Origin of the sequence: Paenibacillus sp. FSL R7-0048 (genome assembly GCF_038004505.1) — a bacterium.
In the GTDB taxonomy this organism is placed as follows: domain Bacteria; phylum Bacillota; class Bacilli; order Paenibacillales; family Paenibacillaceae; genus Paenibacillus_AQ; species Paenibacillus_AQ odorifer.
On sequence record NZ_JBBORF010000001.1, the window covers coordinates 6,106,019 to 6,163,689 of the forward strand.

The 57,671-nt window shown below is 44.5% G+C and carries 39 protein-coding genes, 3 pseudogenes and 1 riboswitch (2 of these 43 running past the window's edge); of the genes and pseudogenes, 10 read left to right on the plus strand and 32 right to left on the minus strand.

Features of this window, described 5'->3' with window-relative positions; translation table 11 throughout:
* Nucleotides 1–1,336: the 3' portion of a tetratricopeptide repeat-containing glycosyltransferase family 2 protein gene (locus NSQ91_RS27040; RefSeq protein WP_312151366.1), read on the plus strand. Its footprint begins 86 nt before the window's first position; only the last 1,336 of its 1,422 coding nucleotides appear in the window; its start codon lies beyond the left edge, outside the window; the stop codon is at nucleotides 1,334–1,336.
* A gap of 15 nt (nucleotides 1,337–1,351) precedes the next feature.
* A complete protein-coding gene (locus NSQ91_RS27045) occupies nucleotides 1,352–3,301 on the plus strand; it encodes a tetratricopeptide repeat-containing glycosyltransferase family 2 protein (RefSeq protein WP_340920675.1) in 1,950 nt (649 codons plus the stop codon).
* Nucleotides 3,302–3,326: 25 nt separating this feature from the next.
* On the opposite strand, the gene NSQ91_RS27050 is transcribed toward NSQ91_RS27045, so the two are convergent.
* From NSQ91_RS27050 to NSQ91_RS27085, 8 genes are all read right to left on the minus strand, one after another.
* Nucleotides 3,327–4,064 carry a glycosyltransferase gene (locus NSQ91_RS27050; RefSeq protein ID WP_076193397.1) on the minus strand — a complete coding sequence of 246 codons (738 nt, stop codon included), beginning with the start codon at nucleotides 4,062–4,064 and terminating at the stop codon, nucleotides 3,327–3,329.
* Entirely contained in the window at nucleotides 4,057–5,262 is a 1,206-nt protein-coding gene (locus NSQ91_RS27055) for a hypothetical protein (protein ID WP_340920679.1), read from the minus strand. Before NSQ91_RS27055 ends, NSQ91_RS27050 begins: the two co-directional genes overlap by 8 nt.
* Nucleotides 5,259–6,743 carry a hypothetical protein gene (locus tag NSQ91_RS27060; protein WP_340920684.1) on the minus strand — a complete coding sequence of 495 codons (1,485 nt, stop codon included), beginning with the start codon at nucleotides 6,741–6,743 and terminating at the stop codon, nucleotides 5,259–5,261. The genes NSQ91_RS27055 and NSQ91_RS27060 overlap by 4 nt, the downstream gene beginning before the upstream one ends.
* 69 nt (nucleotides 6,744–6,812) lie before the next feature.
* On the minus strand, nucleotides 6,813–7,892 hold the full coding sequence (gene yunB / locus NSQ91_RS27065; RefSeq protein WP_076099391.1) for a sporulation protein YunB: 1,080 nt from the start codon (nucleotides 7,890–7,892) through the stop codon (nucleotides 6,813–6,815).
* Nucleotides 7,893–8,046: 154 nt separating this feature from the next.
* Nucleotides 8,047–8,658 (minus strand): TVP38/TMEM64 family protein, encoded by a 612-nt coding sequence (locus NSQ91_RS27070; protein WP_076099392.1) that lies wholly within the window; start codon nucleotides 8,656–8,658, stop codon nucleotides 8,047–8,049.
* A gap of 287 nt (nucleotides 8,659–8,945) precedes the next feature.
* Nucleotides 8,946–9,815: a glycine betaine ABC transporter substrate-binding protein gene (locus NSQ91_RS27075; protein WP_038573223.1), complete on the minus strand. Its 870-nt coding sequence runs from the start codon at nucleotides 9,813–9,815 to the stop codon at nucleotides 8,946–8,948.
* A 13-nt stretch (nucleotides 9,816–9,828) separates the two neighbouring features.
* Nucleotides 9,829–10,662, minus strand: coding sequence for an ABC transporter permease (locus NSQ91_RS27080; RefSeq protein WP_076099393.1), 834 nt, complete (start codon nucleotides 10,660–10,662; stop codon nucleotides 9,829–9,831).
* Nucleotides 10,662–11,855: a quaternary amine ABC transporter ATP-binding protein gene (locus NSQ91_RS27085; protein ID WP_036685362.1), complete on the minus strand. Its 1,194-nt coding sequence runs from the start codon at nucleotides 11,853–11,855 to the stop codon at nucleotides 10,662–10,664. Before NSQ91_RS27085 ends, NSQ91_RS27080 begins: the two co-directional genes overlap by 1 nt.
* Before the next feature lie 256 nt (nucleotides 11,856–12,111).
* Here NSQ91_RS27085 and NSQ91_RS27090 point away from each other — a divergent pair, with 256 nt between their 5' ends.
* Entirely contained in the window at nucleotides 12,112–12,669 is a 558-nt protein-coding gene (locus tag NSQ91_RS27090; protein WP_340920691.1) for a GbsR/MarR family transcriptional regulator, read from the plus strand.
* 73 nt (nucleotides 12,670–12,742) lie between these two features.
* On the opposite strand, the gene NSQ91_RS27095 is transcribed toward NSQ91_RS27090, so the two are convergent.
* Nucleotides 12,743–16,534: a carbohydrate binding domain-containing protein gene (locus NSQ91_RS27095; RefSeq protein WP_340920694.1), complete on the minus strand. Its 3,792-nt coding sequence runs from the start codon at nucleotides 16,532–16,534 to the stop codon at nucleotides 12,743–12,745.
* Nucleotides 16,525–17,883 (minus strand): S-layer homology domain-containing protein, encoded by a 1,359-nt coding sequence (locus tag NSQ91_RS27100; RefSeq protein ID WP_340920697.1) that lies wholly within the window; start codon nucleotides 17,881–17,883, stop codon nucleotides 16,525–16,527. The genes NSQ91_RS27095 and NSQ91_RS27100 overlap by 10 nt, the downstream gene beginning before the upstream one ends.
* Nucleotides 17,884–18,189: 306 nt before the next feature.
* Between NSQ91_RS27100 and NSQ91_RS27105 the strand changes: the two genes are divergently transcribed.
* The gene (locus NSQ91_RS27105; protein ID WP_076128026.1) at nucleotides 18,190–19,209 is read left to right on the plus strand and encodes a LacI family DNA-binding transcriptional regulator; all 1,020 of its coding nucleotides are present in this window, start codon (nucleotides 18,190–18,192) and stop codon (nucleotides 19,207–19,209) included.
* Between the two features lie 124 nt (nucleotides 19,210–19,333).
* Here NSQ91_RS27105 and NSQ91_RS27110 read toward each other — a convergent pair.
* The 3 genes and pseudogenes from NSQ91_RS27110 to NSQ91_RS27120 all read right to left on the minus strand — a co-directional run bounded on the left by NSQ91_RS27110 (nucleotide 19,334) and on the right by NSQ91_RS27120 (nucleotide 23,322).
* Nucleotides 19,334–20,343: pseudogene (locus tag NSQ91_RS27110) on the minus strand (ketoacyl-ACP synthase III).
* A gap of 131 nt (nucleotides 20,344–20,474) precedes the next feature.
* The gene (locus NSQ91_RS27115; protein WP_340920702.1) at nucleotides 20,475–21,185 is read right to left on the minus strand and encodes a hypothetical protein; all 711 of its coding nucleotides are present in this window, start codon (nucleotides 21,183–21,185) and stop codon (nucleotides 20,475–20,477) included.
* A 737-nt stretch (nucleotides 21,186–21,922) separates the two neighbouring features.
* Nucleotides 21,923–23,322, minus strand: a pseudogene (locus NSQ91_RS27120) (MATE family efflux transporter).
* A gap of 159 nt (nucleotides 23,323–23,481) precedes the next feature.
* On the opposite strand from NSQ91_RS27120, the gene NSQ91_RS27125 reads away from it, so the two are divergent.
* Together NSQ91_RS27125 and NSQ91_RS27130 are read left to right on the plus strand one after the other, a co-directional pair.
* Entirely contained in the window at nucleotides 23,482–24,363 is an 882-nt protein-coding gene (locus NSQ91_RS27125) for an AraC family transcriptional regulator (protein ID WP_076128032.1), read from the plus strand.
* 116 nt (nucleotides 24,364–24,479) lie between these two features.
* Nucleotides 24,480–26,038, plus strand: a protein-coding gene (locus NSQ91_RS27130) for an IS3 family transposase (protein ID WP_340916352.1) whose coding sequence is annotated in 2 segments (ribosomal slippage) — nucleotides 24,480–25,113 and nucleotides 25,113–26,038 — 1,560 coding nt in all. Because the reading frame shifts where the segments join, the coding sequence is not laid out codon by codon here.
* 77 nt (nucleotides 26,039–26,115) lie between these two features.
* Here NSQ91_RS27130 and NSQ91_RS27135 read toward each other — a convergent pair.
* The 3 genes from NSQ91_RS27135 to NSQ91_RS27145 form a co-directional block, all read right to left on the minus strand.
* The gene (locus NSQ91_RS27135; RefSeq protein WP_143762780.1) at nucleotides 26,116–27,726 is read right to left on the minus strand and encodes an extracellular solute-binding protein; all 1,611 of its coding nucleotides are present in this window, start codon (nucleotides 27,724–27,726) and stop codon (nucleotides 26,116–26,118) included.
* A 68-nt stretch (nucleotides 27,727–27,794) separates the two neighbouring features.
* Nucleotides 27,795–28,688 carry a carbohydrate ABC transporter permease gene (locus NSQ91_RS27140; RefSeq protein ID WP_036685379.1) on the minus strand — a complete coding sequence of 298 codons (894 nt, stop codon included), beginning with the start codon at nucleotides 28,686–28,688 and terminating at the stop codon, nucleotides 27,795–27,797.
* Nucleotides 28,689–28,699: 11 nt separating this feature from the next.
* Nucleotides 28,700–29,575 carry an ABC transporter permease gene (locus tag NSQ91_RS27145; protein WP_094903677.1) on the minus strand — a complete coding sequence of 292 codons (876 nt, stop codon included), beginning with the start codon at nucleotides 29,573–29,575 and terminating at the stop codon, nucleotides 28,700–28,702.
* Nucleotides 29,576–30,078: 503 nt separating this feature from the next.
* On the opposite strand from NSQ91_RS27145, the gene NSQ91_RS27150 reads away from it, so the two are divergent.
* On the plus strand, nucleotides 30,079–32,313 hold the full coding sequence (locus NSQ91_RS27150) for an AraC family transcriptional regulator (RefSeq protein ID WP_340920706.1): 2,235 nt from the start codon (nucleotides 30,079–30,081) through the stop codon (nucleotides 32,311–32,313).
* 86 nt (nucleotides 32,314–32,399) lie between these two features.
* Here NSQ91_RS27150 and gtfA read toward each other — a convergent pair whose 3' ends face one another.
* Nucleotides 32,400–33,842 carry a sucrose phosphorylase gene (gtfA, locus tag NSQ91_RS27155; protein ID WP_248549574.1) on the minus strand — a complete coding sequence of 481 codons (1,443 nt, stop codon included), beginning with the start codon at nucleotides 33,840–33,842 and terminating at the stop codon, nucleotides 32,400–32,402.
* Between the two features lie 372 nt (nucleotides 33,843–34,214).
* On the opposite strand from gtfA, the gene NSQ91_RS27160 reads away from it, so the two are divergent.
* Together NSQ91_RS27160 and NSQ91_RS27165 are read left to right on the plus strand one after the other, a co-directional pair.
* Entirely contained in the window at nucleotides 34,215–35,207 is a 993-nt protein-coding gene (locus NSQ91_RS27160) for a LacI family DNA-binding transcriptional regulator (RefSeq protein ID WP_076128039.1), read from the plus strand.
* Nucleotides 35,208–35,407: 200 nt separating this feature from the next.
* The gene (locus NSQ91_RS27165; protein ID WP_340920713.1) at nucleotides 35,408–37,276 is read left to right on the plus strand and encodes an exosporium glycoprotein BclB-related protein; all 1,869 of its coding nucleotides are present in this window, start codon (nucleotides 35,408–35,410) and stop codon (nucleotides 37,274–37,276) included.
* 477 nt (nucleotides 37,277–37,753) lie between these two features.
* On the opposite strand, the gene NSQ91_RS27170 is transcribed toward NSQ91_RS27165, so the two are convergent.
* The 4 genes from NSQ91_RS27170 to NSQ91_RS27185 all read right to left on the minus strand — a co-directional run bounded on the left by NSQ91_RS27170 (nucleotide 37,754) and on the right by NSQ91_RS27185 (nucleotide 42,472).
* Nucleotides 37,754–38,866, minus strand: a complete 1,113-nt coding sequence (locus NSQ91_RS27170; RefSeq protein WP_076194132.1) for a cysteine desulfurase family protein — start codon at nucleotides 38,864–38,866, stop codon at nucleotides 37,754–37,756.
* Between the two features lie 35 nt (nucleotides 38,867–38,901).
* A complete protein-coding gene (gene mnmH / locus NSQ91_RS27175) occupies nucleotides 38,902–39,939 on the minus strand; it encodes a tRNA 2-selenouridine(34) synthase MnmH (RefSeq protein WP_076304958.1) in 1,038 nt (345 codons plus the stop codon).
* Nucleotides 39,940–39,997: 58 nt separating this feature from the next.
* Nucleotides 39,998–41,059, minus strand: a complete 1,062-nt coding sequence (selD, locus tag NSQ91_RS27180) for a selenide, water dikinase SelD (RefSeq protein ID WP_076184790.1) — start codon at nucleotides 41,057–41,059, stop codon at nucleotides 39,998–40,000.
* Nucleotides 41,060–41,662: 603 nt separating this feature from the next.
* Nucleotides 41,663–42,472 carry an alpha/beta fold hydrolase gene (locus NSQ91_RS27185; protein WP_076184791.1) on the minus strand — a complete coding sequence of 270 codons (810 nt, stop codon included), beginning with the start codon at nucleotides 42,470–42,472 and terminating at the stop codon, nucleotides 41,663–41,665.
* 105 nt (nucleotides 42,473–42,577) lie between these two features.
* A riboswitch (cyclic di-AMP (ydaO/yuaA leader) is annotated at nucleotides 42,578–42,764 on the minus strand.
* Nucleotides 42,765–43,010: 246 nt separating this feature from the next.
* Here NSQ91_RS27185 and NSQ91_RS27190 point away from each other — a divergent pair.
* Nucleotides 43,011–43,121: pseudogene (locus tag NSQ91_RS27190) on the plus strand (glyoxalase); the annotation flags it as partial.
* A gap of 77 nt (nucleotides 43,122–43,198) precedes the next feature.
* On the opposite strand, the gene NSQ91_RS27195 reads toward NSQ91_RS27190, so the two are convergent.
* From NSQ91_RS27195 to NSQ91_RS27245, 11 genes are all read right to left on the minus strand, one after another.
* Nucleotides 43,199–43,372 carry a hypothetical protein gene (locus tag NSQ91_RS27195; protein ID WP_169744809.1) on the minus strand — a complete coding sequence of 58 codons (174 nt, stop codon included), beginning with the start codon at nucleotides 43,370–43,372 and terminating at the stop codon, nucleotides 43,199–43,201.
* 84 nt (nucleotides 43,373–43,456) lie between these two features.
* Nucleotides 43,457–44,251: a Nif3-like dinuclear metal center hexameric protein gene (locus tag NSQ91_RS27200; RefSeq protein ID WP_370510796.1), complete on the minus strand. Its 795-nt coding sequence runs from the start codon at nucleotides 44,249–44,251 to the stop codon at nucleotides 43,457–43,459.
* Between the two features lie 24 nt (nucleotides 44,252–44,275).
* A complete protein-coding gene (locus tag NSQ91_RS27205) occupies nucleotides 44,276–46,330 on the minus strand; it encodes an alpha-glucuronidase family glycosyl hydrolase (RefSeq protein WP_340920719.1) in 2,055 nt (684 codons plus the stop codon).
* Between the two features lie 82 nt (nucleotides 46,331–46,412).
* Nucleotides 46,413–47,432 (minus strand): endo-1,4-beta-xylanase, encoded by a 1,020-nt coding sequence (locus tag NSQ91_RS27210; RefSeq protein ID WP_256716581.1) that lies wholly within the window; start codon nucleotides 47,430–47,432, stop codon nucleotides 46,413–46,415.
* A gap of 44 nt (nucleotides 47,433–47,476) precedes the next feature.
* A complete protein-coding gene (locus tag NSQ91_RS27215; RefSeq protein WP_076304961.1) occupies nucleotides 47,477–49,009 on the minus strand; it encodes a glycoside hydrolase family 43 protein in 1,533 nt (510 codons plus the stop codon).
* Nucleotides 49,010–49,056: 47 nt separating this feature from the next.
* Nucleotides 49,057–49,959: a carbohydrate ABC transporter permease gene (locus tag NSQ91_RS27220; protein ID WP_139329891.1), complete on the minus strand. Its 903-nt coding sequence runs from the start codon at nucleotides 49,957–49,959 to the stop codon at nucleotides 49,057–49,059.
* Between the two features lie 59 nt (nucleotides 49,960–50,018).
* Complete coding sequence (locus NSQ91_RS27225; RefSeq protein ID WP_076130468.1) at nucleotides 50,019–50,987, minus strand: ABC transporter permease; 969 nt, start codon at nucleotides 50,985–50,987, stop codon at nucleotides 50,019–50,021.
* 87 nt (nucleotides 50,988–51,074) lie between these two features.
* The gene (locus tag NSQ91_RS27230; protein WP_076280136.1) at nucleotides 51,075–52,781 is read right to left on the minus strand and encodes a sugar ABC transporter substrate-binding protein; all 1,707 of its coding nucleotides are present in this window, start codon (nucleotides 52,779–52,781) and stop codon (nucleotides 51,075–51,077) included.
* Nucleotides 52,782–52,896: 115 nt separating this feature from the next.
* A complete protein-coding gene (locus NSQ91_RS27235; protein ID WP_076304962.1) occupies nucleotides 52,897–54,432 on the minus strand; it encodes a response regulator transcription factor in 1,536 nt (511 codons plus the stop codon).
* 17 nt (nucleotides 54,433–54,449) lie between these two features.
* Nucleotides 54,450–56,252: a sensor histidine kinase gene (locus NSQ91_RS27240; protein WP_076302443.1), complete on the minus strand. Its 1,803-nt coding sequence runs from the start codon at nucleotides 56,250–56,252 to the stop codon at nucleotides 54,450–54,452.
* 19 nt (nucleotides 56,253–56,271) lie between these two features.
* A protein-coding gene (locus tag NSQ91_RS27245; RefSeq protein WP_076184797.1) for a response regulator crosses the window boundary here: on the minus strand, nucleotides 56,272–57,671 show its 3' portion. The gene runs 139 nt beyond the window's last position; the window shows 1,400 of its 1,539 coding nt (coding positions 140–1,539); the start codon falls outside the window, past its right edge — the gene reads right to left on this strand; it ends in the stop codon at nucleotides 56,272–56,274.

The following is a 57,671-nucleotide window of genomic DNA, read 5'->3' on the forward strand; positions in this document are numbered from 1 at the left end:
TGTACGTGGTGTCGCCGATGAGATCATAGTAGTCGACACCGGCTCTACCGACTCCACGCTACAAATTGCTCTAAGCTTTGGAGCTAAAGTTGTTCACCATCCTTGGAATGGCGATTTTGCCGCTGCCCGCAACGCGGGTCTTCAGCAAGCCCACGGACAATGGATTCTCATTCTGGATGGAGACGAGGAACTGGATGCGAAAAGTAAGGGGGAGCTGTTGCTGTGTGCGGAGCATTTGGAGTATGAAGCTTTTTTTGTGCGCATTCATAATCATAAAGGTTTAACCGCAGCTTCACAGACCATTACTGTTAATCCGATTATCCGGCTATTCCGTAACCGCCCGCAGTACCGTTTCAGCGGCATCATCCACGAACAGATTGCAGAAACGATCGTAAAAGCTACACCCAAAGCAGCAATGCATTTAAGCACCATAATCATCCATCATTACGGTTATGCAGACGGCGTAGTAGCTAAAAAAGATAAGATCAAACGAAATGTAGAGCTGCTCAAGGAACAGCTAAAGTTAAATCCCAATGACCCCTTCCACCATTTCAATATGGCTGTTGAATATATGCGGCTTAGTGAATATCAACCGGCTCTAGAGCATATCAAAAGATCACTTAACGAAGCTCCACCCGACACAAGTTACGTTCATCTGCTGCACAAATATCAAATCCGCTGCCTGGCAGAATTAAAAGATTTCAACGCGGCGCTGGAAGCTTGCGACTCAGGGATAACCTTACATCCGGATTATCCTGACTTGGCTCATATCAAAGGTGTGCTGCTGTTTCAAATGGGGGCCCTAGCTGAGGCCAAAACAGCATTGCTGCAAGCCTTAGTCATTGGAGAAGCTCCTTCCGGTTACCATACCGAGTCCGGATTCGGATCTTATTTGACATTTTATTTGCTGGGACAGTTATGCGAAGAAATAGGCGATGAGACCGAAGCCTGTGCCTGTTATACCAAAGCTGCTCAGCTTCATCCCGAGCCAACGCCCATCATAACCCGACTGATCCGAGCCTTAAAATGTGCTGAGCGCGAAAATGAAATTTCGGGCTGGCTTCACGCTCATCTACCCGAATACACAGCTGTTAAAAGCGGACTTCTCTTAGATTTAATGCGGATTGAGGGATGTGAAGAGGCAGCAAAACAGCTGATGAAGACCACAGGGCAGTCCTCATCTAATGACTCGTTATTCAACCCAGCCTATCACCCAGGGCGTTCGGAGCTTTTGTTGGCGGATCGTCTGCTTGCCTCCCTCACTTCTTCAACCCCCTATTCTCCAACGGCTAAAAGAGTGCGACTCGCACTTCCACTGCCCAGAGTTTCAGATTAGGAAGGACGTATTCCTATGACCACACCGGATATCACACTTTGCATGATTATTAAGAACGAGGCAAACCATCTGGAGAAATGCTTATCCTCTGTGCGCGGGCTAGTGTCTGAGATTATCATTGCGGATACAGGCTCAGAGGATAACAGTAAAGAAATCGCTCAGAGGTTCGGTGCAAAGATTATCGACATTCCTTGGGAAAATGATTTTGCCAAAGCGCGGAATATAAGCCTAGAGTATGCAACTTCCGCTTGGGTTCTGGTACTGGATGCTGATGAGGCTGTGGATCATTGGAGTGAGGAGCTGCTCCAGCCCTTGCTTGGTGCCGAGTATATTCATGGGTATTGGCTGCCCATTATCCACTATGTCGGTGAAATACCTGAAGCGGATTTTGTTACAGATCATGTCTGTCGATTATTCAAAAATGATAAAAGAATTATTTTTCGCGGAAGTATTCATGAGGAGATTGCCAGCAGCATTTGGGAGCTTCCAGCGGGGGAGATCGCTTATGCAGATTTGCGTATTTTCCACTACGGATATTTAGAAGATGAACTGCTGCGTAAAAATAAATATAACCGCAATTTAGCACTCATCAACAGGGATCTGCGGCTTCAACCGAACCATCTTTTTCTTCGTTACGCGTTAGGGGCAGAGTATTATCAGCAGGGTCAATATAAAGAAGCGGCAGAGATCCTCCTTCCGCTGCTCACCGATGTTCCAGCCCCTTCCGGTTATGTCTCAGATATTTACCTTAAGACGGCGTACGCCTTACAACTATGTGACCGAAAGCAGGAAGCCGAGGAAGTTTTTCGTACGGGGAGCGGTCTTTTTCCTGATTTCACGGATTTATTAGAAAGCTATGCCCTCCTATTACTGGAACAAGGGAAGCTCAGCTCAGCCAAGCACTTCTTGGAGAACGCACTTCAGAGCGGGAATACAGCACATAAATACCCTTCTTCCTCAGGCAGTGGAACGTATCGGACAGAACTACTAGCCGGAAGAGTCTGTGAGAAGTTATACCAATATCCGGATGCGTGGAGACATTACGAGGCTGCTATACAACATAAGCCTGATTATAGCGAAGCGTGGAAAGAACTCGTCCCACTAAGCCTTCTATCTGGAGAGAAGGCACAACTACGAGCATTGACCCACAACTATCTTCACTCTTTATCTCCTGATACTTTGAGTTATCTTCTGCCCGCAGCGCTCAATGCCCGCGATCCGGAATGGCAAGCTGAGCTTTCTACAGCCAGCCAGTTACCCTCATCTGTTCAGGCTGCATTGCAGGCGATTCTGGAAATAAACAATCAACCGGAACATTTTCAGACACTCGCACCGCTTGAACAGCTGCTTCATGATCCTTCCCATCTTTCCAACCGATCCTTTGTACTTGGCTACCTGTGGGCTTTCTCTTGCCGTATTGGAGATACTGAGTCTGCCATGCGCTGGCTTGTCTGTCTATTGCCTTACAGACCGGGGATTTTATCGATCCATCATATTTTAGCGGGGAATTATAGACTTAAAGCTGATCTTTCGGATCTCAACTATGCAGCACAATTGCTGCTTCAGACTGGTGCTTGGAATAGTTTATTGACACTTTATCGCCATTCGGAAGGATCTTCCTTACAATGGTCCAGTCTGCCGCAGCCCTTACTCTACGGATTACTCGAAGCCCCTACCTCCATAAAAAAACAATGGTGCTCTATTTATGTCAGCAAGCACCCTCAATATCATACGCCTGCGGACTGTACCGAGTGGCATTTATACGCTGCGATATCCTACTCCTGCGGAGAGATGCCCATCCTTCATGTAGAGGATGAAGCCGCTTTGCGTAGAGTCGGGGGGGCTACCGCAGCCGTGAGCCTCGCTTATTACAAGCTGCAGCTCGCAGCAGAAGTATATCCGCAAGGGATACCATCAGCTCATATCCCTTCTGCGCTGCTTCTGAGATCTGCCAGCCGGACTTAGCCGGTTGGCAGATCAGATGCGGATTTCAAAGCTCCTCTTGCCATTCCACCAGATGGGGCTGCTCATCAAGGATAGATTCGTACTGCTCCAGACTACCCCAGCGCCCCTCTGGATCAAGCTCCAGGTAACGCGAGTATTTTCGCCGAAGCTCCTCAGGGGATATCGCCCAACCATAATGTTTCACACGCAGCTCGGTAAGAAACCCCGGCAATACCGAATAAGAGAGCGGAAGTCTTGGCACATGATGATCCATTTTCGGAAAAAAATAATGAAAGTTCGGCAAATACCGGACTAGTGTACGGGTATGCTTCGTGTGGATATTCCAATGCTCATCTTCACGGTAATGTGTGGTGCCACCCCAAAAATCAAATAATCGGAAGGATACCCAGTCATACACATCCTGATCGATGAGTCGCCTCATCTCCCGTTTAGCAGACTCTTCATAGAACTCATCGGCATCCACAGACAGCAGCCAATCCGGATTCGTAGATACCGCCAGCTCCCACAATGTTTGCCGTAGCTCCCATTCACGGTTAAACAAAGAGCTTTGCAGGGTTACGAGCTTTTTAACTTTGGCAAAAGAGAGACATAACTGAGCCGTATGATCTGTACTTCCATCATCCACGATCACAATATCATCCACGAACTCACTTAATTCCTCCAGCACCTGCTCTAAATACCTTCCGGCTTCGTTCCTAACCTGCATAATAGCGGTCAGACGGTTGCCTGATGTTTTGCGGAGTGGCCCTCTATGACTACTCATCCTCCACTCTCCTTCTCAATCGTCTTACAGCCTCTTCGAGATCTGCCATCTCTGACAAAAGTGGCCATGCCTGATTGTCTTGCCCTCCTGCATTTAAAAAGCTGCGAATGGCCTCGTGCCGCCTGCCATACAGCAAGTGTATGGTGCCTTCCATGGCTTCATCCACATTTTCTTCCTGCTCATGTTGCAGCACTATTGCCTTTTCCCATTGAAAAGTCCGAACATAATTTTGCACCAGCAACGCTTTTGCCTCGGGAGAAGTTAGCGGACTTAAAATTCTTACCGCCGCTGCCTCATCCTCATTCCGGTGGAACAACTCCGCACGAACCAGTTCATCCTGCCCGGAATGGAGCCAGCCCTCCATCCTTTCTACTGCTTGCTTCTCCTCTGCGGTAAATGCTGTAATCGCAAATTGGCGGACCGCCGTTTCCAGATTCCCTGTCTTGGCTTCTATTGCAGAAAAAAACCGGAAGTGTGAAATAAGGCAATCCAAATATTCATACAGCACCATTAACTCAAAGGATTGCGCCAGATATCGATTCGCTGTGGAGTCCCCAAGCAAATACAAATAAGATGCTGCCAAATAATGTACAACAGGCTGGCTGGGCAGCTTGGCGCACATCGAAGTATAATAATCCGCCCTAAGCTGGAGTTGAATCCTAAACCAGTCCTTAGCAAGGAGGGGATCCTCCTGCCATAAGCTCCCAATCGCCTTACTCCATAACACTTCATAATCTGTCAGAAAATAAATCCGCTCGCGCTGACATACAACTCCATACGATTCCTGCTGATCCCCGTCGAGATAAATAACATTCTCCCTGCACAAGCTCTGCTCCAGATAGATCCGTTCTGATCGGGTTCCTACTAGATCGGCCTTTGCTCCAAGCAAGCCGCTGTATTTATCCCATAAGACCTTATTTTCTTCTTCCGGACAGCGCTCTAACAAAGCCACTATATATCCCGCTTGCAAAGAAAGAACCTCTGGTAGCCAATAGGGAGAAGAGACCAGAAGTGTGTACTCCCTCGCCTTGAGAGTATGAATATCCGCGATCATTACCGGCTTGATCTGGCTGTTAGTCTGCTGTTCAAGAGTCATTCTTCCGGCAAAACAGACCTCTTCCCGCTCGGGCAGAAGATCCAACAGTCTTTTATATTCGTATTCCTCCCAGGAGCCTCTGCTCAGAATTAAATATTTCATGACTGCGCCTCCTTGCCCTTGCTGCTATCTGCCTTCTTCCCCTGCGGTTCGGACAAATCCCCTACATAACCTATAGTTAGTGAAGCTTCAGGGTGAAGCTGCAATTGGTGCGAAGTAGACGCCTTACAAGTAATCACTCCAGGCACATTCCCGCCTTTATGAGCAACTCGCTCTAACGGAAAAACGATTCCCGAAGGGTCTCCCTTAAGTAAATGCCCCACCTCTTCGTCCATATCGGTAGATAAACTAACGATCAGATCCGCGGAACCTTGGGTGATCGCCTTCACTACCCGTTCAACGTAATATTTCTCATATCTGATAGAGTCTGATAAATACACAGTTATCTCACACTCAAATAATGCAGATGCATTCCTCAAAGCCCGCAGCCAAGCCTCTTGACCACGAACTGTAATCACTACATCCTGTTCATTTACTGGCAAGCCGGGAGCTGTGTTCATCCAGCTGTCCTTGATCCAGATCCAGCGAATATTCTTGTAGCTCTGCTGCTCCTGTGTAGCTGCCCATTCCTGCGGAAGATGGTCCCCATTCCCATCCTCTTCACAATAAACAATCGCCGTCACTAATGGCGTTGTCAAGGATGCCTTACCGAGTGGAATAACAGGTTGTGTTGATTGTAAGAATCCATTCTGCGGTACAAGATGTTCTTCGGCTTCTAAGACATCTTCCAGCGCCCATTTTGTACTGTACGACTGCCAGCCATCCGCAAGTGTTGGTCCGTTCAGCCTTCTCTGGCCCCTATCAAGTGAATGTATAGCATGAACATACACAGCATCACTTAGCGCCAGCTTGGCTCCAGACTGCCGCGCTCGAAGACACCAATCGGCAATCATAAAAGGCCGCGCTTGAAGCGAGGTGTCCAACCCTCCAATACGCTGAAGCAGCTCTTTAGAGAACAGGAGACAAGAACCCGTTAGTACATCCATCTCTCGCCATTCTCCTTGATGCCGGCCAAGACTGTAGCTTACATGAGCAGCAAACTCATCATAGGTGCCGAAGTGAAGACGTTTCTTCCCTTCCCCTCTTTCGGTTGAAGAGCGAGGGGCCACCACCTTAACTACAGCGTCATCAAAAGGAACCCACAATAGCTCACTTAGCCAGCCAGGTGATACCATGATCGAATCTTCAAGCAAAACCGCGAAACTGGTTTCGATCTGTGCCAAAGCCTGGTTAGGCATGTACTCCTCCTTTTCATAAGGAAGAAAGAGAATCGGCTGCTCCGGTGAGAACTGTCCCGCTAAAGTTTCCATAGGAAAATCAGGAGTCATCGCCACAGCAATAATGCGCACAGACTCTCCAGAATGGAGCAGCAGCAAGGGTAAGCAAGCTGCGGCACATTCCAGGCGGCTTAGCTCAACTACAAGGGTAAGCCCATCTTTACTCGGCAGTGGAAGTAGTCCCGTGCGCTCCAAGAACCCATACCTTCCCGCCAAGCGTTCCACATTCAGAGATTCTTGCGACATTAGGATTCACGCTCCATTTATTAAAGCTGTTCTACCTATAGTCTATGAGCACTGAAGCATGATATCCCCTTAATTTCCTCCGCCCGCGCCTTTGTCTTCTTCCGTATGCTCTGCACCCGTACTCGCGGGATCGGTTGCCGCTGGAGACGAGCTGTTATCTTTCTGACTGTTGCTGGAGGTATCCTTGCCCTGATCCACTACTCCACTCTTATCCCCGCCTACAGCTGGAGCAGGAATGGCAATTCCCGGAGCACTGCTGCCGTTAGCCCCCACAGGTTGACCTTGATTATCGTAATAATACATAGGTACATCTCCAACAACCATCAGATAAGACACAGGAATTTCTGTATCCACTACCTGCGGCTCCATATCAAAAGGAATGACGACTGCAACCTCTGTCACAATATGAATGTATACCTCGACCAGAATCATATTGATCCCAGCGTTTTGCTGGCGGGTGCTGAGTTCAACCTTAACCGCACCTTGTGGTTCAATCTTGATCGGAATATCGGGTCCATAAGAAGCAATAAGGGGACTGCCCAGCGCTTGCCCCAGCGGAATATATTCTGTTCGATTATGCAATTCCTGCAGCGTAGACTGAATGACCTGTGCCGCTTGCGAAGTAATACGCATATGCTCCGCGTAGTTGAGCATGAACCCTGATATTTTCCCGTTCTTATCCGTCTTCCAATCAATTAGCTCTTCCGCATTCCCTCCATTCGCAACCTGAGAGGTAATCGCCTTATTAATCGATTCCGTAGCGATTTGCTTCACACGTATTTGTGCTAAATGCAGGATGGGCGGCTTCATATGCAGCTCCACATAGCGCAAGGATTGCAGCACCAGCACAAGTATTACTAAGGAGGCTATCAGCCAAAATTTGCGTCGGCTTCTTGGCTTATGTGTTCTTCCGCCTGCAACCGTTACCTTACTCTCTGGCCGGCTGGATAACCTAAAGCGGCCTTTGCTACGTTTGGCTTCAAAGCGCGTACGCTGCGGCCTAACCGCTGCCCGGCTGGGTTTTGACTTGAATGCAGAGCTTCTCGCTGAGAATCTCCGATTCGTGTCCCCATTTATTTTTGGCAGCCGAAAATGGCCTAGATCAGGTATTCTCAGCCTTCGGTTCCCCCATTTTTTCAATCTGCCCATTGCAATAGTCCCTCCCGCCTTACGCAGAGGTCAAGCCACCTCCACTTAATTTAAGGTATTCGCTAAGAGGACAAAAAAGAAGAACGTTCCCTCCGGCAAACTGCGCCTGAAGTAACGTTCTTCATCCTTTAGATCATGAACTGGGAAGATGATATTAGTGCATTCTGCTCCGCTTATCCTCCTGCAAATGGTCCCAATGACGCCGAATAAAGATGCCAATGAGAATAGCTATAAACACCGCATACCAGGTAAGATAACCATTCCATTCTTCACGCGGAACAATTAAGGTGGATCCGATCGTACCGAATAACCATATATAAGACAAATTACCAAGTACGGTTCCCCATATAAAAGATGAGGCTTTAATCGGTGAAACAGCAGACATGAAATTGATTACATTATTCGGAATAATCGGGATCGTACGCAATAGCACCAGTGTCCAAATCCCATATCGATCCAAGTAACGTTGCCATTTATCATAGCGCTTCAGTTTGCTTCTCCATTTTCGGTCAAACCAGTTATACAGATATCGCCGAATGAGAAAATACATCAGTATTCCGCCCAGATTGCAGGCCAGCCAACTGATCAGCATACCTCCAATTACGTTAAAAACAGAGACATGCAGCACGATCAAAATTACGAATGGAAAAAATCCTAATATACTCTGCAAAAGTGCGAGCGGGATGGTCACGAATAAAATAGATGGCCCGCTAAGGCCCAGCGTTTGCAGCAGCCAATCAATCCAGGTATTTATGGTCTCTGTCATGAAGCAGTCTCCTCTCTTGACTCCTTGCAGCAGCTGCCTCCTGATTTACTTTGACAAAGCATAAGTCTAAGTGTGTAAACTAGGTATCCATTCTTATTGAAATATAAGCAGGGTACACTAAGAGCTTGTAATACTTTGCTTATATTCCCAAGAAAAACACCCCTTACGGGGTGTTTTATTGAATGAGCTTGCTTATGAAGTGTAATGTGTAAAGAACAGTAGTTAGCGTACAAGTTACATTTTTGTTTCCATTTATTCTTCACATCATAACACAGTTTTTAATCTACTTACAATTCTATACCTGCAACCCAAGCATTCACTTTATCCGGATTGCTCTCCACCCAAGTTTTAGCGGCTTCTTCTGGTGACTTGCCACCCTGAACCTCAATCATTACTTTGGCCATATCTTCTGCTGTCCATTCGAATTGATCCAGGAATTTGTAGACATTCGGCATGTCATCTTTCAGACCTTGGCGAACCATCGTGTGGATCTGTTCATCCGCACCGTAAACCCCTTTTGGATCTTCCAGATATTTCAGATCCATATTGGCGAACATCCAGTGTGGTGTCCAACCTGTAACAACGATTGGCTCGTTATTGTCATAAGCCTTTTGCAGTTCCTGAGCCATCGCTGCGGATGAGCTTTCAAGAAGTGTGTAATCGCTAAGATCATATTCTGCGATAGCCTTTTCTGTGGTTGTCATAATGCCGGCACCTGGCTCAATGCCGATAATGCGATTGTTCAGCTTTGCTGCCATATCACTGTTCTTCAAGTCTTCAATAGAGTTAATATCCATATAGGCCGGAACAGCCAAGCCAACCTTAGTTCCGTTTAGATTTGCACCCAAATCTTCAATTTTTGCACCGTACTTCTCTAAATAAGCCGCATGGGTGCTTGGCAGCCAAGCTGCAACCATTCCATCCGCACTACCGTCTGCAACCCCAGCCCACATTGGACCAGCATCTACCTGCAGCATTTCAACGGTAGCTCCAAGCTTAGTTTCAAGTACTTCCTTTACTACATAAGTACTCGCAATTTCCGAATCCCATGCTACATATGCTAATTTTACCTTCTCTTTACTTGATGAAGAACATCCAGCAATAACAGCAATCATCATAATAACTAACAGGAATACCCCTATATTTTTCTTCTTCATTTATTTAAAACTCCTATCTTTGTTTTGGTTTTAGTGCGTTCTGTGTCAAACGGTCCAGCAGAATGGCGATAATAACGATCGCAATCCCTGCTTCGAATCCGTCTCCTGTCTTAGCCTGTGATACCGCACGGTATACATAGGCACCCACGCCCTGTGCACCAATCATCGATGAGATAACAACCATTGACAGTGACAACATAATGGTCTGGTTCACACCTGCCATAATTGTTGGTAAAGCGATTGGAAGCTGCAATTTAACCAATTTCTGAGTAGGTGTCGATCCGAAAGCATCTGCTGCCTCCACCAGTTCCTCCGAAACCTGACGAATTCCGAGATTGGTCAAGCGAATCGTTGGCGGAATTGCAAAAATAATCGAAGCAATAACCCCTGGAACTACGCCCAGTGAGAAAAAGGATACCGCTGGCAATAAATATACAAAAGCCGGCATCGTCTGCATAAAGTCCAAAATAGGCGTAACTATATTTCTAACGGTATTTCTCTGCGCACATAAAATACCAATCGGCACACCAATTACTACAGCCAATATCGAGGCGGTTAGAACAAGGGCCAAGGACTGCATAGAAGGTCCCCATAATCCAAGATTATCGATCAGAAGCAACCCAATGACCGCAAATAGTGCCATGCGCCATTTACCGATCCAATAAGACAAAGCTGCAATAAGCACGATAAGTACTAATGCTGGCAGGAAGGTAAGTGCATTTTCAATGCCAGCCACCATACCACCGATAATCGAATGGATGAAGTCAAACAGGGGCCCACAATAAGTCGTCAGCCAATTTTCCAACCACTCGAGTGCCTTTCCCAAAGGCAGTTTAGGAATGTCCATTATAATCCTCCTTCCGGTACCGCGTTGCCGGCGAGTGCGGAAAGAACGGCTCCTTTAATCACAATACCCTTCAATTTATCCGCTTCATCTACGACGGCTACAGGCAAATGTGTCTCAGATATTAATTCAAAGAAATCATTGAGTAGCGTTTCCGGTTGTACACGTGGGATTTCTCTCCGCGTTACTTCCAGAATAGATTTATTATCATTCAGTGCCTTAAGGGCATCCTCAGCTGTAATAACACCCAGAAGCTTATTTTCCTTGTCCACTACATACAGACTGAATATACCACTGTCACGCATTAATTGAAGCGCTACCCGAGGCCCGCGTTCAGGTCTGACTGTTTCCGGCTGACGCATTACATGAGCTGCAGTCAATACCTTAGACAAGTCCACATCCTCCACGAATCGCTCTACATATTTATTGGCAGGTTGGATGAGGATTTCTTCCGGTGTACCAATTTGCACAATGACTCCGTCCTTCATCAGTGCGATCCGATCTCCAATCCGCAAAGCTTCGTCTAGATCATGAGTGATAAACACGATGGTCTTCTTCACTCTGGCCTGTAATTCCAGCAGCTCTTGCTGCATGTCTTTACGAATAAGCGGATCCAGTGCACTAAATGCCTCATCCATAAGCAGGATATCCGGGTCGTTGGCAAGGCCCCGTGCCAGTCCAACACGCTGCTGCATCCCTCCACTGAGTTGATCAGGACGATGATTCTCCCAACCTTTCAGACCTACCAGATGCAAGGCTTCCGTTGCCAGTTCAGTTCTTTTCTTTTTATCTACGCCCTGAACTTCAAGCCCGTATGCTGCATTCTCCAGTACGCTTCGATGTGGAAATAATGCGAACTTCTGAAACACCATGCCGATGTTCTTCCGTCTGAATTGGCGCAGCTGCTCCGGATTCATTTTCACAACATCTTTCCCTTTAAAAAGAACTTGCCCCCCTGTAGGCTCAATCAAGCGGTTCAACAAACGAACCAGCGTCGACTTACCGCTGCCGGACAAACCCATAATGACGAATATTTCTCCTTCTTCAATGCTGAATTCGGCTTTGTTGACTCCGACTGTCAACTTCAATTCCTGAGCAATTTTTTCCTTCGACATCCCTTGCTCTAATAAAGGAATCGCGCGTCCCGCATCATGACCGAATACTTTGGTTAGTTGTTTCACCTCTATAATAGCCATGCCGTCCTCCTTCTCCCGAAATGTTATCCGGGTTTAGTTCACTTATAGTAGTTTACCGGACTATTGAAAATTCATGCAAACACCATATACGGATAAAAATTAGTGTACAGTTTTAACTTTACGAACTTTATGTATGGAATACTCTGTTTTACGCCAAATTCCTTTATTCATGAATTCTTTACTTATGGAGGGGGATTTGATTACAATACATTGTATAAGGTTGCAGTCTATCGACCTATTCCTCAGGAGGGACATCATGAACGATTTAGAAGGGCTTACGCCCGAACAAATAGAGAAGATTAGTAAAGCCCGTGAACGTGTGATCGATTCTATCGGCAAAAACATGGATCTGTATGGCATTACCTTGTCTATTGGACATTTATACGGTTATATGTACTTCAATCAAGGTCCAGTGACACTGGATGAGCTCAGCAAAACAATGGGAATGAGTAAAACGTCCATGAGTACGGGAGTCCGTACCCTTCTAGATCTGAAAATGATCGACAAAGTATGGGGGAGAGGGACGCGCAAAGACTTGTTCACCACTGTGCCTGACTGGCATCAGAACTTCAGTGATTACTTCTCTATTAAATGGAGAAAAGCCGTCGAAGGTAATATGATCTCACTAGCGAAATCACTTGCAGAAATTAACGATATGAAAAAAGAGTATAGTCACGATAGTAAACTTATGCAGCTCTTAAATACAGATGAAGAAAAAATAACTGAATCCATTAACTACTACCGCTGGTTGCTGAAACTAATAGAATCTTTTGAGAGTGGCAAAATTTTTGAATTTATCCCTAAAGAAACTTAAATCCAACCCACAAAAAACACACAAAAAAACGACAGTGCTCCTGTAAAAAGGAAAACACTGCCGTTTTTTTCGTTTACCCTTCGATCAAGCTTACATCATCTAAATAAATTGTACTGCCCGCGCTAATTTCACTATTCGTCTCCGTACTATTCCCATCTATAAGCCCTAGCAAAAACACCAGATGAACACCAGCGTCTGTTGCCCCATTCATTGTAAAAGTGTAGCTGTATTCGTCCATATTCTGGGTCAAGGCTACAAGCTCATCTTCCATATATTTGGTGTAGTCCCCGCCTTTATGCTCCACAGCTACCTGAATATTGCGGTTTACTGTAGAACGAGCTTTAAACTTCAAGGTGTACGTTTTTCCCTGAACGAGCTTGAGATTTTCGTAATCCACCTGTGCGCTATAAGGGGCTTGCCCGGTACCTGTTAAGTTGATAGCAAATTCCCCCTCTTGAACAGATGCAGATCCGATTCCGTCAAAATACTGGCTCCAGCCCGTTGCATCTACATCGAAGGTTCCATTATCCAGCGTACCGCTTAGCGGTATTACTGGTGGACCCCCTTGTACTTCCCTGACCACAATATCGTCAAAAGAAATCGTATGCGGCGTATTGTTAGCCGCAGGATCAGCGCCCAGCGTTTTGCCGATCAGATAATTAAGCTTCAGCGGGTTGCTGTTCGACACCGTAAATTGTGCTGTATAAGTAGCCCAATCCGCATGAATATCAAACTTAGCTTGCGCGGAAGCAGCTGAAGTATTGGAGTATTCTAACACAATTTGGCGCGGAACCGTTGATTTCGCTTTGAAGCTCACCTCATACGTTTTTCCGCCCTCCAGTGGAATACCCTCTTGGAAAAATTGTGTATGCCACACCTCCCATCCGGCCGACGTAATCAGAATTTCAGCTACGCCATCCTTCACATTAAACGCGGAGACGCCACCTTCTCCGGACCATGTAGTCCAGCCCGTCTTATCGCTGCCAAACGAACCATTGATAACTAGATTGTTATCATTAGCTAGAATAGTCTGCGCGACAGTTGCAGTAACATAATGTTCAGCCTCAACAGTAATGGTATAACTTCCTTCTGCCGGAAATACTGCTGCTTCAATTGTGATTTTTCCCGGTTCAATAGTGTACTGCTCTGCATTAAGTGTTGTACCGTTAACCTTTACCGCCATGATTTGATTCCGCCAATTTGCATTGTCGATAAAAGTAAGCTCAATCGGCTGCGAAACTCTGTTATTGCTGCTGTCGCTTAGCAGCTCCTGCGGTTTGGCCGGTGCATTTTTGATCTCAAATTTCACATTGTCAATGATAATATCATGGTTTTGAGGAATACTAATCCCCTCAACCTTCCCAAGCAGGAATTTAAGAGACAATGTATCCTTGCTGCCTTGCCGGAATTCGAATCTGTAATGATTCGTCTCCGGCGTTACCTCCACAATATTGCTGAATGAGGCCTGATACGTACCATTTTCTACGTTCACCCCGATTTTGCGGATTACGGTTGAACTGGCATCAAATTCAACCACATAATCCATTCCAGCAGCAGCTTTCAAGTTGTTCTGAAACAACATTACAGAATACGCCTGACTGCCGGTATTCGTAATGCTAAATTTTGCTGCTCCATCTGCAACCGTAGCGCTGCTCTGACCACCCTGCTCTGTCAACAGGCGATCCCAGGCGCTAAACCCAAAGTTAAATTCACCATTCAGGAGCGGGTAATATATTAGCGATGGATCAAAATAGAAGCTAGTACGTATCATCTGGAAGTTATCCAGAACGACTGTATCCACAGCTCCGTTTAACAGTAATACGAATTGTCCTTCATGATCGGTTGCACCTCTAAGATTAATAAAGGTGGCTTTAATTTTTTGCTCACCTTCGCTTAAGCTAACCGGTTGTTCTGCCTGTACACTGCCGTCTTTTCCTAGTAGTTGGACCGTTCCTGTGCGTGCAGAGGAGACTGAAGCATTGAAGGTAACCTCGTAGTCCTGCCCTTGAATGAGCTGAATTCCCTTCTGAAGTAACCGAACCTCACCATTTTCACTGCCGCCAATCTGTAGCTTTAACTGGCCATTGTCATTAACGCTTGATTCTACCGTTGCACCACCAGCTGCTTCCGTATGCCAATAACTCATCCGATTGGGTTCCCCAATATCGAAAGTACCATTGTACAGATGATTACCGTTGGCCAGCGGTTCCTTCACACTATCATGAGGGAATTGAATATTCTCAATCTCTTCTAATCTGACATTACCAAACCATACCGGTGAAGTATTGGTACCCACGTTGAACTCGACGCGTGCAGCAATATCTGAGTTTTCCTTCATTTGAAACATCGTCTCGTAATGCGTCATCGCTGAAGTTAGATCTACCTTAAGCGATGGAGAATACGCTGCAAATCCACGAGATTCTCCACCTGTTAACCGGACGCTCATACTGCGGGACATATCGGTTTTGGCATCGAAGCTGAGTTTATAGAACCTGCCTTTAGCTATAGATACGATAGCTTGGGGTTGAATCGAATAAAAATTGCCGCCGCCACTGCTGATATCTACCTTCACATAATTGCGCTCCCCAATAGGAACGGTAGAAACCGTAGCTTCAGCCCCTGCTTCTTTATAAAGTGCCCAATGTGCGGTATTCGGGATTCCCATACCGTCATCCCCCGGCGCCTGCTCCGAATAATTGTTGTTATAGACCATGTTGCCGTCTGCCAATGCAAGCTTGGAGCCTTCCGGATAGGCTTCCTTCTCCAGTGTAACTGGAATAGGCTCGCGGTACTCACGACCTGTCAGCTCGTAGACTCTAACGTAATCAATCTCCATCGATTTTGGAAATACGGTTTCGCTAGTCGGATCACCATCAAAGTTACCGCCTACGGCCAGATTCATCAGCAAATGGAACTTCTGATTAAACGGCGCTGGATACACATTATTGGCAGGCTGCCCATTGCTGATGCTGTACCAGTCATTTTTGGTCGAATATAATTCACCATCCACATACCAGCGAATTTCGCCCGGCTCCCACTCAATAGAGTACGTATGGAACTGCTCAATCGTAGCGTTGTCCGGAAATACATACTCTTTGCCGGAGTATACATTGTTCGGCGCCATACCGCCGTAATGAATCGTCCCCGCTACCGTGTCTGGACGACTGCCCCAGCCTTCCATAATATCAAGCTCACCGGAAGCAGCCCAAGTCCCGTACACATCGTTCTCCGGCAGCATCCAGATCGCCGGCCAGTACCCTTTTCCAGTAGGTGCTTTGGCCCGAATTTCAAATTTCCCATATTTCTTACTAAACAACCCTTTAGTCTTAATCCGTGTAGAAGTATATTGTTTGCCAGCTTTTTCTTCTTTGTGGGCCGTAATGATCAGGTTACCGTCCTGTTCCTTTACATTCTTCTCATCGTTGGTATACCACTGCTTCTCATTGTTTCCCCAACCTGGATTGTTGTATTGCGATCCATCTCCAAGGTCATAGGTCCACTTTGTAGCATCAATCTCTCCATCATCAAACTCATCCCCCCACACCAGTGTCCACGGATCAGTGGTCGGTGTTTCGGTTGGTGTTGGTGTGGCTGTTGGTGTCGGTGTTTCGGTTGGTGTTGGTGTTGGTGTGGCTGTTGGTGTCGGTGTTTCGGTTGGTGTTGGTGTTGGTGTTGGTGTGGCTGTTGGTGTCGGTGTGGCTGTTGGTGTCGGTGTGGCTGTTGGTGTCGGTGTTTCGGTTGGTGTTGGTGTTTCGATTGGCGTAACAGTTGCCGTAGGTGTCGCCGTTGCTTCAGGTGTGGAGTTTGGTGTCGATATTGGACCTACATTCCCCGAACTGCTTGGCGCTGAGCTTGCTATTGGCAATGTTGTTTTGCCAGTGTTTCCTTTTTTAATGCTACACCGCCAATCGTTACTCCATCGGCTTTGTTATCTATTGTGGTTACGCTTCCGCTGCCTTGAATTGCTGTACCTCCAGCGCTCGCAGATAGGATTAGTGCCGCCACTTGTGAATTGTTCTCCAATGTTAATTGGGTCGGACTTCCCAGAGTAAGGCTGCCGACAGTTCCAAGGATTCTTAACAAAGAACCGCTGACTGCTGAGTCTGCCGAACGAACCGCTCCAAATTTTCCGCGAAGCGAAATATTGTGAGGAACGACATCCATCTCAACATCCCCAAACCCTGCCCCGGTAAGATCGCTGGTTTCTTCCAAGATTGCCCCAGATAGCAGCCGCACTGTACCCACAGCTGTTGACCCGCTGGCATAAATCCGAACCTTACCATTAGGCTTGGCTACTTGAAGCAGTCCAAGAGAAGTATGGTGTAAGCCGATACTTTGCTCGCCGCCTCCCCGTACAAAAGTAGTCCCAGTTACCTTTACACCTTCAAGCTTTGCATTCCCGTCAGCTATCCCCTCGGTTAGATAAAGATTACCTTGGATGACCGTGTCTTTAAGAATCACATCAGCCCGATTAATGACTACATTGCCCTTTACTGTTCCTAGTGAAGTCTCTCCTGATTTCAGGAGGAGTCCCGAAACCATTCGATCAGCCAACTGAGCTAACTCTGCACGGGTGATCCCACCATCTGGCTTAAACAAACCTCCAGGATATCCTTTTACATAACCTGCACTCGATAGAACAGCTATTGCTTTTGCGGTTTCATCGCTGACTCCGTTCAGATCGGTGAATGCTGCTGTACTGCTTTTGTCTGCATTGAAACGAAACACTTTCTCCAATGCTAACGCCGCCTCAGCGCGCGAAAGTGCTTTTGAAGGATAAATATTGTTCTTCTGATCACTGCTTAAATATCCAGCTGCAATCCCTTTGGCTATATCATTTTTATACCAGTCTGTAGCCTGGACATCAGCGGGAACCTTATCCGATTGCTCCTGATAATTAAATATACGATTCATAATAGCTGCGAATTCTGCCTTCGTGACTTCCTTACCCGGACGAAACGACCCGTCGTCATATCCGCTTATGATCCCATTTGCGCTCCAACGCTGTAATGGGCCTGCGGCCCAATGACTTGGAGATACATCGGTAAACGCTTTCAATCCATTGATTGGTTCATTTTCCACTTTCATTGCCGCTGAATCAGGTGAGTTTTCCTTTAACCCCTCTGCCGCTGAAGCATTCATGCTCCCAACCGGTGATAGCAGCCCGGTGACAAGGAGCATAGCAGCAAGCGCTGCTGTGAAATTCCTTTTCATCCTAAACATCACTCCTCGAATTTCGTAATATTCGTAATTCAAGCGAAAAATCGAAATCGGTTTCGACAATGCTATTGTTGCTTAGTTTTCTATTTTTGTAAAGATGTAATTTTGAATTTTTTTACATAGATTGTTTTGGAATAAATCTGCATAGTGAAATATATATTTGACTTGTTTCGGCAATAATAATAGACTGAAAATAATTGAATTTTCATTCACCCTATTCATAATAACTCGCAAATAACCGCTCTAGAACAGTCTTTTTCTCAAATTTCAACTATTTAGCGGAGGGTGGCTTTATTAACTATGAATATCAAAATGATTGCCGAAATGGCCGGCGTTTCTGTCTCGACTGTTTCGAAAATTATGAACAATTACAGCGATGTTTCCGAAAAAACCAAGCAAAGAGTTTTGGAGATCATCGAACAAACCGGATATTCACCTTCCAACTCCGCCAAGACACTCGCAACTAAGAAGTCGAATCTGATCGGGGTTATTTTTGCTGGCGAGCTTAATGTCGAATTTACCCATCCCTTTTTCGTAGAAGTGCTAAATTCCTTTAAAAAGCAGATGGGCGTTCTGGGCTACGATCTCATTTTCTTTTCCAACGAGAAATTCATCAGCAGCGGCGATTATTTCGCTCGATCTGTTCATTTTAATGTGGATGGATGTGTCATTATTTCCGGGCAAAAGATGGAGCCTACCATCCGCGATCTGGATATGAGCAGTATTCCTTGTATCGGGGTCGACCTTGAGCTAAAGGGCAAAAAATCCGGCTTTGTGATGTCAGATAACTTTCAGGTTTCTTCCAAGGTCGTGGAGCATTTTTATCTACTTGGCTATAGAGAGCTTGGATTTATCGGAAGTGCAGCGGATTCAGACATTTCTAACCTGCGGGAATCCGGATATGTCAAAGCTATTGAAAGTTTTGGCCTCACTTTGAACCGTCAGTGGTTTGTTCATGGCGACGATTTCTTTGAGCCCAGCGGTTATACGGCTATGCAGCAATTAATTCAAGCCGGAAATTTACCAAAAGCCATTTTTGCGGCTTCTGATTTGCTGGCTCTGGGAGCCATCCGGGCTTTGAAAGAACACGGCCTCAGCGTTCCTGAAGATATTGCCATTATCGGTTGTGACGACATTGAAGCCTGTAAATATACCAGTCCAAAACTGTCGACCATCCGCCAGAACAAAGAACGGCTTGGCATCCTCGCTGCTCATATGCTCTATGACTTGATTAACAATCAGTCTGGCGGTGGATCGTTTGTAGTGGAGCCTGTGCTTATTGTACGTGAATCCTGTGGCAGTCAATTAAATACTCAGTAATCAACAAAAAAAAGACAACAGCCAATGTAAGCGGGTTTCCGCAAACGGCGTTGTCTTTTTATTGATTAACCGAAACGTTTCGTTATAAACATTCATTGGACATTAACTCGCCAAATTCCACCTCTTAATATGGAGTAGGTATCCCTACCTGATGATCCAAATTCAACTCAATCAATTGTCCAGCCTGGGTCAATCCGGCACCAAAACCATACATCAGGATCTTTTGTCCATTTTGTACTTTACCCTCGCGGATGCCCAAATCGAGTGCTAAAGGAATCGTGGCAGCAGAAGTATTGCCGAAATTCACAAGACTGTGCAGCACCTGCTCCAGCGGATAATTTAATCGCTCACAAATTGGCTCAATCATGCGCATATTAGCGCTGTGTGGAATAAACCAGTCTACTTCCTCCAGAGTTACCTCCGCTTTTTCAAGCAGCTGTTGCACACCTAAAGGAACCGTTCTGACCGCCCAGCGAAACACTTCACGTCCGTTCTGTACCAGCATTTGTGTATCTACCAGCTCAATATTGTTTGCAGTATGGGCAAGCCCCGTACGGTACCATGATGTGCCCCACCGCCATCACTTGCCAGCTGGAAGCCCAAAAATCCCGTCGACTGCTCATCACTTTCCACAAGCACAGCTCCCGCTCCATCCCCAAAAAGAATACATGTACTGCGGTCAGTATAATCCGTAATCTTGGAGATCGTATCCGCACCAATAACCAGTACCTTGCGATGCATTCCTGAAGCCACATAACTGTGAGCAGTATGCAGTGCATAGACAAAACCCGCGCATGCTGCACTCAAATCCATAGCACCCGCAGTCTGTGGAATATTAAAACGATTTTGAATCAAAGAAGCTACTGAGGGAAAGGAAAAGTCAGGTGTGCTCGTAGCTACCAGGACCATATCGACATCCTGAACGCTTTTTCCATAACGAGTCATAAGATCCTGCACAGCTGCTGCACATAAATCACTTGTATACTCATCCTGCCGACTAATTCGACGCTCACGGATTCCGGTCCGTTGCACAATCCATTCATTATTTGTATCTACGATCTGTTCCAGATCGGCATTAGTCAGTCTTTTAGCTGGGACATAGGTTCCGATAGCGGTAATTTTTGCACCTGTCATTCCAATCACCTCTTCAATTAGTATCTGATATTAGTACTTGGTACTAATTATAACTCTGTGCCTGCTAAAAAGTAAAGAAGGCCGGTAAAGCATCCTAGCTTCCCGGCACTTCCGAAACCTTACGAACCCACTTAGAACCGTTTTCTATTACGCTGCTTTCTTTTTCTGATAAACAATATAATCGCAGTTACAATAACCACCACTAAAATGATAAGCACAATCACGATATTCCATACATTAGGCACATAAACCTGCATTTGAATTGGCTCTGTATCCGCTAGTGTAACATTCCAAGTAAGGGTTCTGCCGTCCTCCACATTTGCATTATTGTCTCCATATAAATCCACAGGTAACGTTAATTTAAAGTCGAAAGCCATGTTTTGCAAAAACGCCCGAATAATCGGCTTCGATAAGCTGAGCGATCCCATATTATCCATTATGGTGTCTATGTAACTATTTAATTTGGGCTTCGCCTCAACATCATATTTGGTATAAAACCAATAATCTTTGGTATCTAATTTCAGGTCCACAATATCCAAGTCACCAGAGAGTGCTTTCATTTCCTCAAAAGAGGCATAAGATTTCATGAATTCATAGACTGTAGATTTTCCATCTTGGCTTTTCTCTAGCTCAATCCCCTGATCTTTAAGTTTGTTTACCAGAGCATCTTCCATTTTTTCGCTAATCAACGCTTCTGCCCGCGAATTCACTTTCATATTCACTGCAAAATCTACGCTTCCATTCTTATTCACTGTGACATGCGCTGTTCCTTTAGAACAGCCTGATAATAGTACAAGCATTAAGAGCAGCCCTAGTAACGAAAACCCTCTCCATTTTGACAACAACATTTCCCTCAAACCCTTCACTAACATGTATTTATATAACGGCTACCCATTCTATAAAGGCTACCTCATTTATATCATAGAATCAAACTCTATATGAATGAATAATCAAATTTGAGGACCGTCAAACTTAAACTTTATACGCGCATAAAAAAGAGGCCCTCACAGAAGTAACTATTTCTACTCATGAGGTAACCTCTTTCAAAAAAACATCAGCAAATTTAATGTTACTTGAAGTGCTCGTTGTCGCTTGGGTGCACGGTGTTACTTGGACTTTCAAAGTCGCTTTCGGACTCCAGAGCCGTTATTTCCGCACAAACGTCTCTTTTCATAAGCTATCGGACTCCAGTGTCACTATTGCCTCAAAATTACCCCTACATGAGCCATTTCACGAGGAATAGCGCCCCTCCAGTCCGAAACTAACCGGAAAAGGCTCTAAATTAGCAAATAGCGGCAGTTGAGTCCGAAAGCACAACGCCCTCCCTCCCGCAACCGCCCTACCGCCTCCCGCAACCGCCTTACTACCGCCTCCCGCAACCGCCTTACTACCGCCTCCCGCAACCGCCTTACTACCGCCTCCCGCAACCGCCTTACTACCGCCTACCGCAACCGCCCTACTATCGCACTACTGCAGCACTACTACCACCCTACTGCCGAAACAAAAACACTACTCCACAAACAACATCTGACTCTAAAACCACTCCATTGCCCATCAAGCTGGGCTTATAGAGTCCCGCTTATGTGGTTAACGAGGCGCTTCTTTTCCCCGCTCCATGTAGTGAAGCATTCTCTTCACTCAAGCCGGTGTCCGCTTGTCGGAGAACCTTTCGCCCCCTCCAGCGCGCCAAAACAAGCAAACCTCTCACCAATTCGTCGGCTATCATACAACAATAGATTCCTATGAGTCCCCAGCCGAAGCTGATTCCTAACCAATAGGAGCAGCCCACGCCAATGAGGGACATAGACACGATGGAAGTATACATCGTATAACGCGTATCCCCGATGGCATTCAGCGCGTTGCCGAGGGCCATATTCAGCATTTTGGAGGGCTGGAGCAATAGATTTAGAGCTAACAAAGAAACCCCGATCGCAATAATTTTCGGATCAGATGTGAAATAAGCGAGCAGTTGTTTTCCGAACAGGAATAGTAACAGCATGTTAGCTGACACAATGCTCAAACCAATGAAGAGTGTACGATATGCACTGCGGTAAGCTTCTTTCAGTTTGCCTGCTCCGAATAAATGAGCAATCTGTATCTGCCCCGCCAGAGCAAAAGCATAACCAAGCGTGAAGCAAAAGGACTCCAAGGTGTTAAGATACGTGCGTGCTGCTAACGCTTCGGCTCCAAGTGCAGCCAGAAAGGAATACACAATAAGCTGGGAGAATACCCAACAGGAAGAATTGATCCCGAGAGGCCAGGCAATCTTCAGAATTTGCTTGAACAGCTTGCCATTGAATATACGGAAATCTCTAAGTCTAACCTTGATCTCGAAAGAACGCCGGAATAAGGAGTAGAGAATAATCACTCCGACCAGTCTACTGACAATACTGGAGATCGCGATGCCCGCAAGGCCTAGCTGTGGCAGACCGAATACCCAAATATAAAAATATAGTTCAGAATTATATGGATGACATTGATTATAATCCCTGTGTACATCGGCCCTTTGGTATTCCCTGTGTTCCGGATAGCGGTACCGAGGGAAGCGATCATCCCGACCATAAAAAGTCCACCGCCGACATAGGAGATATAGACATTCGAAAGTGATAATAGTTCCGGTGCTATATTTAGAACCCCACCAATAGGGCCCGCATAGAAAAACAACACAATACTCACGACAATCCCCAACACGAGGCTAACCGATACTCCCATAATAGCAATCGTGCGCGCTTCACCAAAACGTTTGGAGCCCATTCTCTGTGCGATCAGAATCCCCGCTCCACCCGCAAATGTTGTAAAAAGTGTGGTCAATGCACCGAACAATTGATTGGAAATGCCGACTACGGCGACTGCATCATCAGAGATACGGCTGACCATTAATGTATCTACCGTACCCAGCAGAGTCTGTAGAAATACCTCTATAAATATAGGCCAAGCCAATACCCAGAGCCCAAAACCCTGTCTTTCTTTTTTCACTATACAAACCCTCCTCGTAAACCATACCTACAGACTTAGCCTAAAAAATAACATCTTTATTCATTAGGTCAGACTAAATTATAGATGATATACTTTGGATGATGGTACAGATTTCAAACCAATTATTACATTATTCCAACCTCACAAAAAGGAGCCTCTGACATGAACATCTTGAACTTCACCGTTCCTCCGTTGCTGTACTACATTGTAAGCGGATTCCATACTTTCTCCCCCGGCCATTATCATATGAGCCGCCATAATACCCGGGTGTTCGATTTGCTTGTAGTTAAACAAGGCTGTTTATATATGAGTGAAGGCGGTCTCCCTTTTCAAGTAAAAGCAGGTCAGGCGCTCTTACTTCGTCCAGACAGCCATCATTTCAGTACGGATAGCTGCAAGGAATCCACCTCTTATTATTGGCTGCATTTTCAAACGGTGGGCGACTGGAATATGACCGAGGATACGACTGCTACGCTTGAGAAAGACAACGTCAAAATAGAGAACTCCCTGCAATCTGACGAATTTGATATCCGGCCGTTTAGCTTACGCTTGCCTCAATATACAACTCTGCTGCAGCCGTCCAAGATGGAAGAGCTGCTCTCGCAGCTGAATCAGCTTGTGCCTAATTCCCATTTAAGCGATACTCCATTTCAGCAGCAGCTGTTGTTTCAGGAGGTTATACAGCAGTTATCCGCCTCCCTCAGCCATGAGCGCCCCTCGCCCTCCAAAATATGTGCAGAGCAAGCGGCCTCCTATTTACGCAGCCATTTTCGTGAGCATATCACTGCGCAGCAGCTCGGGGAAAGTCTAAGCTTTCACCCTGTATATATCGCTCGTTGCATGAAGAAGGAATACGGCTGTGCGCCGATGGAATATCTGCTGCATTATCGGATTCAGCAAAGTAAACTTTTGCTGATGCAGACCAGCTACACAATTGCCCGTATAGCCGAGGAAGTTGGCTTCAATCAGGCGCCTTACTTCAGCTCCAGCTTTATTCGAATAGAAGGAACCACTCCACGGGAATTCCGTCAACGTTTCTCGTAAATCTGAGTACGTTAAAGAACACAAAAAAAGGGGATGCTCCCTGCCATTATGATATGCTCCCCATACAGTAGACAGGTGAAATAATAAAAACCTGTCGCTGTATGGGGAGCATTTTTATGGAACAAAAGAAGTTTACAGCACTGGAAAAGTTAACGATTCTCCAAGAAATTGAACGGGGCGACATTGGTTTGAAAACTGCGGCCCGGAAGTATGGAATATCCAAAAACTCATTAGTGAAGTGGCGGCAACGTTATCAATTGTATGGATACGAAGGGCTGGAAGTCCGAAGCTACAATCGTACATATTCTGCAGAACTTAAACTCCATGCCGTTAAGGACTATCTCGAGGGAGGATTGTCGCAAAACCAAATCATCTGCAAGTATAAAATTGCAAGTTCAACCCAACTCGCCAACTGGATTAGGAAGTATAATGGTCATAGCAACAGCTTAACAGCTCATTCAGGAGGAACTAAAGCTATGACCAAAGGACGCGTAACCACTTGGCAGGAACGGATAAATATCGTGCTGTACTGCCTTTCGAACAGAGAAGACTATGCGAAGACGGCAAGCCATTTTCACGTGTCTTACCAACAAGTATATAGCTGGGTAAAGAAGTACGAAGCTGGTGGTGAAGAGGCGTTACGAGACGGTAGAGGACGCACTAAAGCGCCTGAAGAACTTACGGAAGCAGATCGCCACAAACTCGCGATGCAAAAGCTGGAATACGAGAATGCACGCCTGCGTGCGGAGAATGCTTTTCTAAAAAAGTTAGAGGAACTCGAAAGGAGGAGACGTTAAGGACCATTCGCCAGGTGAACATCTACTTGGCCATTCAGGCCGTTCAGCAGGAACAGACATGCTCCATTCGGCTTTTGTGTGACATCGCAGGGATTTCACGGTCAAGTTATTACAAATGGTTGAATCGCAAACCCAGTTATCGAGAGGCTGACAACGAGAAACTGACAGAGGCTATGCTCCTCTTGTATGAGAAGGTGGAACGAACCTTTGGGTATCGTCAATTGACCCTGCATTTGCGCAGACAAATGGATAAATCTATTAACGCAAAGCGAGTGTACCGGCTGATGAGATGCCAAGGCATCCAGTCAGTCATCCGCAGAAAGAGAAAGAAGTATGTAGGCTCCACACCTCAGCAGGTTGCAGAGAATGTGCTGAACCGTAATTTTAAGGCTGAAGCTCCAAACCAAAAATGGGTAACGGATGTAACGGAATTCAAATACGGCAACGGCAAGAAGGCGTATTTAAGTGCAATAAAAGATCTGTATGACAAGTCGATTGTTGCTTACGTTCTGGGTCATTCCAATAATAATTCGCTAGTTTTTAACACACTGGAATTAGCTTTGAAGGCAGCACCGGGGAGCCGAACCTTACTCCATAGCGACCGTGGTTTTCAGTATACCTCTCTGCATTTTAAAAAGATGCTGGACGATGCAGAACTGAAGCAAAGCATGTCCCGAGTAGGCTGCTGCATTGACAATTCGCCGATGGAATCCTTCTGGGGAACATTGAAATGTGAGAAGTACTACTTACATTCCTACCAGACCTTTGAAGAACTCCAAACAGATATTGATACCTACATTCATTTTTACAATAACGAACGGTTACAGGCAAAACTAAACGGCCTCAGTCCCATTGAATTTAGGACTAAGGCCGCTTAAACTACTTTTATTTTTTGTGCTGTCTACTTGACGGGGTGCAGTTCATTAGGCTTAAGGAACATCCCTTGCTACTTTTATTATTTCAAACCCTTCTCCTGCACATAAGCATCCCATTGCTTGATATATTCGGTCTGGATTTTTTCAAGGCCGGCTTGCTTAGCCTTTTCCATAAAGGTGGCTAAACCCGCATCAACATCCTCTACTAATCCAGCTTGCAATGGATACAGGTATTGCTTTTCCACCTGCTCTAGTGCTGCTTTTTCCGCCTGATAAGAGGTATAATCCTCAGCAAAACCGGTGAAAATATCCGGCTTCTGAATTTTGTCGAGCTCAGCGAAAATTTCCTTCACGCCATCATAGGATTTATCAAATAGCATGAACTCCGGATTCCGCCAGGCCCAGCCATTCATTCCCTCGCGTGTAAAACCGTTCGTTGAAGCATCTCCAATAAGTTCATAGTAGCCGTTCGCATCAATTTTATAGTTCTTTCCTTCCACACCGTATTGTGTCAGCTGATTATAACGTTTATCCATGACCATTTTTTCATAGAAGGCCAGTGCACGTTCAGGGTTCTTGCTGCTCTTCGGAATGGCGAAACCATTATGAATAGGATGAACTGGTGTTGCATAACCAATGGTATTGCCATAAGGATAGTAACCTAGATCCCAATCCGGATGTGCTGCTTTCACCTTCATCAACGTATCGTTGAAGCGAGTCGGATTATCTCCGAAGATGCTTGCTGCCTTGCCCGCGATAATCGGAGCCTGGATGGTATCCTTCAAGTTCAGGACGTTTTTGGAAATCAATCCGTTTTCCTGCCAGCGTCTCATCGTCAGCAGCTCTTCTTTATGTTCCTCCGAGCCCCAATACAGATAAGCTTTTGAAGGATCATCGTACTTAATACCAATACCATAAGGCAGCGGACTGCCGACCTGTGCGGTAAGTGTTGAATATACATCATGAATGTTACCTCTTACATCACTGTTAAAAGAAGCAGGTGACATCTGCGGTTCATTTTTCTTGATTCCTTCCATGTATGCTTCATAGCTAGCCAGATCTGTCGGCTGAGGCAGATTGTATTTCTTGCGCAGATCCTCACGCCATACGAAGCCGTTGGTTACATACTCCTTATAAGTCGCTGGAACGGTGTAAATCTTGCCATCAATCTTCACGGCATCCCACATTTCCTGTGGTACGAATTGCTGGAGTTCCGGGGCAGCTTTGGGCAGCAGATCATCTATAGCCAAAAAAGCTCCCTTTTTCGCATAAGCTTGATATTGTGTCCAGTCCGCAGTGAAGATCAGATCGATCGATTGACCCGACGACAGCAGCAGCTTATATTTCTGATCCCAATCTGTCCAGGTTGTATAGTTGAATTTAACGGTTGCATTCAGATCCTCTTCAGCCATTTTGTTAATTTCCGCTTCAATGCTTGAGAGGTCCTTCGGCGCATCGCCTAGCATATAGAATTGCAGCTCGACCTTTTTGGAAGTGTCCAGTCCGGTCTTCTCCTCAGTCCCTGCGTTCGTACTTTGTGCTGTGTTTCCTCCGCTATTGCTCTCTTTTACCGCCGCATTGTCTCCGTTTGCAGAATTAGAATTCCCCCCGCAGCCTGCCAGTAGCGTCATGCCCAGTACTGACGTAAGCAGAATAGACATGCGTTTGCCCCGTTGTTTATTCATCTGAATCCTCCCTTTTCACTATGCTTCTATGTTAGCCGACTGTACCTTTACCCGGTAGTGGGCAGGTTGCGGTTCTAACCTTTTACAGCGCCGATGGTTAGGCCTTTGACAAAATAACGCTGAACGAACGGGTACAGAAAAAGAATAGGTCCCGTCACGACAATTGCCATCGCCATTTTGGTAGACTCAGCAGGGACCTCCGTAGCCAGTGACACCCCGGTTCCCGCCCCCATCTGTGCGATAAACTGTGCTGAATTGATAACATTGTACAGATAGAACTGCAGCTGATATTTATGCGTATCATTGATGAACAGTGAAGAGGTGAACCAGTCATTCCAGTAATACAAAGCCAGAAACAAACCGACTGTAGCGATGCCCGGCATGGAAAGCTTGAGTACAATCTGCCAGTAAATCCGGAAATCACCAGCCCCGTCTATTTTTCCAGAATCGAACAATTCCTCAGGAACTGCTGATTTGATGAAGTTTTTCATTAAAATGATCAAAAATGGCGTCATCAGACCTGGAAGCACCAGTACCGCATAGGAATCCAACAAACCGAGGTATTTCGTAATCATGATGTACCAAGGGACAAGTCCTCCCCCAAACAAAGTCGTAAAGTATATATAGAAGGAAAAGCTATTTCGATATTTAAAATCTTTACGCGCCAGTACATAACCCGCCATAGTCATGAAAAAAAGTCCCATTACCGTTCCAATAGCAGTTGTGCTGACTGTGACCGCATATGCCCGCAGCACCTCATCCGGGAAGATGAATACCGTCTTGTAGCCCTCCAGTGAGAACTGTGCCGGAATCAGATGATAGCCATCGCGAATAATGGACTCATTGCTGGTCAAAGATGCAGAGATAATTAGCAAAAAGGGCAGCAGGCAAGCGATCGATAAGCCAATAATGACCACATAGGCAATCCAATGAAGCATTCGCGTATATTTATCCTTTTGAATTTTCATTTCTTATCCTCCTAGAACAGGGCGTAGTCATCGTTTATTTTGCGGATAATGTAGTTGACCGTCATAATGAGAACGAAGCCGAACAAGGATTGATAGACCCCGGCAGCCGTTGCCATGCCCACATCAAAGGTTACTTTAAGCGAACGGTATACATAGGTATCAAGGATATCCGTCGTATTGTAGAGCAGCCCGTTATTGCCTATTAATTGATAGAAAAGATCGAATTGGCCCTTCATAATACTCCCGAGCGCAAAGAGCAGCAGCACCACAAAGGTTGATTTCAGCATCGGCACCGTTATATACCAAATCCGCTGGAAAATATTAGCGCCATCAATTTTGGCCGCTTCATAATATTCGTCACTAATCCCCGTAATCGCCGCCAGATAAATCACCATGCTGTAGCCAAGATTTTTCCATAGATAAAAGATAATGATCAGAAAGATCCATGCCCAAGGTTTACTGTAAACGTCGACCGGATCAAGGCCAAATTGGGTAAGCATTGTATTTAAGAAACCGCTGTCATAATTAAACAAGTTGTAGACAATTACGCTGAGAATTACAAAAGATACGAAGTAAGGCAAAAACATTACTGATTGGCTAATCTTTTTAAACCATTTTCCATTGAGCTCACTCAGCAGGATCGCACAGACAATTGCCAGCACATTCCCTAGTACAATAAAAGCAATATTGTATCCTATCGTGTTCATCGTGAGCTTCACCAGCGTACCGGATCTCCAGAGGAACTCGAAATTCTGTAATCCCACAAACTTGGAGTTGAACATGCTGCTGTTGAAGTCGAATTGAGTGAACGCATAATAGATGCCTACCATTGGAAAATAGGAATTCACCAGAAAAAAGATCAAGGTGGGCAGCAGCATCAGAAACATTACCCGATTGTGCACCAGCTCATACAACAATCCTTTCTTCTTTCTTGTCGTTCGTAAGCGTGCTCTACCATCAGCCTGGATGCCAAGTTCGACGTTTGAAATTCCTTTGGATGAGGTTTGGCTCAAGATCTCTCACTCCCCTTAATATAGAAACTGCATAATTCCACTATAGGGAGATTCTTCTGAACACAGAAGTGAAGCTTACAAGCCTTACTGTACAAACTGGCGAAACAGGAACTGAACAATCAGGATGTTTATGTAAAAGTCTTCGGAGACCCCCAGAGCTTCTCAAGCTTCGCTAACTCCTTATAATCCTTGTAGAAAAGACTGTTTTGTACACGAATATTTAATTTGTTCACTCCCTTCAGATTGGAAAAATGCAGGATTCTAAGGTTGCTCCACTGTTCTGTTCACTCTTGGGGACTTATAATAAAGGAACTTCATAATATGAATTCATCCAGAGTCTTGTCCGAGTAAGTCATATGATGATCAGGGGGGACGGTATGAAGAATAATGATCTACGGAGAAAAAGACTACTGTATGGCAAGCTGCTCACCACCATAACCCTGTGCATATCGTTAACCCTTCTTATCTCTACTTTTGTTTACTATACGTACTACATCGGCGTCGAGAAGACGCAAACCTTTCGCTCCGATCTAAGGGATCTGACCCAGACTGGCAAAAAAGTGGTCAACATGGCTGAAGTAGCGCAAACGCTTTCATTTCAACTGTATCGAACCAGCACGATTTCTCATCTGTTGTTCTACAACAAGCCCTCTATTTATGAGGTAACCGCGGCGATGTCCGATCTCGGAAACTACTTAAATTCCATGCCTTATATTGAATCCATCTATGTATATAATCCGAATAATGACACGGTTTATATTTCGGCAGCACAGGGCCAGAATGGCGTATTCACCACCCGCGAACTGGTGGACACTGAAATTATTCAGATGCTGAATCATTATCAGGATTACAAAACATTTACGCCGATTCCGCGAACCTATTCCATAGATGAACCTGAGAAAAAAACCATCTCAGTCTATACTTACCTTTGCTATGATGCGATCAATTGGGACCGCTCTATTAACTCTGCGGTTATTGTTAACATATCCGCGGCTTGGATCAATAAAGAACTGGCTAACGGCAATACACCCGGTAGTGGCAGTACCTACATTTTGGATGACCAAGGCCGTTTTCTGTCGGGGAATAAGCTGACATTGGAGAAGCTCTCCGGGGATGAAAACAGTTGGCTGGAGCATCAAGTAAAAGCACGTTCTGCCGGCTATTTTACTGCCCCTTTTAGAGGGAATAAATCACTGGTGTCCTATACTTCGCCCGATTCGCTTGGCTGGCAATATGTGCGCATTACTCCTTATGAGGTAATTACTGAACAGACCAATCATATCCGCAATACTACGCTTCTGATTTCTTTAATTATTTTATTGTTCGGTCTTGTTATTTCTAGGGTACTGTCCAAACGGCTTTATCTGCCGATTGATTCGATCGTAAGCCGAATGAACACCCTTGAGGCAGATAAACGCAACAGTATGTTTACGATCAGGCAGAACTCATTACGCAATCTGGTGCTTGGCATTAAATCTCCTCATAACAGCCGGCAAAATGATGTTCAACAGCTGGGTATTTCTTTTAATTTAAACGAGGGCTACCGGCTAGTATTACTACGCATTGATGAGTACGAAGCTCTGCGAAAGGAACGAGGCTCTTATCTCCTTCCGTACAAGTTTGCCATCATGAATATTGCCTCAGAGATCTGTGGACAGACTTATCAGGTGGAAACTGTAGATATGAATGACGATAGTGTGGTCATGTTGCTTAGCAGCATGACCTCCACTGAGCATCTGGATACCGAGCTGATTGAAGTGCTGCTGCGGCAGATCCGTGTGGCCTGTTGTGATTATTTAAAAATCGGACTGTCGTTAGTGTACAGCCCTATCAGTGATAATCCAGATGTACTAAACCGGCTGTACAGTCAGGCCAGAGAAGCTTCCAAACATAGACTGTTTTATGGTCATGGCAGCCTGATCAATGCTGAGCGCATTAGCGAGCTTCAGAACAATCTTTACTCCTACCCGGCTGACAGCGAAAAAAAGCTGGTCGATGCGCTCACAAGTGGCAGAACAGACGAAGCCCGCAGTCACTTCTCCGAAATGGTACGTGAAATGGAGCAATATCCCTATCATGTGCTGGAACTTACTGTTTCAAGGGTGACGCTAACGATTAAACGAATTGTCGATAACATCAAGAAGCTTAGTCCTACCCCCACCGAAGGGATAATGGTGATGCCTTCGCTTGAACATTATGAAACAATAGAAGAATTTGAGGCAGCTTTTTACCAGCTTTTTGATCATATTCAGGAATTCCAAGCGGATAAGCGCAGCTCCAAGCAAAGCGATCTAATCCGGCAAATTAACCAAACCATTCAGCAATCTTACATGGACCCTTGCTTAAGTCTGAACCAAATTGCCGATGAACTTAATATGTCTCCAATCTATGTCAGCAGACTTTATAAGCAGCAGACCCTAACCACTATTGTGGATGTCATCATGGAGGTACGGATGAAGGAAGTATGCCGCCTGCTTGTAGAGAGTGATTTATCGGTATCGGATATTGCTGAAGTAACTGGCTTCACCAGCAGTTCTTATCTCCACCGGATGTTCAAACGCAACTTCAGCCTTACACCAATAGAATTCAGACGGACCAAAAACAGTTCATAACATGAATCACCTATCCCCCAAAAAGAAAGGTGCTCCAGCAGCCATTACATTGGCCTTTGGAACACCTTTCGATATCAAAGGAAATATTAAAATACCTTCGCAATATTTGCTTCATTCTCACCTGCAAGAATGGTGTATTCTTTGGTCAACAGATTAGCTTCAAGCTTCGCCACACTGTTTTCATTTTTCCAAGTGATGTTCAGCTCATTCTCACTACCTTGTTCAATCTTGATCTCACCATTAAAAGCTGGACAGCTATTTCTGAATTTCAACAATGCGAACAGCTTTTGAACAACAGGACGTTGTACCTCAGCAGCAATTTCATCTTTAGAATAATAATGGCGGTTAATATTGCGTCCTTCTTTTGTGCTTTCGAGCAGCTCAATATCATTCTCGCCAGCGAATAGACCAACATAATAAATCTGTGGAATACCAGGGGCGAAGCACTGAATAGCTCTGGCCAAAAGATACGCCTGATCATCATTGCCAAGTGCAGAATAATAAGTGCAGTTAATTTGATAAATATCCAGATTATTATAAGCGGCGGAGCTATATTTTTTCTTAACATTTGCTCCTTGACTATATAGGCTTTCTCTGGTCATTTCAGCTTCTCCGTCGGTCATCAGATCCTTAACATCCACTACGCCAATGCCGTCATGTGTATCCAGGGTAGTGAATTGTTTTCTCGGACAGATTTCCAGCCAATGCGCAAGCCGATTTACTTTTCCACTATATAGAGCATGTAATACCAACATTGGCAGGGCGAAATCATAGACATAATAATCCTTGTCTGCAATCTTCAATTGAATGCTGTAATGCTCATGGATTTCCGGAAGAACAGTTACGCCATAAGGCTCCACTACTTCTTTAGACAAATTCAACATTTCCCAAATATCCGGTTCTACGAAAAAACAGTTGGTACCCATCTTTTTGTTGGCATAGGCAAAAGCGTCCAGCCGGATAATCGATGCTCCTTTATCAGCAAGGAAGGTCAGATTGTCTTTTACGAATTTCTTCGTAGTTTCCGTAGTCACGTCCAGATCGATCTGCTGCTCATCAAACGTACACCAAACCTTTTCTTTCGTCCCATCTTTAAAAGTAACCTCTACGTATGGCGCCCGCGGTTTACGTTTATAAATTAAATCCACATCAACCTCAGTTGGTTCACCGTTAGGCCAGAAATCCTTGTAACGAATAAATAAATCCTTGTATTGCGATGCATCCTTCTTCTCAAGGAAATCTTGAAAGTATGGAGACTGCTGTGAAATGTGATTGATCATGAAATCATACATCATGTAGAACTTCTCGCTCATCTCTTCGATTTCCGCCCAGTCGCCAAAAGCCGAATCAACCTTGGTATAATCCATCGGAGCAAATCCCCGGTCGCCCGAAGAGGGGTAAAACGGCAATAAATGAACCCCACCCACGACTCCTTGCAAGTGTGTATCCAGTACTTCGTTTAGTTCTTTTAAATTGTTTCCCATGCTATCTGCGTAAGTGATAAGCATAGCTTCATTTTTAATCTGCATATTGGAGTTCTCCTTCTATTTCAATTTATACACTCTTGCTTCATAAGGTCTGAGAAATCATCAAACTAATGTAATTTATGAAAGCGTTATCCTAACAATCTTGTTCCTCCCTAGATGAAGGTTTATTCAAAACCAATTTTATAGATGCGCAAATAATATGTCAAACGTTTTCATATAATTAAATCAATAAAATATAGGTATAATGATTGATTTTTAATATTATATACAAATATTTGTGGTAACGTATAACATATCTATTATAACTATCAGAAACTATCTATGCTTTTACAATTGTTAGTCTCGATTAGTGTCAACAATCCAAGAAAGTTGTAGAATATAGATTAGAGCATTTTATGAAACGGGGATGAGGGTATGGCAAGTATTAAAGATGTTGCCAAGGAGGCGGGCGTTGCTGTAGCTACCGTGTCCAGAGTAATGAACAACCGGGGATATATCAGCAAAGAGACGCGTAAAAAAGTTGAAAAAGCGATGGACGCCTTAGATTATCATCCTAATCAAATCGCCAGAGCCTTACAGAAGAATCAATCCTTTTTTATTGGGATTATTGTTCCAGATTCAAATCACCCTTTCTTTTCCGATCTCATCAAGTATGTTGAAATGAGTGCTAATGAAAAAAACTATAAATTGCTAATATGCAATTCTCTTGACGATCCTGAGAAGGAAGCCAACTATATTAGCATGCTTCGCCAGAATCAAGTAGATGGCATTATCATGTGCAGCCACACCATGAATATTGAAAGCTATAAAAAGGTCCCTTTCCCTATTGTCTCTTTTGACCGTTTTATTTCCTCCAATATCCCTTGTGTGGGATCGGATAATTACCGCGGTGGTGAGCTAGCTACCGAACATTTGATACAGCTGGGCTGTAAACGGTTGCTACATATCTCCGGCCCGCTAGATCTGGATATTCTAGCGAATCGTCGTCGGGATGCTTTTGTCATCACAAGTATGAAACATGGTGTAACTTACGATATTATCGAAGGCGCGCACAACAAGCTTACCTTTGATTATTTTTGGTCCTTTGTCACCGAAAATATCTCTCCGGCCCAACTTCGAGAATATGATGGAGTATTTTGCAGTAATGATATTGTGGCTTATGCTTTATACATTTATGCTGAACAGCAAGGCATTCGAGTGCCCGAGCAACTGAAAATCATCGGTTATGATTACCACAGCTTTACCCGCATGCTTCAGAGTCCTAAATTGACTACCATTATGCAACCTAGTGATCGGATCGGGGTCATGCTGACCAATACTCTCCTGCAAATGATCGAAAGTGCTGACGGAGAGCTAATCAACAACACTACTGTAGACGTAACTCTCATTAAAGGAGAGACTACTTAACGTATCTATTAAAAAGGTAGACTACCGTAATTAGCGGTGGCCTGCCTTTTTTGTATTGCTTCATTAATAACGACTTTCAGGAATAACGGCTTTTAGGGCGATTTTTGTAACAACTTCCGCTTCTCAGAATATGCTGATTGGGCAGGTTCCCATTTTTCAAAGGAATGAACAGGAGAAGTTCAAGGAGGAGATATAGAAATATGCCTGATTACAGACCATTTAAAGGCGATGCTATCCTAAACAAGCATGGAAGGATCAGCAGTCCTATTAGAAAGAGGGAGTGTAACGCACTATTAAAAATAGTCACTGATCTCTCTGCAGTGGTACCCCCCGTACTTACGAATCCCACAACACTTCATATTGCCAATCTACAAAGAGTGTTAAGAGAATTATTGGAATTCTTGCATACCTCTAAGTTATGCAGTCCTTTTAGAACTGAGCTACTTTCTGTAGTAGAGATAACCATTGTATCGACCGAAGTCAGTCCCTTCTCTGTCGTAAGCGTGGGCACCAATCTTCAACTGTTGTTAGCTGAGTTATTATCTTTTATTCTCGCCACGAAGATTGACTCTAATTGTAAAGATCAGTTGATTATTCAGATCAGACATATTCAAGCTTCTATTACACAAGCAATCGGATTGCCTATTAAAGGTGTGACTGGACCTCAAGGGCCACAGGGACCACAGGGTCCGCAAGGAGCGCAAGGGGTTCCGGGCGCAAAGGGAACCACAGGGGCAGGGCTGCAAGGAATTGTTGCTTTTAATCCTGCACTAAGCCCTACTTATCCAGCAGGTCAAGTAGTAACCTTTAATGGCAGTACCTATATTGCTATTGTTGCTGGACCAACGGGAACACCTGGAAGTTCACCAGACTATTTATTAATTGCTGGTGGCTCCACAGGCCCCCAAGGACCGCAAGGACCACAAGGCCCTCAAGGAACGCCTGGACTTCAAGGACCTCAAGGTCCGCAAGGGGTAGGGCTGCAAGGAATTGTAATCTTTAATCCTGCACAAAGTCCTACTTATCCAGCAGGTCAAGTAGTAACCTTCAATGGCAGCACCTATATTGCTACTGTTTCTGGACCTACTGGAATACCTGGAAGTTCACCAGATTACTTGTTAATCGCTGGTGGTGCGATGGGACCTCAAGGACCACAGGGTGTGCAAGGGATTCAAGGACCAACAGGTGCGCAAGGACCAGCGGGTCCAGGCGTAGGAGCAACTGGAGCGACGGGCTCGACTGGTGCTGCCGGCTTGGCGGGCCCTGCCGGTGCAACGGGAGCGACGGGCGACCCGGGCGCGGTCGGCGTTGCCGGAGCTACGGGGGCAACGGGCGTGACGGGTGATCCGGGCGCGGTCGGCGTTGCCGGAGCTACGGGGGCAACGGGCGTGACGGGTGATCCGGGGGCGGTCGGCGTTGCCGGAGCTACAGGTGCCACAGGGGCGACGGGTGATCCGGGGGCGGTCGGCGTTGCCGGAGCTACGGGGGCCACCGGTGATCCCGGCGCGGTCGGAGCTACTGGCATTACCGGAGTCACTGGTGCAACCGGTAACGGTGCAATTATTCCGCTGGCATCCGGAGGACCTATTATTATGACCACGGTTTTAGGTGGTTTGGTTGGAACAACAAGCCTTGTAGGCTTCGGAAGTTCAGCCACAGGTATTTCGCTTGTTGGCGGTAATATTGATTTGACAGGTACTCTCCTTGGACCGCTTATCAATTTTGCATTCTCAACTCCTCGAGCTGGAGTAATAACTTCCATTGCCGCTTACTTCAGTAATACCATAGCTTTATCGCTGCTTGGTACTACGATAAATGTAACAGCGCAATTGTACCAATCTGCCACACCAAATAACACATTTACTCCTATTCCAGGCGCAACAGTCCCACTTCCACCTATCACCGGTACTATTAATCTTGGAACTTTTGTCAGCGGAATTACGAATGGTATCAATTTTACTGTAACACCACAGACACGTTTGCTTATGGTATTCTCAGCCACCGCTACAGGTCTTACCCTTGTAAATACAGTCACTGGTTATGCAAGTGCTGGCTTTACGATTGTATAATCACTAAAAAAAAGTTAAAAAAGGCATCTGCGATTCCTTTTGAAGGAGGTGGCAGATGCTTTTTTTGTAATATGCGCATTCAACTCTTGATCTTTCGGACTCAGATGCCGCTATTCGTTAATTTATCACTGTTTAGAGAGATTATCGGACCTGAGAGGCGCTATTGGGCAGAAATGGTGCTCAGTAGTGTCTATTTTGTACTAATAACGCCTATGGAGTCCTATAGCAACTCAAAAATAGGAAAATATTGCAAATAAGAGCGCCTGAGTCCGATAGCGAGTCCGTTTACTGGGAGCCATAGCCCGTTTAGTGAGATTCGTACTCCGTTTACTGGGAGCCATAGTCCATTCACTGGGAGTCATAGTCCGTTCACTGGGAACCATAGTCCATTTAGTGAGATTCGTATAGTCCGTTCACTAGGATTCACACTTTGCCACTGTTTGCAAAAACGAACCTCACAACTAATACGATTTCAGCTTATAACAAATACACCTTCAACTTATCGATGACCTCATCGATTTCCGCTGTAGTCGTATATCGTCCCACACTAAAACGAACCGCCCCCCGTCCAATGTTCTCCGACACATGCATAGCCTTTAAAACAGGCGAAATCAACGTTTCACCGGAATGGCACGCCGAGCCAGTTGAAGCCGCCACAGCTTCCAGGGAATCGATAATTTCATGACCCACTGCTCCAAGAAAACTAACGTTAAGGGTGTTAGGCAAGCGCTTGTGTTTATGACCATTCAAATGAATTTTTTCGCCAAAAGACTCCTGCAGTCTTCCATAGAAATACTCCGTAACTTGCTTAACTCTTTTTCTAGAATCAGAGTCAGCAGCAAGCTCACAGGCTTTTCCTAAGCCAATAATGTAGGGTGTATTTTCTGTCCCCGCTCTTCGCCCCTGTTCATGGCCCGCACCGTGTATCAAAGGCTCAATGTGAATGCCGTCCCGAATGTACAGTGCTCCAATGCCTTTGGGCGCATATAATTTATGGCCTGCAAGCGTTAGAAAATCCACCCCTAAATCCGCTACATCGAGGTCTACTTTTCCCGCAGACTGTGAAGCATCTGTATGAATAAGAACACCCCGTTCGTGGCAGACCTCAGCTATTTCCTTGATCGGCTGGATCGTACCCGTTTCGTTATTAGAGTGCATGATGGAGACCAGAATGGTTTGGTCCGTGAGCTGCTTTTTCACATCGTCAACCTGCACCATTCCATACGAGTCAACAGGTACATAAGTCAGGTTGTATCCCATCTGCTCCAGGTACTGACAAGGTTTAATTACCGCTGGATGCTCAATAGCAGACAGGATAATGTGATTACCTTTATGGCGATACGTTTGGGCTACTCCTTTAATGACAGTATTATTAGACTCACTACCCCCACTGGTAAAAAGCACCTCACCCGGCGCACAATTCAGGAAATCAGCCACCTGTGTTCTTGCCTGCTCTATTCCGAGTTTAGCTTCCCGCCCCAAAGAATGACTGCTTGAAGGATTCCCAAAATGACCGTAAAGATAAGGGATCATAACCTCTGCTACTTCCTTATCTACTGGTGTTGTAGCGTTGTAATCTAAATAGATCATATTAAGTAAAGCCCCCTTTAACCATAACGCGAAACTTATACTTCTTGATGTTTTAAAAAAGAACGCACAGCAGTCTCAGCTTCATCCAGATTATTCACTTTAAAAGTAACTCTCTCAATGCCTTCATACTGAGTGGACGTATAATCGTATCTAGGGTCGTAGTAATACTCTAGCAGCAGCGCCACAGCTTCGCCGAACAAATCTGCCTGCAAGCATCGCTCGATTTCTGCCGCAATAGGGATATGAATTCGGGATTTAATACTCCGAAATGCAGAAATACATTGTTCCTTGTATTCTTCTGGCCGATAATCCTCAAGGATTTGCTCCACTCTGGCATGCAAAGGCATCTCAATCCAGATCTGCGTTCCGCTCTCTTTTTGCTCGGCCATAAATGGGGGCATTACTACCTTACCAATCTTTTTGCTCTCTGCTTCAAATAGTACATAAGGAGAATCCCCGATCTTAATTAACTCCTCTAAAAGAAGACTATCGAACGTTTTTTGATTGTTCGCACGAAGGCCAATCTCACCAAAAATAGAACCACGATGACCTGCCATCCCTTCCAAATCCAGAACGGGGTAGCCTTGCGCTTTCAGGCGGTGTAACAGATTGGTTTTACCTGTGCCTGTATTTCCGTGAATCACATAAGACTTCGCCTTACATTCATAGGACTCCAATTCGTCGAGCACCCATTTACGATAAGCCTTATAGCCGCCTATCAGCCGGTAAGCATGAATATCCATTAAAGAGAGTACGGTCGCAGTTGTACGGCTGCGCATACCTCCCCTCCAGCAGAATACTGCTTTGTCTCCTTGAATCGCTGCAAATTCTTTGACAAAAGAAGGCAGTTTTGCCGCAGCAATCTCCAAACCACGTTCTTTCGCGGCCTGCACACTTGTCTGTTTATACAACGTCCCTACTTCAGCCCGTTCCTGATCATCAAAAAAGGGAATATTCAAACTATCCGGCAGCGTTGCATCTTTATATTCAGAAGGAGATCTAACATCAATAATGGTGATCTGCTTCTTGTTTTTTAACACTCTAAGTTCTTCCAGTGTAATGTCCTGAAACAATATGCTCTCTCCTCTGGTGGCTAACCTTCATAATTTGCTCTAAGCTGATATACAACAGTTATTCCACAGCAGCTATAACTGTAATCTGACCCGGATGCTCTTCCGTTACCTCTCCGATCAATGCCGCTTCTACCCCTGCATCTACTAACTCTTTTAGCAAATCTTCGCTTTGTTCAGGGGCCACAGAGATCAGCAGTCCGCCAGAAGTCACAGCGTCACATAGAATATAGCGGCTTAGTTGGTCCATCTCTTCCGGATAAAGAATGCTGCCTTCCAGATGGGCAAAGTTATTCTTAGTGCCTCCTGGAACAAATCCCTGTTCCGCAAGCTCTCTTACTCTTGGCAGCATCGGTACATCGCCTTGACGAATGATCAGGCCCGTGCCGCTCCCTTTAGCCATTTCCGAGGCATGTCCCAGTAGCCCAAATCCGGTAACATCTGTACAAGCATGTACATCATAAGGCTCCATGATTTCAGCCGCTTTTTTATTCAAAGTAGACATTACTGTCGTAAGGCGTGTGGTTTCTTCAGGAGATAGCTGATCCTTTTTAATGGAAGTTGTTAAGATCCCCACACCGATAGGCTTCGTTAGAATCAGCTTGTCTCCCACCTTGGCGCCCGCATTCGTTCTTACTTTGTCAGGATGCACAAGGCCCGTAACGGCCAATCCGAATTTGGGCTCTTTATCGTCGATGGAATGTCCGCCCACAAGAGTAGCTCCTGCTTCCTGTACTTTATCCGCTGCACCGCGCAAAATGTCACCGAGAATGCTTTTATCTAAAACAGAAATAGGAAAGGCCACAATATTAAGCACCGTAAGCGGCTTTCCACCCATCGCATAAATATCGCTTAATGCATTGGCTGCTGCAATTTGACCAAATGAATAGGGATCATCCACGATCGGCGTGAAAAAATCAACAGTTTGCACTAACGCTAATTCATCACTTAAACGATACACCCCTGCATCATCACTAGTATCAAGACCTACTAGTAGATCCGGGTTAGGAACAGTTGGTGGCAGACTACGAATAACCTGCATGAGATCGGCGGGACCGATTTTGCAGCCGCAGCCCCCTTTTGAAGATAATGAAGTCAGTTTTATAGTTTCAGCTTGAGACATCATGACTCAGCTCCTTTAGTATGAATTATCTTAATCTTACACGAGTAGATCGCATTGTACAAAATGCAAGAGTAGCAGATGCGTTGCTTACTACGCCTCCTTCTATACACTTACCTTCACTACTTAGGGCCTACAGTTCTTTCCCACGTCGGGTGAGCTATATTTGGTGCTGTGGTAGGGTAGGGACATTAAGTAGCGTTCTAGGTACAATATGCTTGTAAATGTTCAACATCCATCGGTTAGTAAAATAACCAAAGGCTGGCTCATTCGTAGATTTCACTACGGATAAGCCAGCCTTTAATTGGATGTCCATTATATTAGGGAAATCCTTCCTAATGTTCATCGATAATCGCTTTAAAATGAGGTTTTTAGGGAATTCCTCCCTAAAAATTCATGCAAATACCCATTTATGGCTAAAAACATCCTATTATTAGGGAGGATTTCCCTAATCTACGTTCTAGGAGCCATACTCTCCTTCATTTTAGGGAGAATTCCCCTAAAGTTCTTCCCAGAAAGACGACCCATAGCCAGCTCATTCCGCCCTGGCTATGGGTCGTCTTTTTTCTCACTTAAACCCTTCGCTTGTGAAGGTCTCCCAATAGATCAGCTAATCTGCTGAGTACCCTGCTGCTTCTCTAAGAAACGTTGAAGAATCGCATTGAATTGCTCCGGTTGGCACAGATTACTTGGATCTAATGCGTTCGGAATAATCGCCAACTGCGCCTGCGGCAGCTGAGACACCATTTCCTTCATACAATTCACTCCAAATTCATTAAAGTCCCCCACAATACATAATGCAGGACGTTTAAAAGCCTTTAAACATCTGGTGTAATCAACATGGCTCGTAGCCAGCCTTTGCCGATATAACTCCCGGGGGCGTTTGTCCAGCAGTCCTCTTCTAATCTCATTGTAGGCCAGACTCCAGCGCTCTCGGTACATCATCCGAATCGAAGGCAACACCAGCTCGCTTGGGAGATAATACATTAGTAAACTGCAATATGCTGCCATAGTTTGTATTTTCCCTACTATTGTTGATCCGTGAGTCCTACAAAAGCTATCCGCGACCACAATGGCTTTTACACGCTCAGGATATTGTTTGGCAATATGCTGAACGACTAAGCCACCATAGGCGATTCCTACAAAAACTGCTTCACGGATACCTAGGTCATTCAACAGCATAATCAGATCCAGACATTGCGTCTCAATAATCTCATGTGGGGCCTCCAGCAGTTTACCAGACTTGCCATTCCCCCGTAAATCGCACAAAATCACTTTATATTTATCGGAAAAATACTCCAGCTGTGGTTTGAACATACTGTGTGTTAATCCATGTCCATGGATAAACACAACCGGAGTGCCAGTTCCATTGATTTCATAATAGAGCGAAGTTCCGTTCAGTTTAGCGATAGGCAAAGGTAACACCTCTTTCATAATAAATTCTACGACCATATCTGCTTAAAAACGCAGCAAAAAACCACAGAGGGATTCTCTGTGGCTATTCATCACTAAACACGCCATTCATCCTCTCTCCATACGCTTACGAGGTTAGCTGTCGGATTCGGGCAGTGAGAGTTGCCCTACCTGCAGGGATGCATATTATGCACCCGGAACAGGATTCACCCCATAACCAGTGCCGACTCTCACATCGGCTGCCAGTTGTTGGTTCCCCCGCTTTCCAGAAACGGAAATTAAGCGGATTGCTTATGTAATTGTAAATTTAAGATAATTCTCAGTTCTGAGATGAATCATACTCTTGTAAGGTTTTCTTGTAAAGGAGGGCTCTGGTCAAAATAATGTTGAAAGCAATGCTTTTCATTTCATATTAAGCATACTCTTCATTTTCTCTTTCTTTTGCTCTTGTTTACTCGTTTTCTTTAGAAAAACTGCTCTGAAGCAAGCGAAAAAGGGGGTGATTCACCAGTACTTTCCTATTTAATAAGAAACGACAATCTTCAATACCAATATTGGGCCAGTTTCTGTACCTTGGGGTGTTCGTCGTTTCTATGTCCCCGATCCGTTTGGCAAGCTTGTTAATATTATTTCACATGAACAGCACGAATGATTTCATAAAAAAGAAAAAAGCTAAGCAGAATCAGAGATATCCCCCTGTCCACTTAGCTTCCTTTTACAATACTATGGCTACAAAAGATCGGCGTTTTTCAATGCATGCTCCCAGCTTGGAAAAAAGAACAGCGCACTTCTCATAAGCTCTGGGTCGCTTTGCTTTACTTGTTTTTTACTGATCGAGCTTCCGTCGCTTTGCAGCTTTTTGATCCGACTTAATACTTCATCAGCCTCCAAAGGAATTTCCATTGAAACACTCCTTTCTCAGTGACCTGTTTCCCTTCATTTTCTCCATAATATGTTTATTTATTCCGTACTCTTAATTTCCCCAGATTAAACCATCTGATAGATGGGTTGTTCAGCAATGAACCGGGTAGGAAGCATGGGATATTTGTCTGCTAAGATTTCAGCTAAATATTTCATCCCCGGCGCTTCACTCTCCGCATGACCTAACATGATGAGCGCTTTAGATCTGCCTTGGTGCCCTGCATCCCGCACATATTCCGGAGTCTCCCACTCTGGTCCCTCTCCAGCGATAATTAAATCAAGATTGTGATCATTAAAAAGCGGAATAGCCATCATCCCGCCTCCTCTGTAACCTACTAATATCCCTACGCGTTTGCAGGACAGAGACAGGTCACCAGCAGCACGTACATAAGAGATGCCTAGCTTACTTTTAATATACTGAGCAGCTTCCATTACAGTCATAGCAGGAATAGTGAGAATCGTAGCAGCCGCTTGCTGCTCTTCCACATAGTCTGACCAATCCAGCTCTCGCAGCAAGCCCATCATAATCCCATCCGGCTCTTGCCGATGCCAATAATCATGATAACGAAAAATAGCTATTGGGGAATGTTCGATCAGACTTTTTTTCGCATGATAAACCGGATCACCTTCTAACCACTCGCTCGCTGCATGATGGCTATAAAATACACCTTCATGCGTGATCAGCAAATTGGCTCCTAACGCTATTGCTTGCTCCACAATATTTTGTGTGGCAGAGAAGGCCGTAATAATCCCTGTGACTTCAGTTTCCGGTTCCCCTGGGTTCAGAATATCCACAGTCCCTTCTACCTGTTCCACAGTTCCCATTAAATCTTTCAAAATCGCTCTAATCGTGAGGCTCACTATCATCATCCCTCGAATCGAAATCTAATAAATCTTTCTGCCTTTAAGATCCTCAATTCCGCTCTTACGGTAAAAATACGTATTGATCCGATCTCTCCATTCCTGCGCATGCTCTGCTTGCTCTTCAAGACGTTGCTTCACTTGCACATACAATCCACTATCCATGCTGCCTTCAAGTGATTCCCATGTTGCTAGAAGCTGTGCAGCCTGCTCTGCCCCCTCGAAATGAGTATCGTAGATATGTTGTATAACCGTTTGCCCCGATTGCAGAACATGCGTGTATGGAACATGATGGAAGAACAGCAGCAGCTCTTCTGGACAAGACGCTAGATTCTCATAATTTGATGCATTGAGACCCATATACTGTCCGCTATACCCCGTTCCCGATTTGACTGAACGATCCACACCAATGCCCTTATGATCCGCATAATGGTACGTTCCCCACTTGGCGTATTCATATCCATCCACATTCGGCCCATAATGATGATCCGGATTAACCATCCAGCCCACACCTAATGGAGCTGTGTAAGATTCGTAAATCCTCCATGAGTCCATTAACATCCCGCGAATAGCAGCCACTAGACCTTCATCAGTGCCAAAGGTAAGGCGAATCCATTCCTCAGCTATTTCTTTTGCCGTCAGCTCCGGATTCCAAATTAATCTCCCATATCCATACAGATTAGCTTGAGCTAACCCGTGCCCCGTCCAGTTCATGTCATCCCCGACATTAGTTACAGCAGCCACACCATTATATTTATTTCCCCACACCGATCCGTCCACAATATGTTTCACAAGTGTAGTTTGCCCTTTGGCATAAGTATTGAAATCAAGGACTTCTTTCCACTGTGGAACGAGATAACAGAGATGCCGCTGCTGCCCTGTATATTCTTGAGCAATCTGAAACTCCATCAGATGATTGGTATGTTCCAGTGCGCCAAACAGCGGAGATACCGGTTCTCTGACTTGAAAATCCATCGGTCCATTCTTGATTTGCAGCACTACATTATCATTAAATCGGCCATCCAATGGTTTGAAATGATCATACGCTGCTCTGGCCCGATCTGTCTTACGGTCACGCCAATCCTGCTTGCAGTTATATACGAAACAACGCCAAATCACGATTCCGCCAAACGGCTCCAGTGCTTCTCCCAGCATATTAGCGCCATCGGCATGGTCACGCCCGTAAGTGAATGGTCCTGGTCGATTTTCTGAATCCGCTTTGACCACAAACCCGCCAAAATCAGGGATCACTCGATAAACCTCACCCGCCTTATCTTTCCACCATTGCCGCACCGCTGGGTCCAGTGGATCAGCTGTCTCCAATGCTCCGATCTGTATCGGACTGGCGAAGTTAGCACTGAGGAATAGCTTAATTCCGTATACGCGGAATATTCCTGCAATTAACGCGATATCAGGCAAATATTGCTCCGTTATAAATAGAGATTCAAGCTCATGAACATTCACATTGTTAATTGAAATCGCGTTGATCCCCACAGAGGACATCAATCTGGCATAATCACGCAGCCGCTTTGTATCGTTAAGAAATTGATTGGACTCGTAAAAAAAGGACCGTCCAGCATAGCCACGTTCAATACTGCCATCAAAATTATCCCAGTGATTAATCATTCGCAGGCCGTTCACCGGATTCATAGACAAATTCAGAGCGTCTATCTCGCTTTCTGTTCCTATCAGCCGTAACAGATGGAATACGCCATACAATATTCCAACAGGCGTTGAAGCACCGACAGCGATACATTGCTCAGTAGCGTTTGTACGTATAAGGAAACCTTCAGGACCCAGTGAATGGGTTCGTTCTCCTGCGAATACTCTACTAATTAATGGATTCCCCCCTTGGAAGGTTCCTATAACGATACACGGTCCTTCAGGTTTCGCTGTGAGCAGTGGCGCTTTGCCCAGCATAGAGGTCATCCCCTGTATGAATTCCGCGGCTGCCGCCTGAATCGTCTCGTTGTCCTCCGTTACTACCAACTCAACACACCAATCTATATATTGATTGTATAGAGATCCTGATTTCAGCTGACCATAATTGAGCCAAGCCTCATAAGCGGTATTTGTCATGTTTATTCCTCCCGTATAAATAACCCGCCCTGGATTGAAAAGGACGGGTTCATGATTCGCAAGCTTGAGCAGGTTACCCGCTCTATGATTTGGTGACAGCGTTAAGCAATTGGTGATACGCTCGCTTAGGATTATGCTGCTCATCGAATAGAAATGGCCAATTTTTCCGTCCCCGAACAGGGAAGCCGTCCAGCCATGTATAGTCATCCGCTGCTCCCCAGAAAGTGACTGAGCTAATCACGTCGCGGTATTCTTTCAACAGAGCAAACATCGCTTCATAGCGCTCTGCCTGCAGCTCGAGCAGTTCGGCAGGTGCGACCTTTAAATCCATTCGTTTGTCATCGAAACGGAACATGGACACATCCAGCTCTGTCAATTGGAGCTGAAGCCCTAAAGATGCATACTTCTCAATAGCAGCACGTATATCGTCTAAGCTCGGATCGTATAGATTCCAGTGGGCTTGCAATCCGACGCCATGGATCGGCACTCCTTGTTCCAGCAGCGACTTCACCATTTTATAGATTTTGTCGCGCTTAAGTGGATTAGACTCGTTATAGTCGTTGTAGAATAATAAAGCCTTAGGATCGGCTTCATGAGCGAATTCAAACGCTTTGCCGATAAACTCCGGTCCGACAATATCCAGCCACTTTGACTGGCGAAGAAGTTCTTCTCCTTCATCTGCAATAACTTCATTTACAACATCCCAAGCATAGATATCTTCCTTGTAACGCCCAACCACGGTCTGAATATGTGATTTGAGCCGTGCAAGCAATGTCTCTTTGCTTACACACCCGCCCTTCTTATCCTCAAACAACCAGTCCGTAGTCTGGTTATGCCAGACTAAAGTATGCCCACGCATAGCCATATGATGTTTTCGGGCGAACGCAACCAACTGATCTGCTAGTTTAAAGTTATAACTGTCTTCAAGCGGATGCAGACTTTCAAACTTCATCTCATTCTCAGCGGTAATGCTATTGAAATGATAGGCGAGCAAGTGCTCCTGTGATTTTATCGTCATCAGGTTAACGGCTGCACCAATTTTGAAATCCTCAGCAAATATTGTTTTTAGTGCAGGTTCTGTGTAATCACTAGCTTGTCTCAACAAGTTCCCTCCTGACAAAAGCATTTATATCAGTATTCGAATAATTAAGACTGATAATCGAACCAATCGAAGTAGGCAGGCACCTCAGCCACCTTGCCATGACCTGTTGCATATAATCCGATAAGAACACCCGTAAATCCATTTCCTTTTACGGCTTGAGGAGATAATGGATACGCTGCTGCTGTTGATAGCTTATTCCACTCCTGCCCATCCAAAGAATAAAGGAAGCTGTATTCGGTAAGCTCAGCCTTAACTTTCAAATAAATTCGCTCGGCAGTAGTTGGAACCTCTGCCACTGTATGGGTTACTCCATCCATAGTCACATGAGCTGTAATCACTTTTTGCCCGTTTTTTTGAACAAGTCCAATTTCATAATGAGCATTTTCATCTAATCTGGCGCAAAGTCCAGCTTCCACATCAGCAATAGATGAAGGCATTTCAAGCAGCGTGCTCCATTCTGCCGAAGTATGCTGCTGTCTTCTGCCTACAAAAGCCACTTGGCCTACTTCACTGAGACCTGCAGATTGTCCTCGAAGAGATAACCATCCCTGTCTTTCGTTTAAGGACCAGCTTCCCTCAGCCGGATTCCGCAGAAAGGCTAATCCCAGCGGCAATACTTGATCATCAAAATCATATCTTCCACTAGTCTCAGGTTTTGGCGATTGACCAGGTACACGTGAAACCTTCATTTCCAGTCCAACTGTGTCTTCATTATTATCGATCATCGGCCATCCGTCTTCAGTCCAGCTTACCGGAGCAAGGAAAGTCTCTCTTCCAAGCACAGTGAATTTTGTATCTACTAGTCTTACCCCAAGGAATACGGCCCACCAATCCCCGTTACGATCCTCAATCAAATCGGCATGCCCTAAATACTGAATGGGATTGTCAGTACCGCTGTGCGTCAATATTGGATACGGCAATCGTTCAAACGGTCCATATGGAGAGGAGCTGCGGCCAATGATCTCCCGATGTTCCTTAGCCGTTCCTCCTGAAGCCGTCATGATATAGTACATTCCATTTATTTTGTACAAATGAGGGCCTTCCGTCCAAGGTCCGCCATCCCCAGTCCAGATGACAACTGGTTCTGTTAATGCTGCTCCCGTAGCGATATCTATCTCATATTGGATGGCATGGGAGTCATAATCTGCCCCCTGCTGGGTGGTTACATATACTTTTCCATCCTCATCAAACATTAGAGAAGGATCAATTCCTCCATAAGGAATACTAATCGGATCTGACCACGGACCCGCAGGGTCCGTAGCCGTAACATAGAAATTCCCTTTCCCGTGTACTTCGGTCGTTATCATGTAAAACGTTCCTTCATGATAGCGGATCGTTGGTGCAAATATCCCTCCAGAGCTCTTGCTTTTACGAGTATCCAGCTGACTTACACGATTGAGCACATGACCTATTTGTGTCCAGTGAATCAAATCCTGACTATGAAAAATAGGTACGCCAGGGAAATACTCAAAGGAGCTGCAAACTAAATAGTAGTCATCCCCTGCCCGAGTGATACTTGGATCAGGATAGAAGCCTGGAAGTATCGGATTCGTGTATGTGATTGAAGATGGGGTCATAATTTAACAGACAACCTTCCTATTACTTAATAGTGATTGCAAGCTCCTTATTCCTTCACGCTTCCTACATTTAGACCGACCACAAAATATTTCTGCATGAATGGATAAACTAGCAAAATTGGAACCGAAGCAACGATCGTAACGGCTGCCCGTATGGAGATTGGTGTAACCATGGCATGTACCGACTCCTGAGTCATCCCTGTCCCGTTATTTACACTAGGGTTACTGTTCGAGTTCATAGTAGAGGATAGCAGCTTCATTAATTCATATTGCAATGTACTCAAGTTCTGGCGGGAAGAGGTGTAGATAAACGCATCAAACCATTGGTTCCACGCACCTACTGCAACAAAAAGGGCGATGGTAGCAAGAACAGGTTTACACAAAGGGAAGACTACTTTCATGAATATCTTGAATTCCCCGGCACCGTCGATTCTTGCAGATTCCATAAGACTTTCATGTAAGGTACCAATATAAGTACGGATAACGATCATATTAAATGCACTTACCATGGACGGGATTACATATACCCAGAACGAATTGAGCAAATGAAGATCCTTCATAAGGAAATAGTTTGGAATCAGACCCGCACTAAAATACATGGTAAGGACGAATATAAAGGTAATATGTTTGCGGAAAACATATTCTTTCCGGCTTAACGTATACGCAAGCATCGTGGTTAAAAATAGATTCAGGATCGTAGATATCACTGTTCGTGCTACCGAAATCCAAAAAGCATTATAAATTGTACCTGAGGCAAAAACCGCTTTGTAGTTCTGTATGGTCCACTCTCTAGGCCATAAATAAATGCCGCCGCGGATGGTATCATTCCCCGCATTAAAGGAGACTGCTATAGTATTCAGGAATGGATACAAGGTAACAATAACTAGACAAACCATAAATATAGTATTGAAGGTGCTGAACACTACGGGTTCGAACCTCAGATTTTTCATCCGGTTTCCAGCATTACTTTTTGGAGATTTTTGAGGAATCAATTGAGTTTTTTCCATGATTATAACAGCCTCTCTTCCCCTAGCCGCTTCGCAGTCCAGTTAGCTAATAGCAGCAACGTTACACTTACGACTGTTTTGAAAATACCACCCGCGGTAGCTAAGGAATAATTCCCTTGCGCTATACCATATTTCAATACAAATATATCAATCGTTTCCGACCAATCTACGACAAGCCCGTTTCCTAACAAGTACTGAACCTCAAATCCAGCTTCCAGTACATGTCCTACGGACATTATTAACAGGATTACAATGGTTGCTTTCATGCCCGGCAAAGTTACATGACGCATTTTCTTATACCGGTTCGCTCCATCAATCTCAGCAGCTTCATATAAAGCCGGATCAATAGAGGCGATAGCAGCCAAGTAGATGATAGTACTCCATCCGACTTCTTTCCAGACGTGTGAAGCACCTACAATACCCCAGAAATACTTCCCTTCACTCAACCAAAGGATCGGTGAATCAATGAGATGCAATTTCATGAGCACGATGTTTATAATCCCGTCATTAACCGAAAGAGAAGTAGCTACAATGCCTGTTACAATAATCCAAGAGAGGAAGTGAGGCAAGTAGGATATGGTCTGAACGGTTCTTTTCCAAAATACATTTTTGATCTCATTAAGCAGCAATGCCAGTATTATCGCAGTCACAAATCCTAGAACTAGATTAATTAGGCCCATGGCCAACGTATTGCGCAGTACTCTCAAAAAGCTATCGTCCGTAAAAAGAAACTTGAAGTGTTTTAAACCCACCCATGTTTGTTCACTAAATGCTCTAGCTGGTTTATAATCTTGGAAAGCCATCGTCCATCCCCAGATGGGAACATAAGCAAATAGTATAATATAAAGCATTAATGGAACCGACATCCAAATCAGCTGTTTCTGATTCTTAATCAAGGTCATTGTAATCGGTTGCTTCTTTTTTCTTTTAGGATGCCGGTTAACTTTTTTCCCCGTTAATATCTCATCCATATATGTTTTCTCCCCACATCATCCATATATTTCAGAAAGTGGTTGGCCTAATAAGCCACCACTTTCTGATTTTTAAGCAAGCTCTAACTATTTAACACTCCAAGTATCAAATCTCCATTTAAGCTGTTCATTGATTTTGTCTTCATAGGCTTTGACATTCGCTTTACCAATTTCTCCAACAAAGTCATTCCAAACCTTATCGAATTCTGATGGACTGGCCAAGATTGCTTTTGGCAGGTATTTGGTTCGCAATTCATTCAGCTTCGTTTCGGCAATTTTGGCATCTGAGCCTTCAACAAGATCTATGGACCAAGCTGGATAAGCTACTGGGTTCGGCTCAGGCTCGCTGAAGAAATCCACATAACTGTTGTAGCCATAAGCATCAAGAATTTCCTTGTCATACGGCTTGAGTGCAGCCCGGTATTCTTCTGGTTGAGCCGCAGCATCTGTTGAGTTTCCATCCTCAAAGAATCCTTGCAATTTCGGAGCTGTAGCATACCAAGCATCTGCTTTGTTGCTGAGCTTCCATGTAGCATCAACTGCGTTCTTCCGTTGTTCTTCATTTCTTATAAAACGGCCATTTTCCACTTGATAATCTTCACCTTCAATACCCCAAGTGAAGATTTTTTGCCAATCTTCTTGAATCAATGTATCCATTAGTTTAATAATTTTTTCAGGGTTTTTGGCATTGATACTGATCCCGAAGCCATTATTCAAGTTCAGCGCTGGGCGATCCAGATAATAATCTTTAGTGCTGGTATCAAACACAAGTGGAAGTCCTACATAAGTTCTTTCATCTTTACCTTGTGTCCGGAGTGAATCTTCTGCTGAACCAAAGTTCCAGTGCTGATCAAACATTCCCAGAACGGCTCCACTAGACAGTTTCGCCAAATATTGATCGTAGTTTTGCACAAATGTTTCTTGGTCGATAACGCCCAATTGGTTCATTTCATTAAGCTTTTGATAGTACTGCTTAGCATAGTCTTTATCTGCGAAGATTTCTGCAACGTTATCATTAACTACTACCCCGCCATCATTAGGGTGTCCGATCAGATGCTGAGGAGCGTTAAACAACCCCCAGTTTCTCCAGTCGTTGTTAAGAATTTCGAATCCGATGGTTGGCGTTCCATCGATGGTTGGATTTTTTTCTTTATATTTCACAATGAGGTCAAAATACTCGTCCAAGGTCTTCACCTGTGGGTAACCAGCATCTTTCAGGATGTCCTTCTGAATCCAGAAAGCAGGACCTGCATAATAGGTTGTATTCACTTTACCGTTATACGCACCATAATTCGGAAGCGTATAAATATGTCCATCATTCGGGTCTTTCATCATGTTCCAGTAATCTGCGTAATGCGCTTTCAAATTTGGAGCATATTGTTCAATCAAATCTTCAAGCGGGATAAAAGCTTCCGCTCCTGTCAGCTTAGTATTGGCAGTCATCAAATCCGGATAATCCTGACCGGCAATCATTACGCCTAGCTTCTGGTTAAGATCCCCAGCTAAGAATTCGAAATTGAAGGATGCGCCTGTTTTTTCTTTAATCATTTTATAAATTTTATTATCTGGTGTTGGTTGCTGGCCTGCTTCTCCAAGAAAGATACTAATTTCAAAAGGTTCAATCTTCTCAGAATCTGTTCCTGCAGCAGTTGAAGTGGCTGTTTCTGCTGGTTTGTCTTCCCCTTTAGCCGTCGTATTGTTGCTGTTATTTCCTCCGCACCCTGCTAAGGTAAAGCTTAGGGATAACACAGCAATCAGACTAAGTTTCCATTTGGATATTAACTTGCCCCCCATAAAGCACCTCCATATATTTGTTGGTGTAACAATGTTGTAAGCCCTTACAAGTTAAATTATAGAGGTGATAATCTTCTGAAAATACGCCAGAATTAAAGATGTACCCCCAAAAAGTTTAGGTATTAGTGTTTTTAAATTCGTTAGGGCTCATATGCAGCTTTTTTTCAAATTGCTTGAGGAACTGACTATAATTGCCATAGCCCACTTTTTCAGCGATTTCACTATTTTTTAATTTATTTTGTTGAAGTAAATGTACTGCCTCTTTTATTCGGAGGTTATGCAGCTGTTCATTGAAATTAATACCGTTCTTCTTGATCAATAATTGGCCCAGATATACCGGGTGCAGGAAAAAAACCTCTGATAGTCTCTTAATAGTAAGACATTCGCGAAAATGCTCTTCAATATAATTGTTAATCTCCTGAACAATCCCCTGTGATTTTAGGTTTTGTTCCTTAAGAAGGATATCGATACTGGCCTCGCCGCAGAATAGCAAATTACGCATTAAGTCCGTCAAGGTGATCATTGAGTCTAACATCGCGGGGATTCTAATTTGATTAGATAAGGAGGACTCATGAACTTCACTGGCTTCCGAGGTAAACTCAATAATCTTATACATCATATGAATAACAATTTTCTTCACAACCTCTGGAGCGATGCGCTGTTCCCGGAAACTGCGGGCTGCCGAGTTCACAGCTTGGCTAAAGCCTGCGGAGTCCAGGGTGTTAATCGGTCTTATCAAGTCATCTATCAGTTGAATTTGATCATAATGATAACTAAAGGGACTATCCTTAATCTCCTGATAAGTCAGGATCTCTACATTTTCAGAATAATAAAAATAATACATTAATGTTTCTTTCGCCATTCGGTAACTGTTCCCGATCTGAAGCAAAGAGCCTACACCAGCACCTGCTGCAATATATAAAGCTTGTTTGGGGTGTTCATTCAGCAAAGGAGTTGCAATCTGATCGATCACAGCTCCCTCAGTGGACAATAAATTGTATCCATATACGATTCCAAAACAATGACTTTCCAGATCCATCAGAAACATCGAATCTTTATCGGTTAGGAGGGCTGAGGCTTGCTCTCTGATCTCCGTATATAAAACCGGCTCTATCTGTATCAAACAAATATTCCAATGGCTTTTACCTTCCGATAGTCGGTTCAGTACCTCCTGATTCGACTGCTCAGCTTTCTCATGCAGCATTCCTTTCAGGAGAGAAACAGCCTCCTCCGCGGAGGCTATTTGATTTAAACTGCGCTTCTGAGCTTCCTGCTCCAGCTCCTGATATATCTCCAGCAATTCTTCTGCCGCCTCTTCCGGAAACACTGGCTTCATCAGATAATGATTAATTCCATAGTGTATAGCTGTCTTGGCATATTCAAACTCACTATAACCACTTAGTATGGCAAATTTGATCTCCTTAATCTCAGCTTGTTGCCAAGCTGCGACCATCTCCAGCCCATTCATTAGCGGCATATTAACATCCGTAATTACAAGATCTGGCTCTAGCTGTTTCATTAGCTCCAGCCCCTCTTTGCCATTGCTGGAGGTTCCACATACCTCAAAGCCAAGCTCCTGCCAATTAATCCACAGCTGCATCGCTTCAAGCGCACTAGGCTCATCATCGATCAATAATACTTTGTATTTCATTGGGGGTCCCTCACTTTCTAGCTATTCTTCCGTTCCAGGAGTTTTAGTGGAATGTCAAAAGTGACAATGGTCCCTTCATCCGGAACGCTGCTGATATCAAAACGGACCTGATCTTCATAGTACAATTCTAATCGGCGGTACACGTTGCGGATTCCGATATTCGTTCCCGAAGACGCTTCATTTTGAACATTACCTAATAATTCTTGCAGCTTCTCTGGCTCTATCCCTTTACCGTTATCAGAGACGGTAACTTTTAATCGTCCCTCCTCCACTAACGTCTTCACTTTTATCACACCTAGTCCCTCTATGGCCTGTAGACCATGTTTGCAGGAATTCTCAACGAGCGGCTGCATGCTTAGCTTGGGAATCTTATATTGAAGCGACAGCTCATCGATCTCAAATTGATAGTCGAATTTATCCCTGAACCGGAATTTTTCAATTTTCAAATACATCTCGATGAAAGTCATTTCTTCTTCCAAGGTAACGAGATCCTCTTTCCAGCTCAGCAGCCGTCTAAGTAATTTCGATAAACTCTTAATGATATCCGTAACATCCGAGTAATTATTTTTAGTACAGACCACCAAAATGGCATTTAACGTATTAAACAGAAAATGCGGATTCATCTGACTTTGCAGAAAATTCAGTTCAGCTCTTACTCTTTCCATCTCCAGATTATTTTTTTGAATCTCCAGTTTATATACATCATTGATCAAGGAATTAATGGTAGTGGTCATCCTGTTAAAATTACGGATCAAGCCCCCGATCTCATCCTGACCTTCATCAATCCGAATCAGCTCAAATTTCTCATTGGATACTTTCTGCATATGTCTGGATAACCGTTTCACCCGATAATTATAGGATCTTAACATCACATATAAAAAAGCGGTTGTGATTAGCGTGACAATGGACGCCAGAATCCCTGCATAAATCCTAATCTCCATTATCGCTTGGGTAATACGCTCACCTTGTGTAATTCCTATTATCCGCCAGCCTTTTATATAACTAGCTCCGCCGACGGGTACAATATGCACATCCTCCTTGCGCTCATCATCCTGCAGCTTGAACACGGGATAAGGTTCCGTGGTGCCTCTTTGATACCCGCTTTGGGCAGACATAATAATCTCGTCCTGCTCGTTAACCAGATAAAGACTCAAGTAATCTTTTTCCCTGATAATCACGTCATATATTTTACTGAGATCCAAGTCAATTCTAAGCAGCTTTTCAAATTTATTGTATGAGCTGTAAGCGTCCATTCGCTCAATAACACTCAAATAAGGCGCTGTAGAAATCACACTAGAGATGTCACTCATATGATAAGCGGCAAGAAACAGATGTTTATTCGCAGCCTTCGACTGCTTATACCATTCACTATTCATAACCTTTTCATTGATGACCTGATAGTTGCTGCCAGAAACAATGGAATCATTGTTCGTGAATACAGTAATCCGTTCAATCTGATTGTTCACCGGCATATAGCTATTCATGCGGCCTCTTAGCTGTTCATCAAAAGTGTCATAGAATTCAATAGAGTTCCCATACGTCCGCTCAAGCAATTCATACAGGTTCTTATCAGCAGAAAGCGTATAGCTGACAGCTACCCCACCTTCAATGAAGTCATGAATATCCTTTCGGGCTCTTTCTAAGGATATCTCTAGATTCTGCTGCTCTCTCGATTTGATCAGATCGGAAATCCGATCCAAAAAAACAAGGTTAATAATAATGATAGGGAGAAGAACACCTATGATATAAATAAGGGAAAATTTATAATTCAAGGGAATATCATTCACTACTTTTCTAAATCTGAATTTTTTTCTCTCCATATGAAACACCTTGCTTCCCCTAGAGCTGTTGGTTCTTATTCTCATTTTTATACACGGATGGTACTACCCCTACAAGCAGCTTAAACTTATCTATAAAATAATCAGTGTTAGAGAATCCCACCTGCACCGCTATATCCGATATCTTTAACTGTGTTCGCTTCAGCAGACTTTTTGCCTCTTCAATCCGTTTGGCATTTAGGTATTCACTAAAACCCTGACCCGTTTGCTTTCTGAACAGTTGTCCCAAATAGGTAGAATTAATATGAAATTGTTGTGCCAAATCCTGAAGCTTTAATTTATTCCGAAATTCCCGATCCACATACTGAATAACCTTGTAAATCGTATTTTGTTCATTCTGCTGCTCTAGTTCAGACAGATAGACGGCAGCCCGTTCACACAGACTTTGTACATAACGGCTTAATATAAAATAATCACTAAGCTCACCTAGATTTCCGTATTCTTGCTGAAGCTTAATCATAATCGTATCCGGGTCTCCATTCATTTGAGCTATAATTCTACAGATCGTAAGCTCTAAATGGGCCACTTTTGCTTTTACAACTTCAAGGGTCAGCAGATTCTCGACGAAAGCAGTGAACGCTTCTTTTACACAAGGCTGGATCTGTTCCGTATCATTCGTTTGGACCTTATGCAGCAGCTGTCTGAAATGATCCTCATGAGGTTCTTCCTTTTTCAGGCTCCTAAGCTCACTATAATAAAAGACCCCTCTTTTCTGCTGATGCGTTTTTCGTTTCCATACCTCAAGTGCCTGCCTATAAATCTCTCGAATCGAGCTCACCCCGACCATTCTGCTGCTAAGTGCTAGAAAGACCAGCTCCTGTGATTGTTCAGTGAGATCTGAATGCATCTGGTTGACGATAGTCTCCAGGCTCTCATTGCCGATAGAAGCAGACTGAAGAATGATCCCCGCTCTTCCCGATCCGTCTTGAAAGAAGCAGAAGTGTTCCTCGGAAAAATAATCACTTATCTGCGGTTGGAATGGATTCATAGAGGAGGCCGGTTCGATAAGAATACACATTAACTCTGCATCCGCTTGAAGCTTCAAGGTGTTTCGGGTTAGAAGCTCTAAATTTTCGTTATACTCCCCTTGGATCAGGCGGTTGATGATATTATTTACGATAAAAAATTGCTTTTTATCAAACTCCTCATTGGAAGCGATTTCATTTTGGATTATTGGAGTGATCCTGCTTAATAAAGCCTCTATTTCTTCATCATCAATGGGTTTTAATAAATATTCATTTACCCGCTGGCGCAATGCCGTACGTGCATACTTGAAGTCATCATATCCAGACAGAATCACAAATTTAGGAGGTTTCTCCATGACCTCATTCAACTTTGTAATAAGCTCAAGTCCGTTAATTACAGGCATATTAATATCCGTAAGAACCAGTTCCGGTTTAT

Excerpts from the sequence above, each read along its gene's own strand:
- NSQ91_RS27045 (WP_340920675.1), top strand. The coding sequence starts at position 1,352 with ATGACCACACCGGATATCACACTTTGCATGATTATTAAGAACGAGGCA.
- NSQ91_RS27050 (WP_076193397.1), bottom strand. The coding sequence starts at position 4,064 with ATGAGTAGTCATAGAGGGCCACTCCGCAAAACATCAGGCAACCGTCTG.
- NSQ91_RS27055 (WP_340920679.1), bottom strand. The coding sequence starts at position 5,262 with ATGAAATATTTAATTCTGAGCAGAGGCTCCTGGGAGGAATACGAATAT.
- NSQ91_RS27060 (WP_340920684.1), bottom strand. The coding sequence starts at position 6,743 with ATGTCGCAAGAATCTCTGAATGTGGAACGCTTGGCGGGAAGGTATGGG.
- yunB (WP_076099391.1), bottom strand. The coding sequence starts at position 7,892 with ATGGGCAGATTGAAAAAATGGGGGAACCGAAGGCTGAGAATACCTGAT.
- NSQ91_RS27070 (WP_076099392.1), bottom strand. The coding sequence starts at position 8,658 with ATGACAGAGACCATAAATACCTGGATTGATTGGCTGCTGCAAACGCTG.
- NSQ91_RS27075 (WP_038573223.1), bottom strand. The coding sequence starts at position 9,815 with ATGAAGAAGAAAAATATAGGGGTATTCCTGTTAGTTATTATGATGATT.
- NSQ91_RS27080 (WP_076099393.1), bottom strand. The coding sequence starts at position 10,662 with ATGGACATTCCTAAACTGCCTTTGGGAAAGGCACTCGAGTGGTTGGAA.
- NSQ91_RS27085 (WP_036685362.1), bottom strand. The coding sequence starts at position 11,855 with ATGGCTATTATAGAGGTGAAACAACTAACCAAAGTATTCGGTCATGAT.
- NSQ91_RS27090 (WP_340920691.1), top strand. The coding sequence starts at position 12,112 with ATGAACGATTTAGAAGGGCTTACGCCCGAACAAATAGAGAAGATTAGT.
- NSQ91_RS27100 (WP_340920697.1), bottom strand. The coding sequence starts at position 17,883 with ATGAAAAGGAATTTCACAGCAGCGCTTGCTGCTATGCTCCTTGTCACC.
- NSQ91_RS27105 (WP_076128026.1), top strand. The coding sequence starts at position 18,190 with ATGAATATCAAAATGATTGCCGAAATGGCCGGCGTTTCTGTCTCGACT.
- NSQ91_RS27125 (WP_076128032.1), top strand. The coding sequence starts at position 23,482 with ATGAACATCTTGAACTTCACCGTTCCTCCGTTGCTGTACTACATTGTA.
- NSQ91_RS27140 (WP_036685379.1), bottom strand. The coding sequence starts at position 28,688 with ATGAAAATTCAAAAGGATAAATATACGCGAATGCTTCATTGGATTGCC.
- NSQ91_RS27145 (WP_094903677.1), bottom strand. The coding sequence starts at position 29,575 with ATGTTTCTGATGCTGCTGCCCACCTTGATCTTTTTTCTGGTGAATTCC.
- NSQ91_RS27150 (WP_340920706.1), top strand. The coding sequence starts at position 30,079 with ATGAAGAATAATGATCTACGGAGAAAAAGACTACTGTATGGCAAGCTG.
- gtfA (WP_248549574.1), bottom strand. The coding sequence starts at position 33,842 with ATGCAGATTAAAAATGAAGCTATGCTTATCACTTACGCAGATAGCATG.
- NSQ91_RS27160 (WP_076128039.1), top strand. The coding sequence starts at position 34,215 with ATGGCAAGTATTAAAGATGTTGCCAAGGAGGCGGGCGTTGCTGTAGCT.
- NSQ91_RS27165 (WP_340920713.1), top strand. The coding sequence starts at position 35,408 with ATGCCTGATTACAGACCATTTAAAGGCGATGCTATCCTAAACAAGCAT.
- NSQ91_RS27170 (WP_076194132.1), bottom strand. The coding sequence starts at position 38,866 with ATGATCTATTTAGATTACAACGCTACAACACCAGTAGATAAGGAAGTA.
- selD (WP_076184790.1), bottom strand. The coding sequence starts at position 41,059 with ATGTCTCAAGCTGAAACTATAAAACTGACTTCATTATCTTCAAAAGGG.
- NSQ91_RS27195 (WP_169744809.1), bottom strand. The coding sequence starts at position 43,372 with ATGGAAATTCCTTTGGAGGCTGATGAAGTATTAAGTCGGATCAAAAAG.
- NSQ91_RS27205 (WP_340920719.1), bottom strand. The coding sequence starts at position 46,330 with ATGACAAATACCGCTTATGAGGCTTGGCTCAATTATGGTCAGCTGAAA.
- NSQ91_RS27215 (WP_076304961.1), bottom strand. The coding sequence starts at position 49,009 with ATGACCCCATCTTCAATCACATACACGAATCCGATACTTCCAGGCTTC.
- NSQ91_RS27220 (WP_139329891.1), bottom strand. The coding sequence starts at position 49,959 with ATGAAAAATCTGAGGTTCGAACCCGTAGTGTTCAGCACCTTCAATACT.
- NSQ91_RS27225 (WP_076130468.1), bottom strand. The coding sequence starts at position 50,987 with ATGGATGAGATATTAACGGGGAAAAAAGTTAACCGGCATCCTAAAAGA.
- NSQ91_RS27230 (WP_076280136.1), bottom strand. The coding sequence starts at position 52,781 with ATGGGGGGCAAGTTAATATCCAAATGGAAACTTAGTCTGATTGCTGTG.
- NSQ91_RS27235 (WP_076304962.1), bottom strand. The coding sequence starts at position 54,432 with ATGAAATACAAAGTATTATTGATCGATGATGAGCCTAGTGCGCTTGAA.
- NSQ91_RS27240 (WP_076302443.1), bottom strand. The coding sequence starts at position 56,252 with ATGGAGAGAAAAAAATTCAGATTTAGAAAAGTAGTGAATGATATTCCC.